Annotated in this window: 48 protein-coding genes; 3 read left to right on the forward strand and 45 right to left on the reverse strand. The window is 43.0% G+C overall.

Features of this window, described 5'->3' with window-relative positions:
- Positions 1–162: 162 nt before the first annotated feature.
- The 32 genes from galU to rfbA (VT06_RS14820) form a co-directional block, all read right to left on the reverse strand.
- Positions 163–1,053 (reverse strand): UTP--glucose-1-phosphate uridylyltransferase GalU, encoded by an 891-nt coding sequence (gene galU, locus VT06_RS14665; RefSeq protein ID WP_046555079.1) that lies wholly within the window; start codon positions 1,051–1,053, stop codon positions 163–165.
- Positions 1,054–1,146: 93 nt separating this feature from the next.
- Positions 1,147–2,493 (reverse strand): UDP-glucose/GDP-mannose dehydrogenase family protein, encoded by a 1,347-nt coding sequence (locus tag VT06_RS14670; RefSeq protein ID WP_046555080.1) that lies wholly within the window; start codon positions 2,491–2,493, stop codon positions 1,147–1,149.
- A gap of 41 nt (positions 2,494–2,534) precedes the next feature.
- Complete coding sequence (locus VT06_RS14675) at positions 2,535–3,086, reverse strand: sugar transferase (RefSeq protein WP_046555081.1); 552 nt, start codon at positions 3,084–3,086, stop codon at positions 2,535–2,537.
- A 101-nt stretch (positions 3,087–3,187) separates the two neighbouring features.
- Positions 3,188–3,649, reverse strand: a complete 462-nt coding sequence (locus VT06_RS14680; RefSeq protein WP_052750294.1) for a hypothetical protein — start codon at positions 3,647–3,649, stop codon at positions 3,188–3,190.
- The gene (locus VT06_RS14685; RefSeq protein WP_046555082.1) at positions 3,646–3,948 is read right to left on the reverse strand and encodes a nucleotidyltransferase domain-containing protein; all 303 of its coding nucleotides are present in this window, start codon (positions 3,946–3,948) and stop codon (positions 3,646–3,648) included. The genes VT06_RS14680 and VT06_RS14685 overlap by 4 nt, the downstream gene beginning before the upstream one ends.
- 120 nt (positions 3,949–4,068) lie before the next feature.
- Entirely contained in the window at positions 4,069–5,010 is a 942-nt protein-coding gene (locus tag VT06_RS14690; RefSeq protein ID WP_046555083.1) for an SDR family oxidoreductase, read from the reverse strand.
- The gene (locus VT06_RS14695; RefSeq protein ID WP_046555084.1) at positions 5,000–6,172 is read right to left on the reverse strand and encodes a glycosyltransferase family 4 protein; all 1,173 of its coding nucleotides are present in this window, start codon (positions 6,170–6,172) and stop codon (positions 5,000–5,002) included. The genes VT06_RS14690 and VT06_RS14695 overlap by 11 nt, the downstream gene beginning before the upstream one ends.
- 10 nt (positions 6,173–6,182) lie before the next feature.
- A complete protein-coding gene (locus VT06_RS14700; protein WP_046555085.1) occupies positions 6,183–7,823 on the reverse strand; it encodes a heparinase II/III family protein in 1,641 nt (546 codons plus the stop codon).
- Between the two features lie 2 nt (positions 7,824–7,825).
- The gene (locus VT06_RS14705; RefSeq protein WP_046555086.1) at positions 7,826–9,958 is read right to left on the reverse strand and encodes a bi-domain-containing oxidoreductase; all 2,133 of its coding nucleotides are present in this window, start codon (positions 9,956–9,958) and stop codon (positions 7,826–7,828) included.
- A gap of 31 nt (positions 9,959–9,989) precedes the next feature.
- Complete coding sequence (locus VT06_RS14710) at positions 9,990–10,760, reverse strand: AglZ/HisF2 family acetamidino modification protein (RefSeq protein WP_046555087.1); 771 nt, start codon at positions 10,758–10,760, stop codon at positions 9,990–9,992.
- A 2-nt stretch (positions 10,761–10,762) separates the two neighbouring features.
- Positions 10,763–11,377 carry an imidazole glycerol phosphate synthase subunit HisH gene (gene hisH, locus VT06_RS14715; RefSeq protein WP_046555088.1) on the reverse strand — a complete coding sequence of 205 codons (615 nt, stop codon included), beginning with the start codon at positions 11,375–11,377 and terminating at the stop codon, positions 10,763–10,765.
- Positions 11,374–12,507, reverse strand: a complete 1,134-nt coding sequence (locus VT06_RS14720; RefSeq protein WP_082122550.1) for an N-acetyl sugar amidotransferase — start codon at positions 12,505–12,507, stop codon at positions 11,374–11,376. Before VT06_RS14720 ends, hisH begins: the two co-directional genes overlap by 4 nt.
- Before the next feature lie 13 nt (positions 12,508–12,520).
- Positions 12,521–13,351 carry a glycosyltransferase gene (locus VT06_RS14725; protein ID WP_046555089.1) on the reverse strand — a complete coding sequence of 277 codons (831 nt, stop codon included), beginning with the start codon at positions 13,349–13,351 and terminating at the stop codon, positions 12,521–12,523.
- Positions 13,344–14,207, reverse strand: coding sequence for a glycosyltransferase (locus VT06_RS14730; protein WP_082122551.1), 864 nt, complete (start codon positions 14,205–14,207; stop codon positions 13,344–13,346). The genes VT06_RS14725 and VT06_RS14730 overlap by 8 nt, the downstream gene beginning before the upstream one ends.
- Position 14,208: 1 nt before the next feature.
- Positions 14,209–15,309 carry an EpsG family protein gene (locus VT06_RS14735; RefSeq protein ID WP_082122552.1) on the reverse strand — a complete coding sequence of 367 codons (1,101 nt, stop codon included), beginning with the start codon at positions 15,307–15,309 and terminating at the stop codon, positions 14,209–14,211.
- Positions 15,310–15,342: 33 nt separating this feature from the next.
- On the reverse strand, positions 15,343–16,281 hold the full coding sequence (locus tag VT06_RS14740; protein WP_046555092.1) for a hypothetical protein: 939 nt from the start codon (positions 16,279–16,281) through the stop codon (positions 15,343–15,345).
- A 24-nt stretch (positions 16,282–16,305) separates the two neighbouring features.
- A complete protein-coding gene (locus VT06_RS14745) occupies positions 16,306–17,823 on the reverse strand; it encodes a lipopolysaccharide biosynthesis protein (protein WP_046555093.1) in 1,518 nt (505 codons plus the stop codon).
- A 23-nt stretch (positions 17,824–17,846) separates the two neighbouring features.
- A complete protein-coding gene (rffA, locus tag VT06_RS14750; protein ID WP_046555094.1) occupies positions 17,847–18,980 on the reverse strand; it encodes a dTDP-4-amino-4,6-dideoxygalactose transaminase in 1,134 nt (377 codons plus the stop codon).
- The gene (locus tag VT06_RS14755; protein ID WP_046555095.1) at positions 18,977–19,543 is read right to left on the reverse strand and encodes an acyltransferase; all 567 of its coding nucleotides are present in this window, start codon (positions 19,541–19,543) and stop codon (positions 18,977–18,979) included. The genes rffA and VT06_RS14755 overlap by 4 nt, the downstream gene beginning before the upstream one ends.
- A 35-nt stretch (positions 19,544–19,578) precedes the next feature.
- Positions 19,579–20,124: a dTDP-4-dehydrorhamnose 3,5-epimerase gene (gene rfbC / locus VT06_RS14760; RefSeq protein ID WP_046555121.1), complete on the reverse strand. Its 546-nt coding sequence runs from the start codon at positions 20,122–20,124 to the stop codon at positions 19,579–19,581.
- Between the two features lie 5 nt (positions 20,125–20,129).
- Positions 20,130–21,020, reverse strand: a complete 891-nt coding sequence (gene rfbD, locus VT06_RS14765) for a dTDP-4-dehydrorhamnose reductase (protein ID WP_046555096.1) — start codon at positions 21,018–21,020, stop codon at positions 20,130–20,132.
- Positions 21,011–21,889, reverse strand: a complete 879-nt coding sequence (gene rfbA / locus VT06_RS14770) for a glucose-1-phosphate thymidylyltransferase RfbA (protein ID WP_046555097.1) — start codon at positions 21,887–21,889, stop codon at positions 21,011–21,013. The genes rfbD (VT06_RS14765) and rfbA (VT06_RS14770) overlap by 10 nt, the downstream gene beginning before the upstream one ends.
- A gap of 2 nt (positions 21,890–21,891) precedes the next feature.
- Positions 21,892–22,962, reverse strand: coding sequence for a dTDP-glucose 4,6-dehydratase (gene rfbB / locus VT06_RS14775; RefSeq protein WP_046555098.1), 1,071 nt, complete (start codon positions 22,960–22,962; stop codon positions 21,892–21,894).
- Positions 22,962–24,215, reverse strand: coding sequence for a UDP-N-acetyl-D-mannosamine dehydrogenase (gene wecC, locus VT06_RS14780; RefSeq protein WP_046555099.1), 1,254 nt, complete (start codon positions 24,213–24,215; stop codon positions 22,962–22,964). The genes rfbB (VT06_RS14775) and wecC overlap by 1 nt, the downstream gene beginning before the upstream one ends.
- Positions 24,216–24,332: 117 nt before the next feature.
- Complete coding sequence (locus VT06_RS14785) at positions 24,333–25,259, reverse strand: Wzz/FepE/Etk N-terminal domain-containing protein (protein WP_046555100.1); 927 nt, start codon at positions 25,257–25,259, stop codon at positions 24,333–24,335.
- Between the two features lie 8 nt (positions 25,260–25,267).
- Positions 25,268–27,925, reverse strand: a complete 2,658-nt coding sequence (locus tag VT06_RS14790; RefSeq protein WP_235357443.1) for an SLBB domain-containing protein — start codon at positions 27,923–27,925, stop codon at positions 25,268–25,270.
- Positions 27,926–28,135: 210 nt separating this feature from the next.
- Complete coding sequence (rfaH, locus tag VT06_RS14795; RefSeq protein WP_046555123.1) at positions 28,136–28,648, reverse strand: transcription/translation regulatory transformer protein RfaH; 513 nt, start codon at positions 28,646–28,648, stop codon at positions 28,136–28,138.
- Positions 28,649–28,654: 6 nt separating this feature from the next.
- Positions 28,655–30,001 carry a capsule assembly Wzi family protein gene (locus tag VT06_RS14800; RefSeq protein ID WP_046555101.1) on the reverse strand — a complete coding sequence of 449 codons (1,347 nt, stop codon included), beginning with the start codon at positions 29,999–30,001 and terminating at the stop codon, positions 28,655–28,657.
- Positions 30,002–30,103: 102 nt separating this feature from the next.
- Positions 30,104–31,135, reverse strand: coding sequence for a dTDP-glucose 4,6-dehydratase (rfbB, locus tag VT06_RS14805; RefSeq protein ID WP_046555102.1), 1,032 nt, complete (start codon positions 31,133–31,135; stop codon positions 30,104–30,106).
- Between the two features lie 4 nt (positions 31,136–31,139).
- A complete protein-coding gene (rfbD, locus tag VT06_RS14810) occupies positions 31,140–32,018 on the reverse strand; it encodes a dTDP-4-dehydrorhamnose reductase (RefSeq protein WP_046555103.1) in 879 nt (292 codons plus the stop codon).
- A 25-nt stretch (positions 32,019–32,043) separates the two neighbouring features.
- The gene (gene rfbC, locus VT06_RS14815; protein WP_046555104.1) at positions 32,044–32,601 is read right to left on the reverse strand and encodes a dTDP-4-dehydrorhamnose 3,5-epimerase; all 558 of its coding nucleotides are present in this window, start codon (positions 32,599–32,601) and stop codon (positions 32,044–32,046) included.
- 82 nt (positions 32,602–32,683) lie between these two features.
- Positions 32,684–33,586 carry a glucose-1-phosphate thymidylyltransferase RfbA gene (rfbA, locus tag VT06_RS14820; RefSeq protein ID WP_046555105.1) on the reverse strand — a complete coding sequence of 301 codons (903 nt, stop codon included), beginning with the start codon at positions 33,584–33,586 and terminating at the stop codon, positions 32,684–32,686.
- 138 nt (positions 33,587–33,724) lie between these two features.
- Between rfbA (VT06_RS14820) and VT06_RS14825 the strand changes: the two genes are divergently transcribed.
- Complete coding sequence (locus tag VT06_RS14825; RefSeq protein WP_046555106.1) at positions 33,725–34,420, forward strand: transposase; 696 nt, start codon at positions 33,725–33,727, stop codon at positions 34,418–34,420.
- Positions 34,421–34,450: 30 nt separating this feature from the next.
- Here the strand turns inward: VT06_RS14825 and tviB are convergent, their stop codons facing one another.
- The 13 genes from tviB to ccmA all read right to left on the reverse strand — a co-directional run bounded on the left by tviB (position 34,451) and on the right by ccmA (position 45,944).
- Positions 34,451–35,728 (reverse strand): Vi polysaccharide biosynthesis UDP-N-acetylglucosamine C-6 dehydrogenase TviB, encoded by a 1,278-nt coding sequence (gene tviB / locus VT06_RS14830; protein ID WP_046555107.1) that lies wholly within the window; start codon positions 35,726–35,728, stop codon positions 34,451–34,453.
- A gap of 16 nt (positions 35,729–35,744) precedes the next feature.
- A complete protein-coding gene (locus VT06_RS14835; RefSeq protein WP_046555124.1) occupies positions 35,745–36,770 on the reverse strand; it encodes an SDR family oxidoreductase in 1,026 nt (341 codons plus the stop codon).
- 58 nt (positions 36,771–36,828) lie between these two features.
- Positions 36,829–37,962, reverse strand: coding sequence for a non-hydrolyzing UDP-N-acetylglucosamine 2-epimerase (gene wecB, locus VT06_RS14840; RefSeq protein ID WP_046555108.1), 1,134 nt, complete (start codon positions 37,960–37,962; stop codon positions 36,829–36,831).
- A gap of 92 nt (positions 37,963–38,054) precedes the next feature.
- Positions 38,055–38,864, reverse strand: coding sequence for a VacJ family lipoprotein (locus VT06_RS14845; protein ID WP_046555109.1), 810 nt, complete (start codon positions 38,862–38,864; stop codon positions 38,055–38,057).
- 1 nt (position 38,865) lies between these two features.
- Positions 38,866–40,098 carry a c-type cytochrome biogenesis protein CcmI gene (gene ccmI / locus VT06_RS14850; RefSeq protein ID WP_200898001.1) on the reverse strand — a complete coding sequence of 411 codons (1,233 nt, stop codon included), beginning with the start codon at positions 40,096–40,098 and terminating at the stop codon, positions 38,866–38,868.
- Positions 40,095–40,577 carry a cytochrome c-type biogenesis protein gene (locus VT06_RS14855; RefSeq protein WP_046555110.1) on the reverse strand — a complete coding sequence of 161 codons (483 nt, stop codon included), beginning with the start codon at positions 40,575–40,577 and terminating at the stop codon, positions 40,095–40,097. The genes ccmI and VT06_RS14855 overlap by 4 nt, the downstream gene beginning before the upstream one ends.
- Complete coding sequence (locus VT06_RS14860) at positions 40,574–41,161, reverse strand: DsbE family thiol:disulfide interchange protein (RefSeq protein WP_046555111.1); 588 nt, start codon at positions 41,159–41,161, stop codon at positions 40,574–40,576. Before VT06_RS14860 ends, VT06_RS14855 begins: the two co-directional genes overlap by 4 nt.
- Entirely contained in the window at positions 41,154–43,133 is a 1,980-nt protein-coding gene (locus tag VT06_RS14865) for a heme lyase CcmF/NrfE family subunit (RefSeq protein ID WP_046555112.1), read from the reverse strand. Before VT06_RS14865 ends, VT06_RS14860 begins: the two co-directional genes overlap by 8 nt.
- Positions 43,134–43,144: 11 nt before the next feature.
- A complete protein-coding gene (gene ccmE, locus VT06_RS14870) occupies positions 43,145–43,693 on the reverse strand; it encodes a cytochrome c maturation protein CcmE (RefSeq protein ID WP_046555113.1) in 549 nt (182 codons plus the stop codon).
- The gene (ccmD, locus tag VT06_RS14875) at positions 43,693–43,893 is read right to left on the reverse strand and encodes a heme exporter protein CcmD (RefSeq protein ID WP_046555114.1); all 201 of its coding nucleotides are present in this window, start codon (positions 43,891–43,893) and stop codon (positions 43,693–43,695) included. The genes ccmE and ccmD overlap by 1 nt, the downstream gene beginning before the upstream one ends.
- Before the next feature lie 2 nt (positions 43,894–43,895).
- Complete coding sequence (locus VT06_RS14880; protein WP_046555115.1) at positions 43,896–44,627, reverse strand: heme ABC transporter permease; 732 nt, start codon at positions 44,625–44,627, stop codon at positions 43,896–43,898.
- A gap of 1 nt (position 44,628) precedes the next feature.
- Positions 44,629–45,291, reverse strand: a complete 663-nt coding sequence (ccmB, locus tag VT06_RS14885) for a heme exporter protein CcmB (RefSeq protein WP_046555116.1) — start codon at positions 45,289–45,291, stop codon at positions 44,629–44,631.
- Complete coding sequence (gene ccmA, locus VT06_RS14890; protein ID WP_046555117.1) at positions 45,285–45,944, reverse strand: cytochrome c biogenesis heme-transporting ATPase CcmA; 660 nt, start codon at positions 45,942–45,944, stop codon at positions 45,285–45,287. Before ccmA ends, ccmB begins: the two co-directional genes overlap by 7 nt.
- A gap of 103 nt (positions 45,945–46,047) precedes the next feature.
- On the opposite strand from ccmA, the gene VT06_RS17615 reads away from it, so the two are divergent.
- Both VT06_RS17615 and VT06_RS14900 read left to right on the forward strand, forming a co-directional pair.
- Entirely contained in the window at positions 46,048–48,051 is a 2,004-nt protein-coding gene (locus VT06_RS17615; protein ID WP_052750296.1) for a flagellar hook-length control protein FliK, read from the forward strand.
- 62 nt (positions 48,052–48,113) lie between these two features.
- Positions 48,114–48,440 carry an EscU/YscU/HrcU family type III secretion system export apparatus switch protein gene (locus VT06_RS14900; protein WP_046555118.1) on the forward strand — a complete coding sequence of 109 codons (327 nt, stop codon included), beginning with the start codon at positions 48,114–48,116 and terminating at the stop codon, positions 48,438–48,440.
- The last annotated feature ends 135 nt before the right edge of the window (positions 48,441–48,575 follow it).

Consider the following 48,575-nt stretch of genomic DNA (forward strand, 5'->3'; position numbering starts at 1 on the left):
AAAGCACTGGCAAGCAGCGATTGATAAATTACGAACATTGATTGATGATCCGCAAGCGAGTTTTTAAAATGCCTAAATTCGTGGGGATCTCTCAGGGTCAGAGTGAATAAATTATTCACTCTGACCCTTTTTATTCTTTTTATTTCTTTTTATTGAATATAGCTAGCGGATTAAGTTACTTAACCACGCCTTAAAATCTGGCCCCAGGTGCTTGTCGCGTAGGCCATATTCAACAAAGGCCTGCATATACCCTAGTTTATTACCGCAGTCATGACTGCGCCCAATAATGTGGTAAGCATTTACGGCTTCTGTTTCCATTAACAAAGCAATGGCATCGGTTAGCTGTACTTCATCGCCCGCCCCTACCGGGGTGCGCTTTAAATGCCGCCAAATTTGCGGGCTAAATACATAACGGCCAACTACGGCCAGGTCCGATGGCGCCTCTGCAACTGAGGGTTTCTCTACTATGGCAGTCATTTTAACCGACTCGCCAGCGATCATTTGCTTACCGCCAACATCGGCCACACCATAGTTACTAACTAGGGCGTGCGGTACCGGCTCTACCATTACTTGGCTAATGCCAGTCTGCTCGAACAACTGCGCCATTTTTGCCAGGTTATCCAAGCATAAATCGCTGTCGTAGCCATCAATTAATACATCTGGCAGCACTACGGCGAAGGGGGCATCGCCTACTAATGGTAAAGCACATAGCACCGCATGCCCTAGCCCTTTTGCTTCGCCCTGGCGCACATGCATAATGGTGACATCTTTCGGGCATATCGCCTGCACTTCTTCAAGTAACTGGCGTTTTACTCGTTTTTCTAACATTGATTCTAATTCAAAGCTTTTATCGAAATGGTTTTCTATGGAGTTTTTAGAGGAATGGGTAACCAGTATAATTTCTTTAATGCCGGCGGCAATGCACTCTTGCACCACATATTGAATAAGCGGTTTGTCGACTACCGGTAGCATTTCTTTGGGAATAGCCTTGGTAGCGGGCAACATACGCGTTCCCAAGCCGGCAACCGGAATTACTGCTTTTAATACTGCCATACCATATCCTTACGTTTTGTTATTTATCATCCATAAACAATGTCGCCATTAACTTCTATTTTCAGCCAATAGCCTTCAATTAGTAGCCAGCAATTAGGCATGCGTTAATTTAACACTTTCACCACGGCCAATACCATAATAGGTTATACCACGGCGCTGCATCCGCTCTGGTTCAAATAAATTTCTGCCATCAAAAATTACAGGCTGCTTTAATTGGGCTTTTATTAAATCAAAATCGGGGGCTTTAAAGGGCTGCCATTCCGTACAAATAATTAACGCATCAGCCGCTTTTAAAGCAGCTTCTTTGGTGCCCACTAAGCTTAAATCATTACGCACGCCATAAGCGCGCTGCATCTCTTCCATTGCTTCCGGATCATACGCTTGCACGGTCGCACCAGCGGCCCATAATTGTTCAATTAATACCCGGCTGCTGGCTTCACGAATATCATCGGTTTTCGGTTTAAAGCTTAGGCCCCATATCGCAAACACTTTACCACTTAAATCTTCACCAAAATGCTGTTTCACTAATTGTGGTAACTTTTGCTTCTGCCGTTGGTTAACGTTTTCTACGGCATATAGCATTTCAGGCTTGTAGCCTTCATTTTCAGCAGTGCGAATAAGTGCCCGCACATCTTTAGGGAAACACGACCCACCATAACCACAACCCGGATAAATAAAATGATATCCAATTCGTGGATCTGACCCTATACCACGGCGAACCGCTTCAATATCGGCGCCCAACAGCTCGGCTAAATTAGCCATTTCATTCATAAACGATATTTTAGTGGCCAGCATGCAATTAGCCGCATACTTGGTTAACTCAGCGGAGCGCACATCCATAAAAATAATTTTTTCGTGAATACGGTTAAATGGCTCGTACAATTCACGAATAATGTCATGCGGGCGGCTGTCATAACTGCCAATAATAATACGATCTGGCCGCATACAGTCGGCAACGGCAGCACCTTCTTTTAAAAACTCAGGATTAGACACCACGTCAAACTTATGGCCCACCTGCCGCTCGGCCAACGTATCGGCAATAATAGCCCGCACTTTATCAGCGGTGCCTACTGGCACAGTAGACTTATCAATAATAACAGTGTCGCTAGTCATATATTGGGCAATAGTTTTGGCTACGGCTAATACATATTGTAAATCTGCCGCACCATCGTTATCAGACGGCGTACCAACCGCAATAAATTGCACTTCGCCGTGTTCAACACCCAACTTAGCATCAGTAGTAAATTGTAAACGTCCGGCCTGGCTATTATTTTGTACTATCGGCGTTAAACCAGGCTCATAAATAGGTATATTGCCAAGGTTTAGCTCTTCTACCCGCTGGGCATTTACATCAACACAAATAACATGGTGCCCTACTTCTGCCAGCACCGCCGCCTGCACTAACCCAACATAGCCACTACCAAACACAGTTACTTTCATGAAAATCCTTAAAGAAGTAGACTAAATACTCAAAACTAAACTCACTTAACCCTATCGCCCCGTCCCTTGCCGGTAACTGTCATTAAAATGTACTTAAAATAATCAATAAGGGTTAGGTTACTTAGCATTTTGGCATCGGTTTCGGCTAGTAATTCTGGAGTAGACATATCTATTTCATTAACCTGCGCTAAGCCTGTTATGCCAGGGCGGGCATTGAAAATACCAAGCTTGTCTCTGGCTTCTGTTAATTCTTGCTGGTTAAATAAGCCAGGCCTTGGGCCAACTAAACTCATTTCACCTTTTAACACGTTCCATAACTGTGGTAATTCATCTAACTTGGTTTTACGTAAAAACCCACCAAAAGGCGTTATCGCGCTGGCACTAGCAAGGTGACTGGCAACCGAAGCGGTATCGGTTTTCATGGTACGAAACTTTACCAGCGTAAAAGGCTTTTTATTGCGCCCTACCCGCACTTGCCGAAATAGGGGTGAGCCAGTATCGAATAAGCCTATAAGTGTTAAAACTACCAGCACCGGAAAACCAAATACCAAACCACTTAATGCAAAAACAAAATCTAATAACCGAATTAACATAGAGCCTCAAGTAAAAAATGACAAGCTCGTTTTACGAGCAGTAACGAGCTGCTTAAAGCAGCAGTAACAAGCAACCGCCAGCAAAGCGCACTAGTTGATACTTATTGATATTTAGCAGCAAAGCGAATGGCATGTTCCATACATTGCAATAACTGTTCCGCCATACCAAAAGCTTTATTAAGTAATGCAGACTGAATTTCAGGATCATCAGGGTAATCATGGGAAAATTGGTTACGCATTTCCCGCAGCTTAAGCCACAGTTCAACAGAGTCCAAGGCACCTATCTTTTCAAGCCGGTTCAGTTTATCAATAAAGGTATTAAGTTCACCTTCTTCATGCGTTAGCTCTATTATTGCAGGTAATAATTTTGCGCCCATTACATCCTGCAATTTTGAAAACCTGACAATGAACTGATCAAACACTGCAAGTTCAATATCCGTAAGTTGAGACAAACTAGCCTTAGTAAACGGTTTTTTATCAGTCAAATGCTGCATAGACCATCGCAAACGCTCTGCATGCGTCTGGCAAATATCAACTATCCCCTGAAATACCAACTTATTCATAAACGAATACCGGTATCTTTAGCAATTTTATAAATTGGCAACACGGTGCCAGCCTTACGGTTAATCACCAAATCAATTTTTTGCTCACCAAGCGCCATATGAAGCTCAACCAGGGCATTTAGCCTGGCGTCAACAATATCGTCAGCAGTTTGTAATTCAGGCTCAATGTAAAGATCAATATCACCGCCACGGGTACTATCATCAGCTCTTGAACCAAAAAGCCGCAGCTCTGAATGTCTGCCAAAATGTTTTAACAACACCTGCTTAATAATTTTTAGTTGCTGTTCAGTCAAACGCATAACATAGCTCCTTAGCTTACTGCGACAAGTTTAACCAGCTATTAAGATTATAGCCACCAGCACTGACAACTCAACGCTCACAACTTAAAACCCACCACTATTCAATAAATAAATCATCACTTATCTCTTCAGTGCGAAGCACCGAGCAATCCCCTCTTCCACTGTAATAGGTGGCGACCACCCCAGCGTAGTTTTGGTATGGCTAATATCTACCTGCAAATTACCACAAAGCCTGTCAACAACGGCTTGTTTACCCGTAAGTTTACCTGCAAACTTTAACCAGCTCATTGGCACCGGAAGAAGCCAAGGCTTTTTACCAGCAGCGCGGGTCATCATTTGTAGTAATTGTGTAGTAGACACATCCCTGTCATCACTGACCAAAAACGTTTGATTTGCCGCTTTAGGGTGATCGATACAGGTAACAATTAAATCGACAAGATTATCAAGTGCGACCATGCTGCGTTTATTATGAATAGCGCCTAGTGGCAGTGGCAGGTTTTTACTAGCAAACTTTAGCATCGAAGCAAAATTAGCTTTCACACCCGGTCCATAAACTAAAGGAGGGCGAATAATTACCACTTCCATGCCGGTTTCTATTGATATTTCTCTTAATCCGCACTCAGCTTCTGCTTTAGAGATACCATATGGGTCTTCTGGTTTTGGCTCGTCATCACATCGAAACGTTTCACCGTCAGTTGTTGCCTCGCCGTTCACTTTGACTGAGCTAACAAAGATAAAACGCTTAACTCCGGCAACTGCTGCCTGTCTGGCCAAATTTAAAGTGCCGGCAACATTTACGGCGCGGTATTCTTCCAAAGGATCAACAGCAGTATCTGCCATAACATGAACTCGGGCAGCGGAATGAACAACAACATCAACCTTATCCAGATAAATTAAATGCACTGATGACGAACTGATCTCAGCTTTGCAAAATATACCTTCAGCAATATGAGGGTCTTTTCTACTTAACAAACGAAGTTCACTAGTTTTTAATTCAGACGCTACCGCCCGGCCTACAAAACCAGTCGCACCTGTCAAAAGAATAGTTTTTTCAAGTTTCATTTCTGACCACGCTAATTATGTCGTTAGCCATTTCAGCCATAATTTTCACACGCGAAAATTTATTAATAAATTCTGTCCTTGGTATCACTCCCAATTCCAGTTTTTCAAAAGAGCGGCAAGCTTCTGCATCATCACCAGGATAAAATACCGAGGAGTTAGTTACTTCTTCTTTGAGAAACTGAGCCGCATAACCGGAAACACCTGCCCACACTGGCTTACCTAATGCAGCGTACTCAAATATTTTTGAAGGAAGTACTTTTTGAAATGCAGGATAATCATTTAAGTGTAAAAATAATACATCAGCATTTTGATATTCACGAATTAATTCATTTCGGCTTACTGGCGGCAAAAGTTCTACATTGGTTAAACCATCCACCTTTTGCAGCAGCACCTGCTTACGTCCTCCATCGCCAATAATACGAAATTTAGCCTTACCTTCCAATTTTTTTGCTAAAGCAGGCACTATTGTGTGCAACCCCTGTCCTTCACCAATATTACCGGCATAAAGCACCGTTACTTGACCAAAAACATTAGACACTTTAGAAGTTTCTGGAGCAACAGCCAGAAATTCATTATCAATACCATTGGTAAACCAACGGTATTCAGCGTTTGGATAACGACTGGAAAAATAATCTTTAAAGCCTTTCGACACTAAATTAATCCGTTTCGCCCTACCAAAAGCATAAGCCTCAACCCAAGAAAATACTGGTTTTGCCAGCCAGGTAATTTTAGCTGGCAATACGTCTTTTATGGTATCAACAAATATATCTCTAATATCCAGATACAAAGGGAGCTTTTTAGCAGATGCTATCCTAGCACCAAGAAATGCCGTAAATAAACGTGACGAGGTAGCAAATATAAGATCATAATCTTTATTTTTTGAAATTTTTAATGCTTGCCGGTAAAAGGTAGCAAAAGCCTTAATTTGATCCAACATACCACTTTTATGAGATGGTAAAGCAATGCGATGAATTTCGACGCCGTCTTTAACTTCATGCATAGGTGCTTCAGCGGAAAATGAAGCATAACGATTTGGCAAAGTTGTTATGACCTCGAGTTCAACATCATGCTGTTTTTTCAGCTGCTCAATTAACGCAGTACAACGAAAAGAACCAGCACACAAATCTGGTTCATAGTAAAAAGACAGAACTAAAACTTTCAATATCAATATCCTAAGTAATACAAAAGGTAGTGATTACTTCATCTGCAAGAAAATTAGCAACAATTTTATTCGAACTGATTGTTTCGCCAAACCCAGGGTGCCAACTTGACGGTATTACTTGTAAAGGAATATTACATCGCACGATTAAAAGCGTACCGCTATCAAGGGTAAGGCTTAGCTCATAATCCGAGAGTTTCTTAACCTTAACTTTCGGGTGAAGATGCCAATGAACAATAGCGTTATTATATTCCCCCTGTAACTTATCAGTGATACTTATGCTTTTATTATTTGCATCAACTTCACGTAAATGAGTCACTTTACCTTTAAGTCTTTTATAACCATCATGAGATGCTGTGAGCGCAACTTTTCCATTCTTTGCATCGGCATCTAAAAGTTTTGCATATGCCCTACGCGCTACCCTAAAACCACTCCATACTTCTGACGAGTCAGTGTTATCAACCTCGACGGTATTATGGGCAGCAGTTTGACGTTGTCGCAATCTTTCCTTGCTCAAACCGTATATGGAAGTACCTGAGTTAACGAGTACACGCTCCAAGCCAACCGACCACTCTATACTAAGAGTATCCGCATGAGCATGCCCAGGCAAATAATCTGGACCAACCGCTGCGTGATCGAACAGGAGAGTATGTTCAGGCATCGAAATGCGGCTATAGCCAGATACTGGAAGCATAACCAACTCAGGTAAAGGAAGGTTAACTAAGTGAAGGCTTAAGCTGGTAGCATAGCTAAATAGTTGTGCAGGTGTTGCAGCGATTCCCATTGTACTATCATTAAAAAAACTGACTTCACCATCTGGATGCTGCATTACTTTCAACCAATGCAACGCTTTTTCGGCTACAACCCGCCATTTAGGAAGGACATTAGCCAACTTTCTATGTTTCGAAATGCTGGCGAGATTAATTAAATCAAGTAAATCCCAAAGTAAAATACAATGGTACATCGGTGTAAGTTCGAAATGGCCACCATCCGGCAAAAACTGCTCCGGAATTTCCCGTTCAAGAATTCTTAATCCTAAATTAAGATATTTATCAGCTGAATCCCCTTGCAAGAAGCAACCAACAAATACCAATGCTTTCGCATTAGCAAACAAATGGTTTCCCAGAATATGGTACTCAAGCTGCTTACTCAGCGCACTTGCCTGTAGTTCAATACTACTTAAAATGTCAGGGTTATTCAGTTGCGCTCTGTTATACCACTTAACCCAGTTTACCAGTCGTAATGACAGAGGATAAGGTTCCCAGCCATTACCTGATACTGCAGGATTCTCTGAGACCCAGCGCTGTACCAGACGCAGCTGAGTAGTTACTCGCTTTTTGCTATTTTGAGCATTTAAATCATCAAAATAGTGAAGATTGTAAAGCCAAAGCTTTTCAAATTTTGTGTTATTCCAATCCTGGGCTGAATTGATTTTTCCTGGAAGATTTAGAAAACAAACGTCGTTGCCACCAAGAAATGAAGGCTGTAAAACCTCAGGTCCATTCCATACCCAAGAAGCAGGAGAAGGAGCGTTAATAATCAAAGAAATGTTCCGAAGCGGTTTAAGCTTATAGAGCATTCTGTAAAAGATCTGCTCAAAGCGCAGCGGCTTTACCGTGTGGTAAAGCCGCTGAAATCTCGTTAACAGTAACATTGCTAATCCTGCTGAATTCTTAGTTGTTCTGCAATTTCAATCGACACCCTTGCAACCTCAAACACCTCGTCAGCAGTAATAGGGCAAGGCTTTCCTTCACTAATAGCTGTTAAAAAAGCCTGACAGCATGCTAACTGCCCTTTGTCTTGGCGCCACAAATTCATTTTTGAGAACCCTGGCCAACCGAAACCTTTTAATTTAATAAAATTATCAAGCTGCAGTACCCGGCCAGCCGTAAACACTTCTACCCGTTCCTTCGGAAAGCTTGCTGCACCATTGGCAAAGTAATGAATAGTGCCGAATGACCCATCGGCAAAACCTAAAATAATAGCCACTTTATCTTCCGTAATGGCTTGATACGTGTTTTTACCCATCCTCCGAGCTTGAACTGAAACAATTTCAGAGCCAGCTAAATAACGCATTAAATCTATGAAATGGCACGCCTCACCAATAATCCTGCCACCACCAACAGTATTTTCCTGCGTCCAGTGATCTGCAGGAATGGCACCGGCATTCATGGTCATAACAAAAGACTTTGGCTCCTTTACGGCGCTTAGCAATGCTTTCATCTTCTGTATCTGCGGTGCAAAACGCCTGTTAAAGCCCAGCATAAGTAATTGCTTGCCCTCAGTCTGGCGATAAGCAGCTTCTACTTTATCAAGTTCTTCAAGAGTAATGGCCAGAGGCTTCTCAACAAAAACATGTTTACCATTTTGTAACGCTTGCTCAGTAAAGTAAGCATGAGTATTGTGTTGTGTAACGATTACAGCAGTATTGATTTCACTGTTCTCTAGTAAAGCTTTAGTGTCTGTCGATGCATTAGCAAAACCAGCTTTTTCGCCATTGATAACACTATTAATACCACCTGAGGTGCTGATAGTATGCAACTGAGCACCGGCAGCTTTAAATGCAGGGATCAGCACCCGGGCGGCATAGTTTCCTGCCCCTATAAAGCCTAACGTTGGCTTATCCCCATCAAATGAGGTCTTTAACAAGCTAACAGAACGGATGTGTCGTTGTTTAAATTCGCTTGAGTACTTTAATAAAATACCTAATGCTGTTTTATCGTCGGTTAAAACCGAATAAGCATCTGCCGCATTTTCGAATATGAACCTATGGGTAATTAAAGCTTCAACATTAAGTGCCCCAGCAGACAACATATCTAGCACAGCTTCAAAGTTACGTTGTTCAGTCCAGCGGACAAAAGGCAATGGATAATCCATACCCTTTTGTTCGTAATCAGGTTCGTACCTGCCCGGCCCATAAGAACAAGAAACCTGAAAACTCAGTTCTTTTTCGTAAAAATCAGCACGATTTAATTCAAGACCGGTCACACCAACCAGAATAATTCGGCCGCGTTTCCGGCTCATTCTGGCGGCCTGCGTTACCGGATCATTAGACTTGGTTGACGCAGTAATAATAACCGCATCGACACCGTTGCCACGACTAAATGCCATACCCGCTGCAACAGGGTCTTCCCCAAGTCCCGGGTTACAAATTTCAGCACCAAATTGCTTAGCCAATTCAAGTTTGCGTTGATCGAAATCAATAGCCAGCACCCTACAGCCTTGAGCTCGCAGCAACTGGACTGTTAGCAAACCAATTAAGCCTACCCCGGTAACGACAACGGTTTCACCTAAAGTTGGCTCAGCTAAGCGAATACCTTGTAAACCAATACTTGCCACAACCGTGAAAGCCGCAGCTTCATCACTAACATTGTCAGGTATCTTTGCGCACAAGTTTTTAGGGACCCGTGCAACATCCGCATGAGGACCATTAGACAGGACTCTATCACCTGGCTTAAACTGCTCGGCGCCTTTACCAACCGCTTCTACAACACCTACATTACAGTAACCCAAAGGAAGTGGCTGGCCTAATTTAGACCGAACTGCATCAACGGTTGTTAACAGCCCATCAGTCTGAATTTTTTCCAGCACCATTTTAACTTTTTCGGGCTGCTGCCTTGCTTTTTCAATCAATGACGCTTTGCCAAAACCAACCAGCATACGTTCTGTACCTGCAGAAATAAGGCTGCAAGTAGTATTGATCAGCAGATGCCCGCCTGATACTAAGGGAGAAGGCGCTTGTACTACTGTCGTTGCACCTTTTGCGAGATCTTGTAGGATTTGCTTCATTATTAAGCCTATGGAGAATTCTAAAATAAAGTTAGTCTGAGCGCTCGTTAAGCAATTTTTTGTCTGCAACAGAGGGGTAATTAATTAACACTGCTCTGTACGTGCCTTTAAAAACAAACAAGCTACCTGCGGCAACACCAATAATTTTGTGCTCGTCAATTACAGCTTTTATATCGTTTAGCGAGCCAGCACCACCTAGCACAGTAAGAGGGATATCGACTGCATCTCTAACCAGCCTAATTAACTTTTGATCATAACCTGCCATCTTGCCGTCGTTATCAATTGAATTAATAACAATTTCACCCGCACCAAGCGCCTGAAATTTTTTAGCAAGTTCAACGACATCGCCTTTGACCTTTTTACTGCCATTGAGAACATAACAGTCATAGCTACCAAAAAGCGATTTCTTAACATCTAAAACCACTACAACACTTTGCTTGCCGATAGCATTAGACATTTGCGTAATTAATTCGGGATTCTCAAAAGCGGCTGAACTCAATGCCACTTTTTCTACACCTAAATTACTGATCTTAACTGCCTGCTCAAGGGTTTTGATACCACCACCATAGCAAAAAGGCATCCTGCACTCTGTAGCGAGATTTTCTATCATTTTATAATCGGGCTCGCGATTATCCCGAGAAGCATCAATATCTAAAACAACCAGTTCATCAACCAGTTTTTCATTAAAAATCTTTACTGCGTTGATGGGATCACCTACATACTTAGGATCTTTAAAGTTTACTGTTTTAACCAAACCTTTATTCTTAACTAGCAAGCATGGAATAATTCTAGATCGTAACATAGTTATATATTCGCAAAATTTTTAAGAAGAGTGACGCCATTTAAAAGACTTTTCTCGGGGTGAAACTGAAATCCATAAATATTATCTTTGTGCACAGCACAACAGAACACTCCTGCATAATCAGCAACAGCCAGAATGTCGTCTTTGTTATTAGCACTAAAATAATACGAATGAAGAAAATAAAAACCTTGCTCGTAATCGATACCACTAAAAACATCTAAATCTTTTTTTGGATAAACTTGGTTCCAACCCATGTGCGGTATTGTGGGCTTAAGATTTAACTTAGCAATATCAATTTTACGAACTGAACCCGAGACCCAACCCAATCCTGGCATTACACCTTCTTCGCTTGAATCAGCCATTATTTGCATACCAACACACACGCCTAACACCGGAATTTTTTGGTTTAAAACCATGTCGTCGAGTTTGTCGCGCATCCCAGAATCATTCAACAATTGCATCGCGTAATCGAATGCGCCGACACCAGGCAAAATTAACTTATCAACTGCTGTAAAATCCTCGGCGGTTTTAATTGGCTTAAAAGGAATATTCAGTTGCTTAAATATATTTGCAAAAGCACTAATATTCCCTAGACCATAATCAACAATACCAATCAACGTTTGCCACCTTTTTCAAGTCCAAATGCACGCATTACTTTAGCGCCAATGTCATAAATACTTTGTTGGTTTTTATAGTCTTTGTAAGTCTTGTTCGGCGCATCCATGTAATCTTGCAATTCCCTTACAGTAATGCCTAGCTTAGTCGCTATATACTCAAACTCATTTGCTATGCTTTGATCGTCATGAGCAGGTTGCTTAAGTTTCTCTAAGGCCTCTTCGCGGGTCATTTGGCCAGTCAATATCAGACTAGAATACTGCACCTTACGTGTATCATAGCCAAACTTTTTAGGTAACCAGTAGCCCTCATAAAACTTAGTAAAACGTGATTCAAAATGCTTTTGCGCATAACGCTGGTAACCAAAGTTATCTACCAGAAATTGTGTGGCATCCTCTTTATGGTAAGGCATAAAATCCAGAGGACGGATTAGCTTGATTCCACGGATATAAGGCAGAAAAACTTTGTGCCATAAAATATTGGTAACCGGATAATTTTTTAATGGAATAGTGCCAAACTTTTTGTGTATATCAACCAATTGAGTAGCATCAGACTGATAGTACATCCACTCCAATGGGTTACGCACACATTCTGTAGAATAATTGCCACCGGTTAATATGTAATTAACCTTATATTTCGCTGCAAACTTGTACATGGTAGCAAAGAAGGAATGATCTTGCGGGCTGTCAATATGCGACACGCCTGATTTTATAAAAGCAAGCTGCAAGTCTTTCATTTCTTCCCAATCGATAACTTCGGTATAGAGATCTAAACCTAGTTTATCGACGATCTTTTCAATGTTATTAACTGCAGTTTGCGAATTCCAGCCTGCGTCAACATGGAAAACAAGCGGTCGAAGGCCAAGTTTTTCCTTTGCTAAATAGGTTAGGTAAGAGCTATCAATACCGCCACTCATACCAATAATACAGTCGAAATCCTTACCTTTACCGTCAGCTTTAATTTTGTCTGCTATAGCAGAGATCTCGGCAAAACCATTTTCATCGGTATGCCAATTTGGCTTAATATCTTTGTCGAATGTTAAACAATGATCACATACACCCTGTTTATCAAACACAATTTTGGTATCAGTTGTGTCCATAACACATCGGGTACAAACTTGAAAATCACGCATTTATTTAAATCCTTTATGGCCAAATTTTAACATACTTTCGATATTCTTTATGTGCCATGCACGAATATTGCCACTTAAGCTTACCTGGTATCAGACCAGTAGACGCATGACAATGGTGGGTAACTGAAATCCGGGGCTCATAGTACGTTTTAAACCCTTTGCCCTCGAGCTGCTTTGCCAGAAAAAACTCTTCGTACATCAAAAACGTCGGAGCCCACAGCTCGTCAAAATGCTCGAAAAATTTCGGAGTAAGAATGTAACAGGCGCCGTACCCCTGGTATATTTCTTGAGCGACAGCATGCTGATGTTCGTCTTTACGATCAGTAAAGCGGTGAGTAATTTTAGCTAACTGCACTATCAGGCCGGCAACCCAATAACTGGAGTGATACAAATCGTAAATAAACTCGCGTTTTTTACTTATGGCTGAAATCACATGCGGGTTCTGTGGGGTGCCGTCAAGCATCCGAATATTTGGCGATACCACAGGATACTTATCAAACACTGGCTTGCATTGCGCCAGTTGCACAGCAAAGTCAGCGGGGAAAACCAAGTCATTATTACCAACCACAAGATATTCAGCATTTGGGTGATGTTTGCGAACATAACGAATACCAATGTTTAACCCTTCAAAATAGCCAACATTCTCAGAGTTTTTAATCAAGGCAACATTTGGCATATCAGCTAACAATTTTAGCTTATTAACATCATCTTCTGAAGATGCGTTATCTACTATAATAAACAAGAAGTCCAAACCATGTACTTTATGAAGCGAGTCGTACATGCCTCTGGAATAATCTGCATTATTGTAATTAGTTGCCACAAAAAATATTTCAACATTAATCATTTAATCTTCCCATCCGTCCTTTAATACCATGCCATAGCCCTTTAAAGCAGTACTTAATTCTGCTAATTTTTCTATCTTCAAATAAAATAGCTTTTAAAGGAATTCTTAATATATCGAGTAAGATGTAAGCACACAAAACAAAATCAATACGCCAAAATCTGATAAAAAAAGGAATTGAGTTTCTAACTTGGTAATAGAGCCTGAATGGAGAATGGTTGAATACATTTACCGTAAATGGAAGGTGTAAGATCTTCATGTTACCTACCATATGAATCATCCCCACATCTGAAAGCTCAACCAATTTGTAGCCGTTGCTTCGAATTTCAAGAGAAAGATAGAAATCAACGAGGTCAATGAAATATTCATCAGGAAATAAACTCAATCTCTCATACACCAAGGCCCGGCAAAAAAAACCTGACGTAATCAAAGTTCGCTTAACTCTAAAACCAGAATCTAAAAAACAAAACTCTTCTCCACGAGATAGGCAAATTCCTCCGACTGGCTCACTTCTATTATTAGAAAAAAAAGAAAGACATCTGTAAACATAGTCATTGCAGAAATGAGTGTCGTCATCAAAAGTTACAATGAAGTCAGCTTTTAAATCAAAGGCCAGCTTCACACCTCTATTTAAAGAGAAGGCTATGCCTTTATTACATTCATTTTCTAAGTAATGAATATCTGAATATTCAGTGAAAAAAAATTCATGCGCGTTATAAAAACTGGAGTTTTTCATTCCAGTATCATCTACGACTATAACATGTGAACACTGCTTTGAGAGTAAAGTAATTTTGTCCAAGAGATCCTGTGATGGATTAAATGTAGTCAGGATGCCTACAACTGATGGTATTAGTTCCATATTAGATTATTAACTCAATAGATGAAGAGTAGTTAAATATACGTTCAGAATCGAAACTATTTGAAATATCAATTAAAAACCAAAGCAAAAAGGGTATAGAAAACACAAACAGAAGGAGTATCCTTTTAGACACGTTTTTTATTCGCCCGCTCGCTATGAAAATCATTACCAACCCAAACAGATCACCAACAGCAGAAGCCCTGAAGTAAAATACAGGTACAAAGGAAAAACAAAGAGCAACAGAATAGATCAAAAGGAAAGCAAATAAAGCTATTCGCTCTGTTGCAGAGAATAAGATAGATTTTCCAAGCCAGCTCATAAAATGGTAAAACGATAAAAAATATAAAACTTTTAAAATAGAAAAAAGTCCTACTTTCGAATCTGGGTCGTTTAAATATCTAAAAAAACGTTCTATCAAATACAAATCTGAATCTACATTGGCATTAAAATTAAATCCATTAATATAAATGTAAAAAGCAGCCAGTAAAGAAATGTAAAAGGCAACAAAGTAAAAATAGGAGGATCTCACGACAAGCAACAAAAAAAACAGAGCTATAAAGAGAACTGAGTAATAATGAAACATTAACGAAAAAATGAAAAAAATTAGTACTAATAAAATTCTTTTGTGGAAAAGACCGTAATAATAAGCGAGTAAAATAAACGATATAGAAACTGACCAACGTAACTCGATAAACTCAACGCTTACAAATGATATAAGCAAGTATATACTAAAAGCAAAGTACCCTAAATTAAATCTAGATAAAAAATAGTATTTTAATAAAATAGATGTTACTGAAGCAGAAAAAACAAATACTGTAAAATGTAAGCCTAAAGTCTTAAATAAACTTACAAAAAAGAGATAACCTATTTCGCCATAAATATGTCTCGTGCTTTCAATGTTAAAACTTTCTAAAAGAGGGACCTCCTGATAAATATAAAAATAACCTTCAAAATCCGCATCGGAAAACCAGCGGGTTCCTGTGATAAAAATTAAAATCATCAACGCTAAGCCGAAATTATAATTTGTAGCAAAAGAACGGAAGGTCAATCTGAATAAAGACAAAAAGTAAAAAACCAAAGGGAAGAAATAAAAATAATTCATTTAAGTTAAAATTCAAATCTAATAATTAAAATTCTATAAATCGAAAAAATCATAGGCTTCTATTGCAAAATTTCTTGCGTTGTTAAGTGACTTTTTGTGTTCTTTAATCACATGTTCATATACTTTATTCTTACTTTCACGCGCTATATTAAGCTCTTCATTTGAAAAGCCATAAGCAATACCATAACGATCAGTTGGATTATTATACCACTCATACTTAGATATACCAGGGGATGGCACAACGATAGATTCACACCCACACAAAACGGCAAAAATTGAATAAGCAGTATAGTCATCATAGGAAATGAAACGCTTTGAACTTTTAAATATGGCTGAAACAGTTTTGTGGTCTATTTCATCTATCAAAACAGAGTCAATTGGATGAACAGTAACTTTCCCTTTTCCTTTTCTAATTGCATGACAGGAACCTTTATTATTAGTTGCCCCCTCGAGGTTGTAGTACTCAAGTGGATAGTAAATAATTTTCAACTCGTTGATAGATGTATGTGAAAGACTAAAGTTAAAATCTTCTATTGCACTGTTGAACTTAAAATATAGTTCATTAACACCATAATTAATGCACTTAGTAAAATATCCTGGTTGATGGAGAAGCCATCTAACAACATTTTTCGCACACAATGGATTTCCGTTGGTAATTTCAGGATAAACAATGACAGAAGTTTCTAAATCTTTAATTTTTATTTTAATTTTTTTTACAACTGGAGTATTCCAATTTGGGTTAGTTTTAAATAAAGTTTCTGAGAAAATATTTATAACTAATAGCTTAATGAGTAATAAAACGTCATCGAAAAATGACCTTAGGCTATTGACTGATAATTTCTCAGGAACATTAGGAACTAAAAAAGCTTGACAGTCCTCAAATGAATTCAGCAGATGACATAGCCTATGAAGAACAACACAACCACCGCTTTTTTCGTTGTAACTTGGTGCGTAAATATAAAACTTTTTCAATTACCCCTCTCCACGTAATTTTAATCAAACATTTTTAAGACGAATAGAATTAATAATGCAGATGATTTTAAATCTAAATACATATGAAATAAAAGATAAAAAAGTAAAATTAATGATTGGATAAAATAAAACAATGTAATTATTATCGGAATGAATACCGTACTTAAACATAAAATAAAAAATTAGGATTGATACCAGTGTGATAAGTAAAATAATTTTTAGTAAAATAAATAAAAGATTATTGAAATTTGTTTTAATCTGAATACCACCCCAGATAAGAAAGAAAATTACCGTATGGATAAATATAAACTTTGCACTTGCAGTAGCACCGTATGTACTGGCGACATAAATTGAAATTGGAATTGTTAACATAGAATATAATGAGTAAGCATAAAAATGAATTTTCAGCCTTCCGGTGCAATAAAGAAAAATAAAAATAAAATTCATTGTCGCTGAAATAAACGCAGCACTTACAAGCCATTTAGCAAATCCATTTACCTGACCAGCCAATTCGAAGTCGCCTAGCCATAAGTAAATAATCTCGTTACCAAAAAAGAATAAAAATGGAATTATTGGTGTTAATGCAAGTATGAAAATAAGAAATGAAGAACAGTATAATTTTGAAAAAGACTCGAATTTTTTTTCTGAGTAATACGTACTCAATCTTGGCATCAACATTTGAGATACTGGTGCGCTTATAAGTGTTATAGCAGCCGTCAGTTCAACAGCAAGTTGATACTTAGCATATTCTTGAAGCGGTATGTATGCAGTGAGTACGAATTTATCAATTTGTGTTGCTATAATCCATATCAAAGAAAGTCCAGACAGATTCATCGCAAATTTAAAAACATTTCTAAATGTCAAATCATCGTTTGTGTCTAATTCATCGGCTCTTTTATAGTTACTAATAATTTTTCTCTTGTGGCGAAGACTAAGAAAAATGACCATTGAAAAAATAATCGCAGCATCAATCAGAGCTGTAATTTTTAGCACATAGAAAAAAATAAAAAGTGTACTTTCAATACTGTCTAACGCAAAATAAGTTCCAAAATAAAATAGCGTACTATAAACAACACTCCAAATCATTAACCATTCTTGTTTTTCCATTCCTGTTAAAAAACTTGCTAGATATGATTTTATATATAGCAAGGCGAGTATTACACCTATTGATTTTATAGCATAAGAACTTTCAAGTGATTCTAAGGATGTTTCTAACCACTGATTAGCAATGTAGTCATATGTCATGCTAAAAAAAAATATAATAGCTACTGATATGGCAGTAAAAAAAATAAATATTTTCCAGAACAACGAAAGAACTTTGCAATAGTTATTATAGCTTGCACTGTTTGTTGAAACCAATTTTATAAAAGTACCGCTTATACCTGCATCTAATAAACCAATAACACCAACTAATAGAAAAAAAAATGCTACCATTCCATATCGCTCAGTTCCGAGTATAGACAATATCAGAGGAATGAAAACTAACGGAAGTAGCGCTTTATAAAACTGGCAGCCATATAGAACAAATGCTTTCTTAATCATGAATCAGTATACTGATTTTTTGTTTAATTGCTTTCATTTGTGTACTTTATTATTTTTTCACAAATAAAGTCAATCTCAGTGTTATCCAGATCGTAATACAATGGTAACCTTAATAAAGTATCGGTAAAAAAATCTGAATTCTTAAGGCATTCCCCTGTGTGCTTTCCTTTAAAATACTCACTTGTATGAAGAGATAAATAATGAAAAACAGCGTGAACACCTGAATCTTTTAAATGCTTAATTAGATTATTTCGGTGATTAAGGCTTTCACAAACAATATAAAACATGTGTGCATTATTAGTAGAATAGCTAGGCAAAACTGGCAATCTAAATGAAGGACTTATTATCCCTATTTTAAGGTTATCATAATAGAGCTGCCATATCTCTTTTCTCTTTTCTTGAATTTTATTTTTGTTTTCAAGTTGAGCATATAAATATGCTGCAATTATATCTGATGGCAAAAAAGAAGATCCAATATCTACCCAGCTGTATTTAGCAACCTCACCTCTGAAAAATGACGAACGGTTTGTCCCTTTTTCCCTGATAATCTCAGCGCGATGTATATATTTCTCATCATTAATAACTAGCATACCCCCTTCACCAGCTATTATGTTTTTAGTCTCATGAAACGAAAAGGTGCCAAAAGCGCCAATACTACCAAGTGGCCTATCTTTATAATAACTATCAATCGCTTGTGCAGCATCTTCTACTACGGGAATATTGAATTTTTTTGACAAATCCATTATTGCATCCATATCGCATGCAACACCCGCATAATGTACTACAACGATTGCTTTAGTTCTTGGTGTAATGAGTTTTGAAACATGATCTGGGTCTATATTTGGATGATCAGAGGTACTGTCAGCAAAAACAATTTTTGCACCGCGCAATACGAATGCATTGACTGTTGATACAAATGTATAAGAGGGAGCAATAACCTCATCACCTGATTTAATATCTAATAATATTGCGGCCATTTCCAACGCATCAGTACACGATGTGGTTAGAAGGACCTTTTTAAACCCATATTCTTTTTCGAAAAAATCATGGCATTTTTTTGTATATTTTCCATCTCCAGAAATCTTCCCACAGGCCACAGTATCAGCTATGTAAGCTAATTCATTACCAGACAATAACGGTTTGTTAAATGGAATCATAGCTTTTTATTATCCAATAGAAATTCAACTTCCAATGCCAAAAGATCTTTAATTCTTTCTGACTTTCTCTTTGCCGGAGATCCAAAGTATACTCCCCAACTACATGTTGATTTAACTACTAAAGACATTGCGCCAATTGAACACCCCTCCTCAACTGTCACCCCTGGAAACACTACAGAGTTAGTTCCAATAATTACATGTTTTTTAATAACTACTTGCGAGAAGGTTTCTTTTTTAAATTTTTTAGGTACTAATGAGCTGACCATTGAAGCACCAGAATAATCATCACTTTGCGAAAAAATTTTTACCCCATAGGCTAAGGTAACAAAGTCTGCCATTATCACGCCTGGTTCTCCACCTGCTATCAAACACATCGGTGTTACGTGGCAGTAATCTCCAATTTCAATAAGCCCAGAAATAATGCAAAAATCATCTATTCTTGAGTAATTTCCGATACATATTTTTTCTGGGTTGTATATTGCAGCTTTATCGCTTATTTTTACTTTCTTACCCAGTGAGCGAAACCCCATTTTTTCCATTTCTTTTTGACTAAGATAAGCCATAATTACCTTTTACTTAATGGTTTATTTATCTTACTTTACGTGTGTAATTTATTAAATTTAAATAATGTAGCAGACGAATCTTTTTCATTTACAATTACTTCTTCTAAATTTGGCCATGCAATATTTAAAGATGATGACATCCAATTGATTGAACGCTCAGAATCTTTACTGTAATAACCGGTTGTTTTATACAGAAATGTTGTGTTGTCTTCAAGTGACAGAAATCCATGCGCAAACCCCTCAGGTATCCAAAGCATTTTTCTATTTTTTGCTGATAATTCTACTGCAACGTACTTGCCATACGTGTCAGAGTTCTCCCTGATATCAACAGCGACATCAAATACACTGCCCGTAACCACCCGAACTAATTTCCCTTGTTGAAAAGGGGATACTTGGTAATGCAAGCCTCTAAGGACACCTTTATGAGAAATAGACTGGTTATCCTGCACAAACTCTCTGTCAGCGATTAGTTCACAAAAGACTTTATGATTCCAGGACTCCATAAACCAGCCGCGTTCATCACTAAAAACAGCAGGCTCAATAATTTTTACATCTGGAATTGCTGTATCAATAACTTTCATAGCGTTCACTTGTATAATGTTAAGTTGTTTAAGGCCACTTGCCAGCTCGATGGCTTAATAGCAAATGCTTGCTGTATTTTGCTGCAATTTAACATAGAAAAAGCCGGCCGTTTTGCAGGTGTTGGATATTGTTCGGTAGTAATAGCATTAACCACCGGCGCCTTGACAATAAGCTGCTGCTGTACAGCGTGTGCAAATATTTGTTGCGCAAACTGCTTCCAGCTTACAAAAGGCATACCGCTGTAATGGTATATACCCCAGCGCTGTTCATTCTGTGTGTCTAGCTGCCCTACTATAGCAATAATGGTGTTGGCAATATCACCGGCATAAGTAGGCCCACCCATTTGGTCGGCTACTACACCAAGTTCAGGGCGGCTTTGCGCCATCCGTAACATAGTTTTGACAAAATTATTGCCATGCTCGGCAAATACCCAGGCAGTACGAAGAATAATATGTTTACTGCAATGTTTTACTACTGCTAACTCGCCAGCAAGTTTAGTTACACCATAGACACTTTGCGGATTAGTGATATCGGTTTCGACATAGGGTTGTTGGCTGGTGCCATCAAATACATAATCGGTTGATACATGTATTAACACTGCACCAAGCCTACTAGCTATTTTGGCAAGGTTTTCTGGACCAAACTCGTTAATAGAAGCGGCTAATTCTTGCTCTTGCTCGGCTTTATCAACGGCAGTATAAGCTGCAGCATTAATAATAACGTCTGGTGCAAAAGCCATTAGCGAGCTGTCTACCTCAGCAGCATTAGCTATATCTAACCCTGCTCTGTCGAATGCCTTAAGGGTTACTTTTCCTGTTAGTTTTTTTACTAACTGATATCCCAGTTGGCCATTGGCACCGGTTATAGCAACTTTTAATTGTGCTGTTAATTGCATGACACTAACCGGGTTAAATACTGGCCATATTCATTTTTTAGCATCGGTTTAGCCACACTAATTACTTGCTCAGCGGTTAGCCAGCCATTACGCCAGGCAATTTCTTCCAGACAGGCTATTTTCAACCCCTGCACATGCTCTATGGTTTGTACAAACGATGATGCTTCATGCAAGCTTTCATGGGTACCGGTGTCAAGCCAGGCAAAACCACGACCCAGTATTTCTACATTCAGCTTGCCCGCTTCTAAGTACATCTGATTTAAGGTAGTTATTTCCAGCTCGCCACGCTCAGAAGGTTTAACCTGCTTAGCAAGCTCTACCACAGTATTGTCGTAGAAATACAGGCCAGTTACTGCATAGTTTGATTTCGGCCTAGCCGGTTTTTCTTCAATCGATACAGCTTTCATATCTTTATCAAATTCGACCACACCGAAACGTTCCGGGTCTTTTACCATATAACCGAAGACCGTAGCACCAGTGTCGCGAGCAGCGGCATTTTTTAATGTTTTAGAGAATGATTGGCCGTAATAGATATTGTCGCCTAGCACCAGACACACTTTGTCGTTACCAATAAACTCTTCACCAATAATAAAAGCCTGTGCCAAGCCGTCTGGGCTTGGTTGCACTGCATAGCTAAAGTTAACACCAAAGGCGCTGCCGTCGCCTAGCAGCCGTTTAAAACCATCAATATCTTCAGGTGTTGAAATGATTAAAATGTCTTTAATACCTGCCAGCATCAAGGTTGATATCGGATAATACACCATCGGCTTATCATAAATAGGCAGTAATTGCTTTGAGACGCCACGAGTAATTGGGTACAAACGGGTGCCTGAGCCACCCGCTAATACGATTCCTTTGTATGCTGCCATAGTTATGCTTCCTGCCCTAAACGTTCTAATTTGTAGCTGCCATCTAACACAGCTTGCCACCAGTCTTTATTATCTAAATACCACTGCACGGTTTTACGCAAACCAGTTTCAAAGGTTTCTTCTGGCTTCCAGCCTAGCTCTCGCTCAATTTTACTGGCGTCTATCGCGTAACGCAGGTCATGGCCTGGCCGATCTTTGACAAAAGTGATTAAACTTTCGTAGTTTTCAATGTTAAGTGATGAATGCTTAATTGGCGCGAGTTCTTCCAAAATAGCGCAGATAGTTTTAACCACTTCGATATTTTGCTTTTCGTTGTGGCCGCCGATATTATAGGTTTCACCTACTTCACCTTCAGTTACCACTTTGTACAGCGCACGAGCATGGTCTTCTACATACAACCAGTCACGGATTTGGTTACCTTTACCGTATACCGGTAGCGGCTTACCGGCTAGCGCGTTTAAAATGATTAGCGGTATAAGTTTTTCCGGGAAGTGATACGGCCCATAATTATTTGAGCAGTTAGTTACAATAACTGGCAGGCCATAAGTACGCTGCCATGCCCGCACTAAATGATCAGAGCTGGCCTTGCTGGCTGAATAAGGGCTGCTTGGTGCGTACGGTGTCGTTTCAGTAAACAAATCATCAGTGCCATGCAAATCACCATACACTTCATCGGTAGAGATATGATGAAAGCGAAATGCGGCTTTACGTGCTTCAGGTAAGTCTTTCCAATACTGACGCGCAGCTTCTAATAGGGCATAAGTACCAATAATGTTAGTTTCAATAAACGCTGCAGGGCCATCAATAGAACGGTCAACATGGCTTTCGGCCGCTAAATGCATTACCGCATCGGGCTGGTGTTTAGCAAACAGGGCTGCCATTGTCTCTGCATTACAGATATCAGCTTGCTCAAACACATACCGACTATTTTGCGCTGCGTCAGCTACCGAATTAAGATTACCGGCATAAGTTAACTTATCAACGTTAACTACCGAATTAGCGGTGTTTTTAATAATATGGCGCACAACTGCCGAACCAATAAAACCCGCGCCACCTGTTACTAACAATTTCATTACCAAATCCCTTTACTATCAACAATAACGCCAGTTACTGGCTTAGTTGTTTTAAACAATTTATGGTCAACCAACAATATGTGAATATCTGCTTCAATGAAGGCTTGCTCAACGCTTGATAAAGACTGGCTTGCTAATTTAGCTGGCAGTTGCGCTATGTTTGGCTCAACTAACAGCACCCGGCCACTATGTATCTTTACAATTTGTTGGGCTATAGCCATTGCCGGGCTTTCTCGCAAATCGTCAATATCAGGCTTAAATGCCAGGCCATAGCATGCCACTGTGACGTCTTTTACTGTCTTGGTCGGGTTTGCCTGCAGAAAATCCGCAATAGCCAGTTTCACCTTATCAATCACCCACCCTGGTTTGCTGTCATTCACTTCACGTGCGGTTCGGATCAACTTTGCCAACTCAGGCGTTTTACTAACAATAAACCAGGGGTCTACTGCAATGCAGTGGCCACCAACACCCGGGCCGGGTTGTAAAATATTCACCCTGGGGTGACGATTTGCTAGTTTAATTAATTCCCAGACGTTGATGTCAAGCTTGTCGCATATCATTGACAGCTCATTGGCAAAGGCAATGTTGACATCACGAAAGCTATTTTCGGTTAGCTTAGCCATCTCTGCCGTGCGAGCATTAGTTACTACGCATTCACCTTGTACAAAAGTTTTATATAGAGCTACCGAGTAAGCCGAGCATTTAGGTGTCATACCGCCAATTACCCGGTCATTCTCGATAAGCTCACGCATGACATGGCCCGGTAATACACGTTCCGGACAATGGGCAATACGAATATCGGAATCTTCACCATGAGTTTGCGGGAAAGTTAAATCGGGTCTTGCCGTAGCTAACCATTCAGCCATCTGCTCAGTGGCGCCCACCGGCGAGGTGGACTCCAGAATAACCAGATTACCTTTGGCTAATACCGGCGCTATGGCTTTACTAGCGGCCTCAATGTAACTTAAATCTGGATCATGATTATCGCCTTTAAAGGGCGTCGGTACGGCAACAATAAATGCATCTGCAGGTTCGGGCGTGGTTGTGGCTTTTAAATACCCTTCAGTTACTGCAGCATGTACAGCGATATCTAAGTCAGGTTCGACGATATGAATTTTACCCTGATTAATGGTATCAACCGCTCTTTGGTTTACATCAACGCCAATCACTTTTATTTTACGAGAAGCAAACACAGCTGCAGTTGGCAGACCAATATAGCCAAGTCCAATAACGGATAAAGATGAAAATTTCATTAATTAAATACCTTGAAAAAACTTATCGAAAATTCATTTGCAGGATTTGACAATATCGAAAATGCCATTTTAACAGCTTCAAGACGGGTTGCAAAAACTGTTAGCACTTTCATTAAATTACTTTTTACCCGAAAAATAACGCACTAAAACAAACATCATGCTAAGTAATGAGCCCAACATAAAGGCCAAAACAACAATTAGCGCTCTAGCTGGCTTGGCTTTTCGCTCCGCCACAACCGCTGGATCAACTGTTTTAAACACATATTCTTCCCGCACATTAGCCAGCATTACTGTTTTGGTTTGTTCTTCAATTAAGGCAAACAACATGGCACGAACATCGGCAATATTGGTTTGGTTAATTTGTTCGGTAAGGTAAGCCATACTACTTTTGGCTTCGCTAAGTTCGCGCTGCCGCATTTCATTGTTAATAGCTTGCACTAACCAACTAGCCCATTGCTGCGCTAAGTAAGGGGAATAATGCTCGACTGAAAGGTTTACCATGCCGCTTGTTTTATCCTGCGATACGGCAAACAACTTCAGAAACCCTTCATGTGTTTCTAACACGCTGGGCTTGGGCTGAAACGGCGGCTTAACATCACGAACCCATTGCTGGTTGGTTTCATTATATATATCTGGGTCAATCACCAGGCTATTGTCACTGCGATTCCAGCCCTTTGCTGCCATTATCGGAATAAATAAATCATGCTTTTCAATAAACCGGCCAATAAACTCGCGTGATTTAAGTATTTCAATTGCTAAGCCGGTTTTATCACCACCAGCACCGCCTAGATTAACCCCGGCTAAGGCCGCTAAACCGCCTAGCTGGCCAGGGATTTTCAAGCCACTGATTTCTGATACCGGCGCTAATAACACGTCACTTTTATAAATATTTGGCAGGCTTAAGGCATAAAACACTGCCACTACGGCAAACACAAAAGTAACCGCAATAATAATCCACTTACCCTGCCAGATAGCACTTAATAACTCACGCAAATCGATTTCATCATCAGCAGTTTGTTGCTGTTGTATTACTTGTTCAGTCATCGGTTTCCTTAGAAAGAATTAAGCGCGGCTATCGCTACTGCAGTTTGATAGAAAATTTGGGTGACTTGTGCCCACATACTTAAGTTGTCTTTGTACTCGGTGTCTAGTGGCGCAATAATAGTGTCGCCAGGTTGCAGCCGGGTGCTAGATACCGCAAACCAATTGCTTTGCGGCACAACTACCGAGCCGTCGGCGCGAATAACATACACCCGGTTTTCGTCGGCACGCTTACGCAGGCCACCGGCTAATTTTAGGTATTCATTAAGTGACATAGCCGGGTCAAACCGATGGCTGCTGGCATGTTGTACTTCGCCTAGCACCGTTACCGTATTACTAATGCGCGGTATAGTTAACATATCACCGTCTTGCACCCGTATGCTGTGCTGTGGGCTGCCAGCGATAATACTGTCGAGGTCTATAACCAAACGGCCTACCGGCTTTTGTTGCTCTAACTCGCTTAGCATGGCATTGGCGTCAGTAGCCGGCAGTGTTGGGCCACTGCTACTGGTAAGCGCTTTAGCGGCTATATCTGCCCGCAACTGGCTTATTAACTTTTTCATTTGCTCTGCTTCAGCTTCCTGAATAATTTGCCGGGTAAATACTGCACCATTACTAAACGCATTATTGCTTAAGCCGCCCGCCCTATTTATGATGTCTGCCAAGCTTTCATGCTGTTGAATGGCGTATACCCCGGGAAAGCGCACTTCACCGCGCAGGGTAATGTTACGTTTAATATTCCAGTCTGGCGTTTCAAAAACGTTTAGCGTGTCGCGGCTAATAAGCTGTGGGTTATTCTCGCCGCTAAACACTGCATTAAGGTTTAGCGCTATGTGCTGCGCTTCAACTGCGCCAATAGCGTCATTGTATATAGCCCGGGTAAGCTCGGCCCTATTAGCAAAAGCAGATTGCGCCAGGCCACCGGCGGCGGTAATTAAATCACTTACCTTACCATTTTTTGCTAAGGGGTAACTGCCCGCCACTTTTACATTACCCGTTACAATGGCAATTTGCGGCTGTAAATTAAAACGTGCTTGCTGCTCTAGCTTTGTAAGTAGTGGCGTAAGTAATTCGCTGCGGCTTAAATGTGCGGTAAAGCGTAACAAGCTGCTATCAAGGGTATATTGGCTTGTTATTCGGTTTAGGTGGTATGCAATTTGCTGCTGTTGCTCAATGGTAACAAAGCCATATTCTGTTTCTTGCAGCGCTAAGGCTGCGGGCTCGACTATGCTTTGAACGGTGAGTTTTTTTAATTCGGTATATAACTGCTTACGCTGATAGCCTTCATCGCCATAGGGAAACACCAGCAACATATCGCGGGCCTGTAACGCTAAATTACTGACGCTGCCCGGCGACGTAATAGCCTGACCTAAGTCAAACTGCAGTACTTCAACATTACCGGCGTTGCTTAGCTCGCGTACGATTAATGCGTAATCTAAGTCGGCTACCATATGTACACCCGACCATAAAGACGGTAGTACATCGGCCACGGTTAAACCTGGCTGCCAGGCATATTGGCCAGGGCGGGTAACCGCACCAGCTACTGTTATGCTGCGTTCAATACGTGGCGAGGTAGCGGCAATGGTTAATACGTCGCCATTTTTAGCCTGGGTATTAGCGTCTGCCGGCATGGTTAAATCTAGGGTAAGTAAATCTCGCATATTGTTGCTGTTAAAACGCTGCAACACCACATTACGTGGATAAGCGCCCGCTTTGCTGCCGCCTGCCATTGTTAGTATGTCGGCTAGGGTTTCGTTATTTGCCAGCTCGTAAATAGCCGGCCGCTGTACTTCGCCGTTTACTTCAATAAGGGCCTTAACGGGCTCAACAAACACTACGTCGCCATGTTGTAAGTTAATATCGGTAATATTATTGCCTTGTAACAGCAACTGATATAAATCGACGTTTACCTGAGTTTTACCGCCACGATTAACCTTAATGTTTCGTAAGCTGCCGATATCTGACACCCCACCTGCCACAAATAACGCCTGAGTAACGGTAGTAAGTGCTGACACTGCATAAACGCCAGGCTGCTTGGCTTCGCCGGCAATAATAATATTAATGGTACGTAACTGGCCCATGGTGACCGCAGCGCTAACACCTATTTTGGCGTTTTGCACCCGCTCGGTTATTAACTCACGCGCCTGATTAAAGCGCAGGCCACTAACATTAACCGGGCCAATGTCAGGTAAGTTAATGCTGCCGTCGCGACTAACGGTAAGCTCGTAATCGGTGTTTTCTTTACCAAATAGCTGCAACATTAGGCTGTCATCAGGACCTAAAATATAGCTTTCAGGCACCGGTACATTGGTAACCGGCGCGAAAGTGCTAACGTTATTATCGAACAATGCCAAACCAAAACGCTTAGGTTGCTGGTTTGTCATTGCCTCATTTTGCGGCGCCGGGCGCTCTGAGCGATTATCTGTTTCAGGTTGACGCTGTTGCTGCTGCAAGGTGTCAACCGGTGCTGATACGCTGGTGCTGCCTTTACTGCTGGTAGCTGCGCCAGGTAAATCATAACCATATTGCTTGGCTAAACGCTCTTGTTCGGCCCGTGGCAATTTTTGAAACTGTTCAATCATGGCCGGTGATATTGCCTGAGCAAAAACTGTGGCAGCACTTAACCCCAAAGTTAACGCCAACAAAGTAAGTTGTAAAAATTTAAGCACCCGAAACTCCGTTTTAAAATATAACTGGCCAAATAAGGTTTTACTGTGTTGCTTAATACTTTTAGTGCGTTGGGCACGCTACCGCCATTAGGTTACAGCACCCCAAAGGCTGATAGTAAAATAACGTAGCTGGTTGTTACTTAAAAAGTGGCGGAATTCTACCTTTTTACGCCAAATTAATCGATCACTATTAACAGTTATTCGCAGCCACTAACTGTTTTCAGGCGTATTCTTTTGAATTTGCTGGTTATCCATAGTGGTTTTAACCCACTGCCCCAACAGGTTTAGTAATATAATGCTGCGCTTATCACCTTCGGCCAGCTGATAAACTGCCTGAATGCCGCTGAATGGGCCGTTAATTACCGTAAGCGCATCGCCGGCTTTAAATGGCACATTTTGGTTTTCTTGTTGCTGTAAAATTTGCTGCTGCTGGTTTAAGGCAGTAATAAGGCTGGCGGGCACCTGAGCAAGCTGCATACCGAACCGGACAAAATCGCTAATGCCGCGAGTACTACGAATAGTGCTTAAGTTAAGTTGTTCGCTACCCATTTGTAAAAACAAGTAGCGCGGAAACATTGGCTCGGTAACTTTAAGCTGTTTACCAGCTTTAATTTTATTAATAGTAATAAGCGGTAAAAAGCTGTTAAAACCTTGATTCGCCAAATGTTGCTGCGCCCGTTGCTCTTGTCGGGGTTTGCAATACAATACATACCAGTTATCCATAAGCATTTACCAGCGCCGTTCCCAGCCCACGCCAAGCGCGGGGTTAAATTTAACCTGGTTATTGCGTAAAGCATCGCGACTAAGCTCGGTGTCGACAGTAACTAAACCACTAAATAATGCGGTTTGATACCCCACCGCCAGCTTAGTGCGCTTGTTAGCCGGGATATTAGCCACTAAGGCGGTGTTTTCACTGAAACTAGCCTGACTTAGGTTAGTGTAAATGCTGCTACCGTTGCGATAATGCAGCTCTAGCCCGGCCAGCCAGCGGCTAGCGGCCTGGCCATAAGGTGTGCTGTGTTGCACACTTTGCCAATCTTGCAACTGATCAGCCGTTTTTTTGTATTCAGCTACCAGCAGCGCCTGCACGGTTTGGTTGGCTATAATGTACTCAGCACCGGCTAACCAGCCATATTCACCATTGCTTTTAGTTAGTTCTGCATAGGTGGCAGCATGTTGGCTAATACTGTAGCGGCCATCAACACTTACTGTGTTTATTCTGCTTGGCGCTAAAGTGTAACTAAGGTTGCTTTGCAGGTTATTTGCTGGCACAGCGCTATTAACGCTATACAGTTGTGACATACTTATGCCAACGTCGAGCTGGCTAATGGGCTTACTATTTATTCGGGCCGCCAGTACTTTTGCATGGCGTAATAAGGCACTACCGGGTTGCTCGGCCAGTAACAGCTGCATATTAACCGCACCCAGTGGCTTAAGCACAGCTAACAGCGGCAAAGTACTGTTTAAGCGGCTAATTTGTAATGCTTTAAGTGGCCGGCCACTATTACTAAAGCTAACACTACTGTCGTAAGCCGGGCCCCACCATAATTGCTGCTGCGCAGCACTTAACACCCAATTGCCCAGGGTATAGGCGGCATAACTGCCATCCCAATTGTTGTTGCTGGCAAAACCATTTTGATAATGGCTATTATCGGCAAACGTTTTAGTAACGCCCAGTGCCCAGTTTTTGCCAATGCGCTCACTGCTAATAGCAACAGCGGCTTGCTGCTGGTACTGCCGGCCAAAACCACTAGTGCCTACAGCATCACTGCTGGCCGCCAGGCTTAAGCTATTAATACTGCTTTGCTTGGCAAAATCGGCCGCCGACATTACGCGTAAATAGGCAAACAATTGGCTATCGTTCATGCTGATGGTGTTAATACTGGCTAAGTCGCCAAGCAGTGGTTGCCACATTAACGGGTAAGTATTTATAGGGGTGCGTAAGTAGCCACCATCGGTCAGAATTTTAAGGCTGCTGCGTAAATAACGGTCATTAGTGTCTACCCACGGAGCCGCCTTACTGGCAAAAGCAGTAACGCTGAATAAACATAGTAAAACATAACCTGAAAAACGCATGTAAACGTGCCATCCTGTGCGCAAAAATAAAATATTTCAGCTTTAATACTAAGCAACTGAAATCGGCCGACCCAAACCGGCGTGGATGGTAGCAGACCGTCTTTACCTTGACAAGCAGTATGCCTGTACCGTTTTTAATAAACCACTTTTCGGTGTCTCGACCGGCTGCCAACCAAGCTCGGTTTGTACTTTACTGCAATTAATGGCGTATCGTTTATCGTGTCCGGGGCGCTCTGCTACAAATTGAATAAGCTGCCGATAATGTTGCCTCTTGCTTAGCTGACAAAAACCAGTTGGCACCAGTTCATCTAATATATCGCAAATTTGTGTTACTACTGCCAGGTTTGTTAGCTCATTTAAACCACCTACATTGTAACTTTCGCCAATACGGCCACGCGTTAGTATTAGATAAAGCGCGGCAGCATGATCGCTAACATACAGCCAATCACGTATTTGCAGGCCGTTGCCATATAACGGTATTGGTTTGCCGGCTAAAGCATGACTAATGGTTTTGGGAATAAGCTTTTCACTGTGCTGGCCAGGGCCATAATTATTACTGCAATTGCTAATAACCACCGGTAAGCCGTAGGTGCGATGCCAGGCGCGCACCAGGTGATCAGAACTGGCTTTACTGGCCGAATACGGGCTGCTGGGGGCATACGGAGTGGTTTCGGTAAATAACGCCGTGCTGTTATGCAAATCGCCGTAAACTTCATCGGTTGATATATGCTGAAACCGAAATTGCTGCTGCTGCGCTATCGGCAAGCCAGCATAGTAGTGCCGGGCGGCTTCAAGTAAGGTATAGGTACCCACAATATTGGTTTGTATAAAATTTGCCGGGGCAGTAATGGAGTTATCAACATGGCTTTCTGCCGCCAGGTGCATTATTGCGGCTGGTTTAAATTCAGCAAATAGGCGGTGTAACAAGCCCGCATCGCAAATATCACCTTCTACAAACTGCAACCGGCTATTACGCTTAAAGTGCGCCAGCGCGATTAAATTAGCGGCATAGGTTAGTTTATCTAACACCACTAGCTGATGTGTAGTATTTGCAAGCAGATACTCGACCAAGGCCGTGCCGATAAAACCGGCACCACCGGTGATTAAAATCTTGCTAAAATCACTCTGACCCATTTAATTATTCACTCTGACCCATTTTATTGAGGCAGCTGGCTAGGCTTTGTTGCCAGGGTGGCAAACTAAGGGCCATTTGCTGCAAAAGCTGTTGGCTGTTTAAAGCGCTGTAAGCCGGGCGTGTTGCCGCACCTTGCCACTGTTTGCTTGTTAATGGCGTAATGGCTACTTGCTGCTTACTATGGTTCATAATTTCCTGAGCCAACTGATACCAGCTAGTTTGGCCCTGGCCGGCGCAGTGCAGTAGCTGAGGAGTTGCAAAACGCTCAGCAACATTACCTGCGGTGACGAGTTTAAGGCATAAAGTAGCAAGTTCACGGGCGTATGTTGGGCTGCCTATTTGATCGTCTACCACTTGTAACGGCTGGCCTTGTTGGCTTTTTCGCCAAATACTTCGGACAAAGTTATGGCCAAACTCGCTATATAACCAGCTAGTGCGTAAAATTAGCCCGGCTGGTGCGATGCTTAGCATAGCCTGCTCGCCGGCCAGTTTACTTTGGCCATATTGGTTAATTGGTGCTGTAACATCAGTTTCACGATAAGGAAGTTGCTGCTTGCCGTTAAAAACATAATCGGTACTTATTTGTATTAATAAGGTATGGGTATCGCGGCATAATTGCGCCAACTTTTTTACTGCAGTTGCGTTAATAGCATACGCTAATTCTGGTTGTTGCTCGGCTAAATCGACATTGGTATAAGCAGCACAATTGATGATGGCATAGGGGTTAATTTTTTCTACTAGTGCGGCTATTTGCTGCGGGTTAGTAATATCTGCTTGCTTACTATCTACAAAAGTAAATTGACATTGTGGCCATTGCTTAGCAATAGCAGCAAAGCATTGCCCTAATTGCCCGTTGGCACCGGTAATAAGTAAGTGCATCATTAGTATTTTGCCACTCCTGAACCCATTACCAGCTAAAGCCACTGTTAAGCTGAGCTAAATTAGGCTGCTGCTGATCCTTCGCCGATAATATTAATTGCCTGGCAGCTAACGGCCAGCAAATGCCAAGGTTGGTATCATCATAAGCCAGACCAGCATCATCCGCTGCAGAATAGTAGTTATCTACTTTGTAAATAATGGTGGCATGTGCGCTTAGCACTAAAACACCATGAGCAAAGCCTGGCGGAATAAATAGCTGCTGCTTATTTTCAGCCGTTAATAGTGTTTGCACCGATTGACCAAACCGCGGGCTACCATGGCGGATATCTACCACTACATCGAGTACCTCGCCCTCTACAACCCTTACTAACTTAGCCTGCGCTTGCGGCGGACGCTGGTAATGTAAACCACGCAACACACCAAAACCAGAGCGCGATTCATTCTCTTGCACAAACTGAATATCAGCACCAATCAGCTGCTGAAGCTGTTGCTGACGAAAGCTTTCAAAGAAATACCCACGAGTATCAAGATGAACCTGAGGAGTTATAAGTAAAACTTCAGGCAAACTAAGCGACTTTGCAAGCATGTTAAGCCCTTCTATAATAGTAAAATTAAAAAGGGTCAGAGTGATTTTACGTTAAAAATGTGGAAAATCACTCTGACCCTTTTTATTCACTGGATGCTATGAAACGTAAATAATCACCATACTGATTACCTGCTAATGATTTAGCCAATTCGAGTAATTGTATCTTGTTAATATAACCCATCTCAAAAGCTATTTCTTCTAAGCACGCTACTATCAGGCCTTGTCGTTTTTGAATGGTTTCTATGTAAGCGGAAGCCTCTAATAAGCTCTCATGCGTGCCGGTATCTAACCATGCAAAGCCGCGGCCTAGTTGCTTTAGGTTAAGCCGTTGCTGATTAAGATAAAGCTGGTTTAATTCGGTTATTTCTAGTTCTCCACGTGCAGATGGTGTTAGCAACTTTGCCGTAGCAACAACATCTGCCGGGTAAAAATATAAACCCGTAACGGCAAAATGACTTTTCGGCTGCGTTGGTTTTTCTACTAATGAAGTAACTTGCCCTGCACCGTTAAGCTCTGCTACACCGTAGCGCTCAGGATTGCTTACCCTGTAGCCAAACACTGTTGCTAAGCCCAGCTTAATGTCGGCTATTGCCTGTTGCAAAAGCTGACTAAAACCATGACCGACAAAGATGTTGTCACCTAACACCAAACACGCAGGGCTGCCGGCAAGAAAGTCTTCTGCCAACATAAAAGCCTGGGCAATGCCATCTGCTGAAGGCTGAATACAATAACTAAATTGCAGACCAAAATCACTACCGTCACCGAGCAAGTTCTGAAAAGCGCTTTGGTGCTCGATGGTAGTAATAATGAGGATATCGCGAATACCCGCTAGCATTAGTACCGATATTGGATAGTAGATCATCGGTTTGTCATAAACTGCCAGCAATTGCTTTGAAACACCCCGGGTAATCGGATACAACCTACTGCCGGTGCCCCCTGCCAATACTATGCCTTTAACGTGCTTGTCTGATGTTGTCAAACTCATACGAGTACCTTAAAACAAAATGTTATTTTACCAAAATAAAAAGGGTCAGAGTGATTTTAAAAATCACTCTGACCCTTTTTATTGCATTTAGTATTTATTTAGCTATATTTTAATAAATTTAATTAACAATTATGCAATATGCCGCGTAGAAAGCGATACCTGATTGCCAATATGCCTTACCATGTGGTGCAGCGGGGTCATAATCGAAATAACTGTTTTTATGATGATATTGATAAAGCCTGCTATTTATCGATATTAGAAACACACCTGCCAGCTTTTAAGATTCAGTTACATGCTTTTGTGTTGATGAGTAACCATGTGCACTTGCTGATGACGGCGCAGCAGAATGGCGCAATTTCAAGGTTAATGCAGAATTTAGGACGTGATTATGTACACTATTTTAACAAACGCTATAACCGAGTGGGCACGTTATGGGATGGCCGTTTTAAAGATAGCCTGGTGGATACTGATCAGTATTTTCTTACCTGTCAGCGTTATATTGAGCTAAACCCGGTTCGGGCAAAAATGGTTGACCAACCCGCTGACTATCATTGGTCAAGCTATCATGCAAACGCCAGAGGCATAAACATTAGCGTTGTTACACCGCACAGTGTTTATATAAATTTAGCTGACACGATTGGACAGCGGGTGGCAAACTATAGGGCGCTATTTGAGCATGATGTCTGTGCTGACGATCTTATGAGTATTCGCAGAGCAATTAACCACAACTATCCTTTAGCCAGCGAGAGTTTTATTACATCAATTAGCAACAAATATGATATTGATTTTGGTCGGTGCCACAAAGGCCGGCCTGAAAAGGGTCAGAGTGAATAAATTATTCACTCTGACCCTTTTTCTTAGTAGTTATAGCCTTAAGTCGGCTTCGCTGGCGCTAAGCAGGTATTTTAAATCGTAGAGAATGTGTTGTGGCTTGGCCAGGGCTTTGATGCCTGTGGCGCCCATTTCGCGAAATTGTTTATGGGCTACTGCCAGAATGATCGCGTCGTAACTGCCTGCTGCAGGGCTTGTGACAGGCGTAATGCCGTATTCATGCTCGGCTTCTTTAGCATTAACCCACGGGTCGAATACGTCGGCTTCTACACCGTATTCTTTTAATTCGTTGACGATATCAATAACTTTGGTATTACGAATGTCGGGGCAGTTTTCTTTAAACGTTAAGCCCATTAGTAGCACTTTGGCACCGGCTACGTGAATACGTTTTTTTACCATAGCTTTAACCAGCTCGCTAACTACGTAACGGCCCATGCTGTCGTTTATGCGCCGGCCCGCCAAAATAACTTCCGGGTGGTAACCAATAGACTGGGCTTTATGAGTGAGATAGTAAGGGTCTACGCCAATACAGTGACCACCCACTAAGCCTGGTCGAAATGGCAGAAAATTCCATTTGGTGCCCGCGGCAAGCAGTACCTCTTCGGTATCGATACCGAGTTTATTAAAAATAACGGCTAACTCGTTAATAAGCGCAATGTTTAAGTCTCGCTGGGTGTTTTCAATTACCTTGGCGGCTTCTGCTACCCGAATGCTGCTGGCTTGGTAAGTACCGGCGGTAATGATGCTGGCGTATAACGCGTCTACCTTTGAAGCAATAGCCGGAGTTGAACCCGATGTCACTTTTTTAATGGTGGTGACCCGGTGCTCTTTATCACCTGGGTTTATTCGCTCGGGGCTGTAACCAGCATAAAAATCAACATTGTATTTTAGGCCAGATACCCGCTCAATAACCGGAATACAATCTTCTTCGGTAGCACCAGGGTAAACGGTAGACTCGTATATAACGATATCGCCCGGGCTAATTACTTTACCCAATGTCTCGGAGGCTTTAATTAATGGTGTTAAGTCAGGGCGGCGATGCTCATCAATAGGTGTCGGCACAGTAACAATGTAAATGTTAGCTGATTTTAAATCGTCGATAGCATGGCTAAACTGTAATTTAGCAGAGCTCGCCAGCTCTTCTTTGCTTACTTCCAGCGTGTGATCTGCGCCGCTTTGTAGCTCGGCTACCCGCGCCTGATTAATATCAAAACCCAGCGTGTGATAATGTTTACCAAACTCCACAGCAAGTGGCAGGCCAACATACCCCAGGCCAATAATGGCCAGTTTTACATCTGTTAAAGCTGTCATATCTTTCCTTTTGCCATTATTTGGCTGGCTGGGCAATATACCAGGGCATTGCCACGGCAATACCTTCGTTAATAGTGTGACTAGGCAAATAGCCTAGCATTAGCCTGGCTTTACTAACATCGGCTTGCGAGTGGCGCACGTCCCCGGCCCGAAAATCGGCGTATTGTGGCGCATGCGGATAAGCGATACCATTAGTTGCCAGGGCGCTTTGTATAGCACTAAATAATTGATTTAGCGTGGTTCTGTCACCTACCGCTACGTTAAACACTTCGCTTTGCTCAATATCAGATAATGCGGCACGCAAGTTGGCCTGCACGGCATTATCGACAAAACAGAAATCGCGGCTGGTTTCACCATCGCCGTTAATCACCACTTGCTCACCAGCTATCATGGCGGCTGTCCATTTTGGGATCACGGCGGCGTATGCGCCATTTGGATCTTGACGTGGCCCAAATACATTAAAGTAACGCAAACCAACACAATGAAAACCATAGCTGCGGCTAAATACGTCGGCATATAACTCATTAACATATTTGGTAATAGCGTAAGGCGACAGTGGCTTACCAATATTGGCTTCTACCTTGGGCAGTGCCGGATGGTCGCCATAGGTAGAACTGGACGCGGCGTAAACAAAGCGTTTTACCCCTGCATCACGCGCAGCCACCAGCATCGTTAAAAAGCCACTAATGTTCACTTCATTAGTAGTAAGCGGATCAGCCAGTGAACGGGGTACTGAGCCAAGAGCGGCCTGATGCAGCACATAATCAACCCCAGTTACCGCATCGTTACAGTGCCCGGCATTACGAATATCACCATTGACCAAGCGAAAGCGCTGCCATTGCTCGGGGCTAACCAGGCTTTGCACTTCATCTAAATTACGCTGATGGCCGGTAGCAAAATTATCAAGGCCGGTAACCTGCTGGTTAGCGCTTAATAACGCCTGCAGTAAATTTGAGCCAATAAAACCGGCACAGCCGGTTATTAGCCAACGATGCACGGTAGGGACTGATGCTGAATTGCCGACAATCTGACTAAAATCCATTTTTTCTCCGTCTATATTATCGTTAGCGGTTATTTTATGTGTCAGGATAACACGGCTATTACGCCGATTTAAACTGCTGCTTAATGGCGCTAACAATGCGCTGGCATGCCTGACCATCGCCATAAGGGTTGTGAGCAAAACTCATGCTTTGGTAATAATTACTATCAGTTAATAAGCGACTAACTTGTTCAACAATTTTCTGCCGGTTAGTGCCTACCAATTTAACTGTACCGGCACTAACGGCTTCAGGCCGCTCGGTGGTATCACGCATAACCAATACCGGTTTACCCAGCGACGGTGCCTCTTCCTGAATACCACCAGAGTCGGTTAGTACCACAGTAGCTTTACTCATTAAATAGACAAATGGCAGGTAATCTTGTGGCGGAATAAGATGCACATTGGCGACATCGCTCAACAACCGATATACCGGCTCGCGAACATTAGGGTTTAAATGCACCGGGTAGACCACATCACAATCAGGGAATGCTTTGGCAATGTCGGCCAGTGCCGCACAAATTTGCTCAAAGCCATCACCAAAGCTCTCGCGGCGATGGCCGGTAACCAGAATTAGACGCCGGCCATGCTGGCCAAAGGGAAATTGACTGGCAAAATCACTGCTTAGCTTAGCGTCCTCACTAATTTTTTTGACCACCTGCAATAACGCATCAATAACGGTATTGCCGGTAATCACAATGTCGCTGGCCGCTATATTTTCAGCCAGCAAATTTGCTGCTGAGGTGTCGGTAGGCGCAAAGTGTAACCGCGTTAGTGCACCTGTTAGCTTGCGGTTAGCTTCTTCTGGCCACGGGCTATAAATGTTGCCGGTTCGAAGGCCTGCTTCAACATGGCCTACCGCTATTTTTTCATAATAGCAGGCTAGTGCAGCAGCAAAGGTGGTGCTGGTATCACCATGTACCAACACGATGTCAGGCTGAAAATCGCGCAGCACCGGCTTAATTTTTAATAAGATACTGGTGGTTACGTCGTATAAATCCTGCCCCAACTTCATAATAGCCAAATCGTATTCAGGTTCTATCGCGAACAAGTTAAGCACTTGATCAAGCATTTCACGATGTTGGCCGGTAACACATACCCGGCTGTCGATATCGCTATCTGCTTTTAACAAATTAACCAGCGGCGCCATTTTAATCGCTTCGGGCCGGGTGCCGAAAACACTTAGTACTTTAATCATAACAGTCCTTTGATATTGACTTTTAAATTGACTCTGACCCATTTTAATTAGTTATTAATCAATAAGTAAAAAAAGGGTCAGAGTGATTTTATTTATTGGAATTCGTCGAGATAGTCTAGCAGCTCGTCGTCTAGCTCTTCTTGCTTTGGTTGCGGTGGATTACCGTCGAATATTTTAAATTCCTGACGCTGATAGTAAGACTCTTTAACAAATGAGTAAGGGTCGAGTGAGTCTTCCAACATCTGTTCTACATTCATTAGTTGTTCACGACTGTCCAGGGCGTTAATGGCGAACCGACTTATAGTAAGCGGGGTATTTAATAGCGCTAACGGAAAATACAAACCATCGATTAAGCTGCCAGTTGTGTCGCGGATGGTGGTAGGGCCGCGGCCAGGTAACATTAAGAAGGCACCATCGCCAATGCCCCACACGGCCATGGTTTGATTAAAGTCTTCCTCTGCTGTCGCTAAACCAATTTGGCTGGCGACATCGAACAACCCTAACATGCCGATGGTTGAATTTACTAAAAAACGCCCGGCACTAACGGCAGCATTTCCTGGTTTGCCTTGTAATAAACCATTTAAAAAACTGGCGGGCTCATTCAGGTTTTCAACCACATTAATTAGGCCTTTTCTGGCGGGTTTGGGTACTACTGTCATGTAACCCACTGTGGCTGGCCGTAACAGGTATTTGTCTAGCACGTCGTAATTAAAATCCCAGAGCGGCCGGTTAATTCGCTCCAGTGGATCGCGCGAGTCGACAAAAGGCGCCGCGTTAGTCTGTGCTGCCTCGGCGGCTTCGCGATATTCATTCTGTGGTTGCAGCTGCGGTTTACTAGCGCAGCCACTTATCAGCATGGTTAGTAGCAACGGTATTAGTAGGTGTTGTTTTAAAACGGCCATATCAGGGTTCCAGGTTCAGCGTTACGCTAAGTATTGCTTCATTAAAGGATAATTCTGCCGATTCTACCTGCAGGTCGCCGGGCATTTGTTCTACTGTACCGGCTTGCGACATTCTGGCCACCACCACCACTTGCTCTGCCTGGCTTAACGTCCAATTTGGCTGCATTGCCATTTGCTCAGTTAGTAGCAGCTCTACTGCACCACTGGGTAAGGGCATACGCTGCACGGCTAATGGCAAGTTAGAGCCACCCACGGCTCGGGCGAATAAAAACAAAGTGGCACCGGGGTTGGCTGCGGTTAATGCCGGGCTAACGGTAAGTTGTACCCGAATTTGCCGGCCGCTTACCTCTGCGGTGCCTGAAGTTCCCGGGCTACCCGGGCTGGCAATACCCAGCTCAGCCAGTTTACTGACTACCAGTGGATAGCGGGGATCGGTTTCATCCAGTTGCTCGGCTAATACGCGCCAGGCAGCAGCCGCTTCTGTGGTGTCGCCTTTTTCGTGCGCTACCAGCGCCATTAAGGACATGGCATCTAAATTAGCCGGTTCAGCTAATAAAATTCTGGCTACTGCCTGGCCAGCGCGTGCCAGATTTTCATCGCCGCCCACCACAATTAATGCCTGAGCAAAGTTAAGCAGTAGCGGAATGCGGTTTGGGCTTAACGCCAGGGCTTTTTCAAAGGCTTCTACTGCATCTTCCATTAAACCTTGTGACATCCAAATGCGGCCAAGTAACATCCAGGCAACCGCATCGTCGCCTTCTTTAGCCAGTTTTGTGCGAAGTGCCAGCGCAAATAAGCGGGTTTCGTGCTCAGATAGCGGCTCGCCCTGCCCCAATAGTGCTCGCTCGCCATAACTGGCTAAATTGCTGTTAGCGTGCTGCCAGTCAGCCAGTTCGGTGTAATGGCCATTAAAACGATAAGTAAGCGCTACCATTAACAGCACAGTAACCAATAAGCCTAAATGCCACCACCGTTGCTGTTTGGGCAAACGATAACTGATTACTTGCTGTTGTTGCTGGCTAAATTGCTGCTTTAGCTCGGCAGCAGCGCTAGCAAAATCTTGTTCAGCCAACTCACCGCTATCTCTTGCCAATGCTAATAATTGCAAACGTTCTTCAAATAATTGCAGTGGAGTTTGATTATTGACGTCACTGGCCCGGCGCGGCCAACTGATAATAATGGCGCTTAGTACTAACATCAGCACGGCGACAAACAACAACGGCCACAACATCATTTTTTACTCCGGTATTGATCAATCAATTTATCCAGCTCAGCATCCAGGCTGGCGGGTTGCTCTGAGGCCAATTGCTCTTCAGCTAACGGCTCAGCACCTTGTGCGTTGCGCCGTTTTACCTGCAAGCCTATTAAACCCAGTAATAACAGTAGCGGCGCCAGCCATAATAATAAGGTGTAGCGATTAAGTGGTGGCAAATAGTGCACAAAATTACCATAGCGGTTAATCATATATTCAAGCACCTCATCGCGGCTACTGCCTTGCATGATTAACTCGTAAGATTTTTGCCGCATGTCAACCGACACTATGGCGTTTGAATCAGCAATATTTTGGTTCTGACACTGCGGACAGCGCAGCTCTGCGGTTAGTTGCAAATACAATTGGCGTTGTGTTTCATTTTCAAACGTTAGCACTTCTTCAGTTGCCGCCAGCGGTAAGGCCAGCAACAACAAGGTGACAAACACACTTAGCTTGATCATGGCATAGCTCCGTCTTGTGCACGCCACTGCTGGTAAAGCGGCGCCAATTTATTGCGCCAAACCTGTGGGTTAATATCGCCAATATGATGCGCTCGCACTATGCCGTTACTGTCAATAATAAAGGTTTCTGGTGCGCCACTTACCCCTAAGTCTAGTGCCAGACTGCGCTGTGCATCTAAAATGTTAAATTGGTAGGGGTTGCCGTGTTGTTGCAGTTTATTATTAACGTCAGCTTGTAATTCAGCTAAATCGAAGCGCTCACCTAATAGCGGATCAACCGGCAGCAGGTAATAAAGACCAACTATTTTTACCCCTTGCTGCTTTAACTCGGTCATGTAGCTCAGCTCAGCATTACAGGTTGGACACCAGGTGCCCCAAACATTGAGTAAAAATGTTTCACCCTGCAACTGACCGGGTTGCCACTGCTGCGCCGGGTTCATTAAATCAGGCAAACTAAACGCCGGTAAGGCTTTATTGGTGGTCGCTGACTCGCGTTCCATTGGATCAGAAAACAAACCACTTAATAAAAACAGCACTAAGGTTAGAAACAAAGCCAGCGGTACGTAAAACAGCAACTTACGCATTGGCCAGCTCCGTTGCTTTAGCCGGCGCGGCAGGAATTATTTTACGCCGGTAACGTTTGTCCAGTAGTGCGACAAAGGCGCCCAGTGCCATCAATAAGCCACCCAGCCATATCCAACGCACAAAAGGTTTAACATATAACCGCACTGCCCAGGCATCACCTGGTAGCGCTTCGCCAAGCGACACATATAAATCACGACTTAACCGCCCATGCACAGCGGCCTCAGTCATTACCATGCGTTGAATGGTGTATAAGCGTTTTTCGGCATGTAACTGGGTAATAAGCTGTCCTTTACTGTTATGCACAGCAATCTCGGCGGCTTCACCACCAAAATTAGCGCCCTTTAGCGGGTACACTTCCAATAACGTAAATTGATAACCTGCCAGGCTAATACTGTCATTTACCTGCATACGCACGTCGCGCTCAACACTGTATGTTTTGGTCATCACTACCCCCACTACCAGCACGGCAAAGCCAATGTGAGCGATAGTCATGCCGTAATGACTGGCCTGTAACTTAAATGCCCCTTGGGTTACTGAACCAAACTGGCTCATCCGCTGATACAACTCATACAATGCCGATATACCCACCCAAGCACCCAGTAATAAGCCCATTAAGGCTAAATTTGCCTGAATCGATTGCATGGCCGCCATGGTGCCTAATGCCAATACTAAACTGGCAACGGCAATTAAACTCAGTGGCCCCAGTAAAGGTTTAACTTGCTGCTGTTTCCAGCGCACCCAAGGGCCTAGCCCCAACAATAATGCAAACGGGATAGTAAGATAGTAAAACATCTGGTTGAAAAAGGGCTCTCCAATGGAAATGGAGCCCAGGCCCAACTCTTTGTGAAATAAGGGAAACAATGTGCCTAGAAACACCACAAGTGTTGCGGTAAGTAAAAATACGTTATTGCCCCACAGCATTACTTCGCGGGAAAACAACTGGTAGCGGGCCTGGCTTCTGACCGAGTTCATTCTGCTGGCATACAGTGCCAGAGAGCCACCAATAACCAATAATAAGAACACCAGTAAAAAGATACCGCGATCGGGATCTGATGCAAATGAATGCACCGACACTAACACCCCCGAACGCACTAAAAAGGCACCAACTAAGCTAAGTGAAAAAGCGCCGAGTGCTAACAATACCGTCCACGATTTAAACGTACCACGTTTTTCGGTAACGGCCAGACTATGCAATAACGCTGTACCCACCAGCCAAGGTAAAAATGAGGCATTTTCAACCGGATCCCAGAACCACCAGCCGCCCCAGCCAAGTTCATAATAAGCCCACCAACTGCCTAACATAATACCCAGGGTTAAAAACAACCAGGCAGCCAAAGTCCAGGGACGCGCCCAGCGGGCCCAGGTGCTGTCAAATTTACCACCAATTAACGCGGCTATAGCAAAAGCAAAAGAAACCGCAAAGCCAACATAACCCATGTAAAGTAGTGGCGGATGGATGATCATTCCGAAATCTTGCAGCAACGGGTTAAGATCCATGCCTTCTACCGGATAAAACGGCAAGCTACGAGCAAACGGGTTAGACATAAACAAGGAAAAAGCAATAAAACCTAAATTAATGAGCCCTAAAACGCCTAAAATTCGCCCCTGCATTAACAGTGGCAAGCCTTTAGAAAATAATGACACTGCTGCAGTCCAGCCAGAAAGCATCAAAATCCACAGCACCATAGAGCCTTCGTGAGAGCCAAAACTGGCGGTAATTTGGTAATACCAAGGCAAAATTGAACTGGAATTAGTGGCAACATTAATGACACTAAAGTCGCTGGTTAAAAAAGCATGAATTAACGCCAATTTTGCCAATAAGCAAAAAAGAAATAAACCAATGGCTAGGGGTTTAGCTTGCAATAACGCGCGCTGATTACCACTAAAACTGCCATAAAGTGGCACAAAGGCCAACAACACCGATAGCGCCAATGCAAAGGTCAGCGCTAATTGACCATATTCAGCTATCATTATTATGCCCCTTAATTATCTGGTTGCACTGTCGGTTTTTGATAACCGTCAGCAGCACCATAACCTGCCGCACCGTAAGTAGTGCTAGTAGCAAAATTTGCCTGCGACGGAGGTACATGCCGGATGCCTTTTAACGCTTCAGCAACTTCTGCTGGCATGTATTCTTCATCATGCTTTGCTAATACTTCTGTGGCATGGATTCGATCCGGGGCTAATAAGGTTCCCTGGGCAACGATTCCCTGACCTTCCCGAAACAAATCTGGCAAAATCCCTTCAAATTCAACCCAGACAGATGGACCAATATCCACTAACTGAAAGCGCACTTTTAAGCTTTGGGCGTCACGCGAGACACTGCCCGGCACCACCAGACCACCAATGCGTAAACGCTGGCCGGTAACCGGCTTTACTTTATCTTTTCCCAAACCTTCCACCAGCTGAGTGGGCGTGTAGAATAAATCAATATTTTGCTGCAGCGCATACAGCATGGCGCCAATAGCGCCGCCGATAAGGCTGATAATAACGAGTATTGATAACAGGCGTTTTTGCCGTCTTGGTTGCATTAGACTTGTTGCTCCTGATACTGCTTAACACGTTGTTCACGGGCAATAGTAGCTTTAAGTTGTTGTTTAAACTGACGCTGCTGGTAAATACTGCCGCCAATTAACACAATAAGCAGCAGATAAGTTATACCGAACGCCAGCCAAACAAAAAAGCCATAACCGCCCATAGCCAGAAAATCATTAAACGATTCAAAATACATGCTTAGCCTCCCACTAGCTTTCTAACCCAGGGTCGATGTTGCTCATTCTCTAAAATTGCGGTGCGCAGCCGCAAACAAGTTAACGCCATTAACAACACAGCGAACGCTAAAATACTGATCAATAACGGCCAAAGCATACTAGGATCAATTGCTGGCCTAAACTTAGTTATGCTGGCGCCCTGATGCAGGGTGTTCCACCACTCTACTGAAAAATGAATAATCGGTAAATTTATTACCCCGACTAACGCCAGTAAGCTGGACACCTTAGCGCCAACCTTACGATCACTAAAGGCACCGTCTAACGCCATAACACCAAAGTATAAAAATAACAAAATTAGCTGCGAGGTAAGGCGAGCATCCCATACCCACCAGGCGCCCCACATGGGTTTACCCCACGCCATGCCGGTGATTAAGGCAATAGCGGTATACACGGCACCAATTGGTGCTATAGCTAAAACGGCCCAATGCGCTACCTTTATTTGCCACACCAGGGCCACAAAAGCGGCGCTAGCCATGGCAGCATAAGCGCCCATAGACAAAATAGCGGCGGGCACATGAATATGAATGATCCGATAACTGTCGCCCTGCTGATAATCTGCAGGGGTAAAAGCGATACCCCAGATATTGCCCAGTAACAGCAATACCAAGGCTGTTACCATTAAAAAAGGCAGCAACTTGCCACAAAAATGGTATAACGTTTCACTTTTTGCGTAGGGATCTAACCATTTAAACATATCAACTCACATTAATTCGCAAAGCACTGGTTACCGCCATCGGCACCAGCGCTAAAGCCAATAATAACATGGCCAGCAAAATGGCCAACTGTCCCTGATAACCCAAGCCCATGCTGGCGGCTTCTATGGCGCTGCTAGCAAAAATTAAAAGCGGAATATACAGCGGCAATATCAGTAATGCCAGTAAAATACCGCCTTTATCGGCTGCCATAGTAAGTGAAGAACCCAGCACACTTAACAAGCTAAGCAACGGCGTACCCAGCAGTAATGTTAATGCCATAGCACCTAAAGCGGCTTGTTCCAGCCCAAGCAACAACGCCACCACCGGTGATATAAATAATAATGGCAAACCGGTACTAAGCCAATTAGCAACGATTTTTGCCAATACAAAGGCTAAAAGACTATGTCGCCCGGCAACTAATTGCTCAATAACACCGTTACGATAATCGTCTTTAAATAAGCGCTCTGCTGCTAACAACACACTTAGCAGTGCCGCAATCCATACTATACCTGGTGCAATAATACGTAACATATTGGGCTCTGGCCCAATGCCCAGTGGGAACAAACTTAACACGATAATAAAAAACAAGATGGGATTTAGCCAGTCTGCTTTCTGCCGGGCCAGCAAACGCAGTTCTCGCTGTAGAAATACGCCAGTTACCATCGGTAGGCTATCTCCAGTTGGACTAATGCCGGAAAATGTAAAGTAAGACGTTGGTGAGTGGTTAGGATAATGGCGCCGTTATTACTAAGGTGATGCAGCATTTGTTGCTGCAGTAATGCAATAGCACTTTGATCAAGCGCGGTAAAAGGCTCATCCAGGATCCAGATTTGCGCCGGAGTTAACCACAGCCTAGCCAGTGAGACACGGCGCTGTTGTCCGGCAGATAACATTCTGCAAGGAACATCTTCCAGGCCTGCCAGGCCAAGCTGCGCCAATACTGCCCAGTCATCTGCTAGTTTCAGGCCCGATGCTGCACGCCAAAAAGCGAGATTTTCCAGCGCCGTTAATTGCTCATGTATACCGCTGTGATGGCCGATATAGCATAAGTTGCCACAATACACTGGCAAGCTGTGCTGCAATAGCTTAGCCTGATAATAAAGCTGGCCATCATCTGGCTGAGCTAAACCGGCTAAAATACGCAATAGCGAGCTTTTACCTGCGCCATTTTTACCCATAACGTGCAATAACTGTCCCGGGTAAAGCTGTAATGACAAATCAGCAAACAGCAGCCGATCCTGACGAATACAACTTAGGTCAGTACCCTGCAATAAAGGCCCGTTGGGGCTGGCGGGACTAGGCGGCGTTTTGTTCACTTGCCTCGGTATCGACTGCGATTAAAATTGCGCGCATAGTAGCATACTGCGGCCGGAAAACGAATTAGATCCGTTGCTTGCAGGGTGATTAATCAGGAGAAATATGAGCCAGATCAATCTGGATAAGTTACTGCAAACCCCGCCAAGCCGTGCTGGCAATAATGCGGGCGCAAGCGCGCCAGAATTAAAACTGTTGGTGGGCGAACTTTACAACGCCCGTTTGCAAATGTTACCGGGTAGCAGCCAACTGCAACTTAACACGCCACAAGGCGCATTAACCTTAAACTTGCCTACACCGCAAGGCCAGCAAATTAACCAGCAGTTTGGCCAGCAATTACAGGTTAAACTTAGCCCGGCGGCCAATAACCAGCTTAGTTTACTCTTGCAAACCCCACCAGCAACGGTAAGCCGCATTAGCCTGAATCAGGCCCAGTTACCGGCCATTCTCAGCCAGTGGTTAAGTCAGCAACTACCGCAGCTAAGCAGCGCATTAACAAACCCGGCACTACTTAATGGCCAGGCTGAAACACCAACTCAGCAACAAGCCGCAGCGCAACAACCGCTTAAAACAAGCAATAATGTGCTTAATCAGACCAACGCTGTAACATTACCAATAATACTTAATACTAAGAGCGGCCAGCTGCAGTTAGCCAATACAGCAGGCAATAACCTACTGCTATTGACGCTAACCGGCAAAGAGTTGGCGACAATACAACAGTTAACGCAGCAGGCTGTAAACCTGAGCGCTCAGCCGTCAAAAACCGCTCAGTCTGCTGAGGGTAAAATAGCCATGTTGCTAAAACTTGAATTTAATAAGCCTAATCAACGTTTGCAACTGCAGGTGCAACTGCCTATGCCAGCAACAACTCAGCCGCTGGTATTAACTGCAACCAGTCAGCAACAGCTGTTACAGGCATTATTAAACTTGTTACCGCCCATTCGGGCCACGGCTGCGGTTACAGGCGGGACTGCTCCCACTACTATTACTTTAGGTGGGCTTAATATTGCCATACCCGCCACATTATTGGCCAACGTGGTCAATAACGCTGCTAATGCCAACACACCACTTTTATTACAATTACAGCCGCCAACCACAAAAAACAATCAGTGGCAGTTACTGATGCAGCCAGTACCGCAAACCCAGCAAATAACGCTGGAGCAAAGCCAGGCGAACCGTCTGCTGCAGTGGCAATCGACCACTACTGGCAGTGGTGGTTTACCCTTACCAGGCCAGACAATAACTAACTCGGCTGTGCTGCAAAACCAGCAGCCAGGCTTTACTACTTTGGCGCCGGAAACAAAGGCACAAGCCTGGCGTAATTTATTACCCTTGCTGGCGCAACCCTTAATGCAAAGCAACAACTTACCGAACCTACCGGCACCTTTACAGCAATTACTTAGCCAAATTCAACAAAGCTTACCGGAGGTCAGTAAACCATTGGCTGCGCCGGCTTTAGCCGCCCAGCTAAATGCCCTACTGCAGTTTCAGCCGCTGCAAAGCCAACCTAATTTGCAAACGTCAGGTGGCACGCTGGCACTAGCTATTCAATTATTGCTAGGTCATTTAAGCCAAAAGCAGCTATCACCAGCACAAAACGCTAGCGGTAACCGACTTAGCCAGTTAGTCTCGCAACTTGATCAATCTCAGGCGGGTACGGCACTACGCCAATTAGCCAGTTTAAGCAGCCCAATACAGCAAAGCCAGTTAGCTACACTGGATGCACAAAGCCAGGTACAACAATGGTTGTTACAATTGCCGTTGCAGCAACAGGGCCAAACTATTCTGCCGCAATTATTGCTAGAACAACGCGAAGCTGACGCTAAAAGCGGCGATACCGGGAAAAAGCAATGGCAACTGACCATGAAGTTTGACTTGCAACAATATGGCAAGCTGCTGGTGGTTGCGAAACTGCAAGAACAAGACTTACAACTGCAGTTTTATACTGATCATAATCAGGCTCTGCGGCTGGCACAAAAATTTCTGCCATTATTAAAAGATCGCTGTTTAGCGCAAGGGTTAACCGTGAGTAAAGCAGACTGTCAGTTAGGTAAAATTCCTGATAGCCTGCTACCACGCCATAACAGCCTGCTAACGGTAAAAGTATAACGACATGTCTTTACAAAAAGACGCTTACAAATGAGCATATTAACATCAGGAGCAATTAGCTAATGTCAGAGCAGAACAATGCGCCCACAAAGCCTGCTCATAAAAGTGCAACCGCGTTAAAATATGATGGAAAATCGGCACCGACCATCGTTGCAAAAGGCCATGGCGAACTTGCTGACGATATTATTGCACTGGCCAGAGAGCATGGGGTGTTGATCCATCAGGATGATGAGCTAAACCGACTGCTCGGTCAGCTACAATTAGGCGATAATATTCCAAAAGAGTTGTACGTTGTTATTGCCGAGCTTATTGCCTTTTCTTATGTGCTACAGGGTAAATTTCCTGAGCAATGGCAAAATATTCACCAGCGAATTGATTTAAAAACCTAGCAATACTAAAAGGGGTCAAATAAAAAGGGTCAGAGTCTGAGAGATCCCCACGAATTTAGGCATTTTAAAAACTCGCTTGCGGATCATCAATCAATGTTCGTAATTTATCAATCGCTGCTTGCCAGTGCTTTTTTA

It is taken from the genome of Arsukibacterium sp. MJ3 (assembly GCF_000987765.1).
In the GTDB taxonomy this organism is placed as follows: domain Bacteria; phylum Pseudomonadota; class Gammaproteobacteria; order Enterobacterales; family Alteromonadaceae; genus Alishewanella.

Bases quoted from the DNA above. Each gene is read 5' to 3' on its own strand.
- galU (WP_046555079.1), bottom strand. From the start codon at position 1,053: ATGGCAGTATTAAAAGCAGTAATTCCGGTTGCCGGCTTGGGAACGCGT.
- VT06_RS14670 (WP_046555080.1), bottom strand. From the start codon at position 2,493: ATGAAAGTAACTGTGTTTGGTAGTGGCTATGTTGGGTTAGTGCAGGCG.
- VT06_RS14675 (WP_046555081.1), bottom strand. From the start codon at position 3,086: ATGTTAATTCGGTTATTAGATTTTGTTTTTGCATTAAGTGGTTTGGTA.
- VT06_RS14680 (WP_052750294.1), bottom strand. From the start codon at position 3,649: ATGAATAAGTTGGTATTTCAGGGGATAGTTGATATTTGCCAGACGCAT.
- VT06_RS14685 (WP_046555082.1), bottom strand. From the start codon at position 3,948: ATGCGTTTGACTGAACAGCAACTAAAAATTATTAAGCAGGTGTTGTTA.
- VT06_RS14690 (WP_046555083.1), bottom strand. From the start codon at position 5,010: ATGAAACTTGAAAAAACTATTCTTTTGACAGGTGCGACTGGTTTTGTA.
- VT06_RS14700 (WP_046555085.1), bottom strand. From the start codon at position 7,823: ATGTTACTGTTAACGAGATTTCAGCGGCTTTACCACACGGTAAAGCCG.
- VT06_RS14705 (WP_046555086.1), bottom strand. From the start codon at position 9,958: ATGAAGCAAATCCTACAAGATCTCGCAAAAGGTGCAACGACAGTAGTA.
- VT06_RS14710 (WP_046555087.1), bottom strand. From the start codon at position 10,760: ATGTTACGATCTAGAATTATTCCATGCTTGCTAGTTAAGAATAAAGGT.
- VT06_RS14720 (WP_082122550.1), bottom strand. From the start codon at position 12,507: ATGCGTGATTTTCAAGTTTGTACCCGATGTGTTATGGACACAACTGAT.
- VT06_RS14725 (WP_046555089.1), bottom strand. From the start codon at position 13,351: ATGATTAATGTTGAAATATTTTTTGTGGCAACTAATTACAATAATGCA.
- VT06_RS14730 (WP_082122551.1), bottom strand. From the start codon at position 14,207: ATGGAACTAATACCATCAGTTGTAGGCATCCTGACTACATTTAATCCA.
- VT06_RS14735 (WP_082122552.1), bottom strand. From the start codon at position 15,309: ATGAATTATTTTTATTTCTTCCCTTTGGTTTTTTACTTTTTGTCTTTA.
- VT06_RS14745 (WP_046555093.1), bottom strand. From the start codon at position 17,823: ATGATTAAGAAAGCATTTGTTCTATATGGCTGCCAGTTTTATAAAGCG.
- rffA (WP_046555094.1), bottom strand. From the start codon at position 18,980: ATGATTCCATTTAACAAACCGTTATTGTCTGGTAATGAATTAGCTTAC.
- VT06_RS14755 (WP_046555095.1), bottom strand. From the start codon at position 19,543: ATGGCTTATCTTAGTCAAAAAGAAATGGAAAAAATGGGGTTTCGCTCA.
- rfbC (WP_046555121.1), bottom strand. From the start codon at position 20,124: ATGAAAGTTATTGATACAGCAATTCCAGATGTAAAAATTATTGAGCCT.
- rfbD (WP_046555096.1), bottom strand. From the start codon at position 21,020: ATGCAATTAACAGCACAATTAAAAGTTGCTATAACCGGTGCCAATGGC.
- rfbA (WP_046555097.1), bottom strand. From the start codon at position 21,889: ATGGCAGCATACAAAGGAATCGTATTAGCGGGTGGCTCAGGCACCCGT.
- rfbB (WP_046555098.1), bottom strand. From the start codon at position 22,962: ATGAAATTGTTAGTAACAGGTGGCGCGGGTTTTATTGGTTCGGCAGTT.
- wecC (WP_046555099.1), bottom strand. From the start codon at position 24,215: ATGAAATTTTCATCTTTATCCGTTATTGGACTTGGCTATATTGGTCTG.
- VT06_RS14785 (WP_046555100.1), bottom strand. From the start codon at position 25,259: ATGACTGAACAAGTAATACAACAGCAACAAACTGCTGATGATGAAATC.
- rfaH (WP_046555123.1), bottom strand. From the start codon at position 28,648: ATGGATAACTGGTATGTATTGTATTGCAAACCCCGACAAGAGCAACGG.
- VT06_RS14800 (WP_046555101.1), bottom strand. From the start codon at position 30,001: ATGCGTTTTTCAGGTTATGTTTTACTATGTTTATTCAGCGTTACTGCT.
- rfbB (WP_046555102.1), bottom strand. From the start codon at position 31,135: ATGGGTCAGAGTGATTTTAGCAAGATTTTAATCACCGGTGGTGCCGGT.
- rfbD (WP_046555103.1), bottom strand. From the start codon at position 32,018: ATGATGCACTTACTTATTACCGGTGCCAACGGGCAATTAGGGCAATGC.
- rfbC (WP_046555104.1), bottom strand. From the start codon at position 32,601: ATGCTTGCAAAGTCGCTTAGTTTGCCTGAAGTTTTACTTATAACTCCT.
- rfbA (WP_046555105.1), bottom strand. From the start codon at position 33,586: ATGAGTTTGACAACATCAGACAAGCACGTTAAAGGCATAGTATTGGCA.
- VT06_RS14825 (WP_046555106.1), top strand. From the start codon at position 33,725: ATGCCGCGTAGAAAGCGATACCTGATTGCCAATATGCCTTACCATGTG.
- tviB (WP_046555107.1), bottom strand. From the start codon at position 35,728: ATGACAGCTTTAACAGATGTAAAACTGGCCATTATTGGCCTGGGGTAT.
- VT06_RS14835 (WP_046555124.1), bottom strand. From the start codon at position 36,770: ATGGATTTTAGTCAGATTGTCGGCAATTCAGCATCAGTCCCTACCGTG.
- wecB (WP_046555108.1), bottom strand. From the start codon at position 37,962: ATGATTAAAGTACTAAGTGTTTTCGGCACCCGGCCCGAAGCGATTAAA.
- VT06_RS14845 (WP_046555109.1), bottom strand. From the start codon at position 38,864: ATGGCCGTTTTAAAACAACACCTACTAATACCGTTGCTACTAACCATG.
- ccmI (WP_200898001.1), bottom strand. From the start codon at position 40,098: ATGATGTTGTGGCCGTTGTTGTTTGTCGCCGTGCTGATGTTAGTACTA.
- VT06_RS14855 (WP_046555110.1), bottom strand. From the start codon at position 40,577: ATGATCAAGCTAAGTGTGTTTGTCACCTTGTTGTTGCTGGCCTTACCG.
- VT06_RS14860 (WP_046555111.1), bottom strand. From the start codon at position 41,161: ATGCGTAAGTTGCTGTTTTACGTACCGCTGGCTTTGTTTCTAACCTTA.
- VT06_RS14865 (WP_046555112.1), bottom strand. From the start codon at position 43,133: ATGATAGCTGAATATGGTCAATTAGCGCTGACCTTTGCATTGGCGCTA.
- ccmE (WP_046555113.1), bottom strand. From the start codon at position 43,693: ATGCAACCAAGACGGCAAAAACGCCTGTTATCAATACTCGTTATTATC.
- ccmD (WP_046555114.1), bottom strand. From the start codon at position 43,893: ATGTATTTTGAATCGTTTAATGATTTTCTGGCTATGGGCGGTTATGGC.
- VT06_RS14880 (WP_046555115.1), bottom strand. From the start codon at position 44,627: ATGTTTAAATGGTTAGATCCCTACGCAAAAAGTGAAACGTTATACCAT.
- ccmB (WP_046555116.1), bottom strand. From the start codon at position 45,291: ATGGTAACTGGCGTATTTCTACAGCGAGAACTGCGTTTGCTGGCCCGG.
- VT06_RS17615 (WP_052750296.1), top strand. From the start codon at position 46,048: ATGAGCCAGATCAATCTGGATAAGTTACTGCAAACCCCGCCAAGCCGT.
- VT06_RS14900 (WP_046555118.1), top strand. From the start codon at position 48,114: ATGTCAGAGCAGAACAATGCGCCCACAAAGCCTGCTCATAAAAGTGCA.